Genomic DNA, 44,598 nt, shown 5'->3' with positions numbered 1-44,598 from the left:
GTCGTACCGACCGCACGAACGCTAGTTATTTAGCCAGTTATTTTTCTAATTTAATTTTTCCAATATCGAAATTCTCCGGCAAATTTTTAAAGTCCTTTTTCGTAATTATATATTCCCCATTAAAATTCTCCTCAAATTCTATTTTATACTTTTTGATTGAATATGAAAATCCAACATCAAATAATCCAGCACCTTCAGGACTCAAAGTGTTATTAGCTGAACTGTAATTACTTAATTCAATTCCTTTTGTTAATTCCTCATTTAATTCAGCAAATTCCTTTCCTTCTGGTTTTACACCACCAATAGTATGGGAATAGCCACCATTTTCATTGTCTGTTTTATTTGATTCGTTACTTATTAATTGTTCAAGAATGAGATATTGTTGACCTTCAGATTCTGTTATTCTTAACCAAAGTCCATTTTCCATTGGTAACTTTGGAAGAACATTTACTTTAATAGTTCCAGTTGTATATTTTTTACCATTAAATTCGAAGTTAAAAGGTCCAATTTCATATTCTTTTGCTTTTTCGAAAATAATTACTCTTTCAAAATCATCGGATTGCATTCCGAAAATTGAGGTTGAGCGAGTGAATTCCACATTCTTCCCAAATTCTTTTTTGAAGTAATCAGTCAAAAAGTCAACGTTAATTGAAAATGTAACGCTTTGTCCAACTCTCGGTTCTGGGTTATCAATTTCGATTTCCAATTTTGTCTGTCCAATTGCATTTATTGAAAAGAGGATTAAAATTAAAAATGTGATTTTTTTCATATGGTTTTTTCTAATTGGCTACAATAATTGCATAACAATACATTTTGTACTGTTAAATCCTTTTTACAATAAATAGTAAAGCTTTACAAGCGTTTGCGTACGCCTAATAAACCCTTAATCAGGCTAAATATAATTCATTCTATTCAGATCTTTTTACGGAATTCCTCAGTGCCCGGGGATTAGCCGTTTTTTCCCATAAAAAAACCCGCTATAAAGTTCACTTTAAAGCGGGTTGTATGTTGTATTAAAACCGGTTGCTACTGTCCCGTAGCGGTTGCAGTTTCCTGTTCTTCCCTGATGGCTTTGTCAATACGCCCGGCCAGATACATATGATCTGTAGCCGAGTTTTTACGCAATACATTGGTCATTAGACACACGATGTATTTAGGTCCGCCACCGGGATGCTCTACGATAATTACGGAGTTCATATAGTTAAACACATTACCGGCATAATCACCGCAACCGCCTTTGCTTTTATCGCATTTGTAAAAGCTCCCGCTTTTAAAATAAACGGCAGCCGAGTCGAGATCGTGCGAGTAGGCGTAGCGTATACGACGCTCGGTCTGGTACATAATACGTTTCATCTCCAGGCTTGAGAGCGAGTCTATCGCTTTCCCCTGTTCCAGATTGATGAGAAATTTCATCAAACCTTTAGGTGAACCAATACTGCCGCCCATTCGGCCTACATAGCGTTCCCCGCCGTTGGTAAAAAAGCCACCCAGACGCCATTCGTCTTCGGTGATTCCCATTTCGCGCAGAGGTTCGTTTACCACTTCGTTTGCCAGGCGGGTCACCTCGGCACGATCGGTATCTTTAAACCATTGCATAGCTTCCTCATCGGTAAGGTTAAAGTATTTTTCGCCAAAAACCTTCAGCAACAACGCCTCCCGATACACCACACTGGCTGCACCGTTGTTGCTTACCGCCACCATATGGTCAATCCACTCATACAGGCTAAACACATCGCTTTCCTGAGCCTGTCTTTTAGAGAGTTTATCCTTCTCAATATCGTAGATGGGGATGGTATGGTGATCGTAAACCGCAAAAGGACCGCCTTTTACGCGTTTGTATTTCAACAGATTTACACGCGCGCCCCAATCATCCGGACATAATTTTTCAAGCTGGTCAAAAATAGCTACCAGTATGGCCAATTTGCCCACACTACCGGGCTGATAGCCGCGGGTCTCGTTACGGGCAGCGTATTTCAGGTTGGTGGTATCGGTCATATCGAGTACCGAGATCGAGTAGCTTTGATCCAAACCGTAAAAGAGTCCGCCAATTTTCTTCTGAAATTCGGGATCTTCTTTCATATAGGCGATTGCGCTGTCTGCTTTTGAAGTCAGACGTAATTTGATATCATCTATAGAAAGGTAGGCTCCGGGCGGGATGCGGGTATATTTGATGCTGTCGCGTACTATTTTTTGCAGGTAAGCGAGGCGGTCTATCCCGGTACGTTCATAACCGTCAATAGGATAGGTGCCTGCGGGCATAAAGCTAAGCACGGCCAGCAATGCGAGTGGAATAAACAGTAAGGCTTTTTTCATCTCATTTCAAATTTGTTTACCGCAGGCAATCTGTGTTTTGATTGCCGCACAGGTATTGGTTGATTTATTAAATGCCCGGTATGGGCTTTACTAATCGGTTGTTTATAGGGCGCTGTCGAGTTCTATAAACGCTCCGGCGTCGGTTTTAGGCGAAATCGAATCGAGATAGCCGTTGCTTAAGGCATTTTTATTTTCTACAAACGGACGTATTTGGAATAACCAGAGTTTGTTGTCCTGAAACCCGAGCTCCACATCATAAGCCCCGTCGTAATCGGTATTGGTTTCCTGCGGAATTTTGGTGCGTATTTCACGAGCTACTTCGCGTAAGCTTTCAATATTCTGCGCATTGAGAATGGGCGATTCAAAGGTGGTCGAATAGCCTTTTGTACTTCCCGTTGCCGGAAGCCTGATGTAATCGGGCTGACGGGCAGGAGCGAGCAGACGATCTCCCTGTGCAGTTACCAGACGGGTTTCGGCAGCCTGACCGTCTACAGCGCCACCGGCTCCGCGGCTAAAGGCCACGGTAAGATCTTCATCGGTGCCTTCATTGATTCCTTTGGTGATCATCACCCCGCTGTAATCTACGTCTACGCTGGGAATAACCAGAATGGAAGGGAAGACATTTTCCGGATTAGAGAGGTATGCCTGTCTCCATTTGAAACTACGTTCGGTATAGGGCGAGGCCCATACTTTTTTGATACCGTCCAGAATTTGCTGTTCCTGTACCACGTTGAAAAGGGTGAGGTTGAGTCCGGCACCGGTAAATTCCTTAAGGTCTTCCATATTGGTGTCGCTGCGCAGAAAAACCGGAGTCTGCCCTATTGGCGAACCGAATATTTGTGAAAACGAACTGCGCAGTTCACTTACAAATTGAGGCTTCAGTTGCATCGCGTTGATCGCATCGCGCAGCGTGGCCAGTTGTGCCAGTTGAAAAGCTTCTACCTGAGATTCGGGTGTTCCGGCCTGGCGTTTCGCTTCCGCGGAAGCAAACATATCGGTGAGATACTGCCAGTAACTTTTACCCTGACCAGGCATCGGTAAATCCATATGATCTCTGAAAATTCCAAAAGGAATCACCAGACCTTCCACGACTTTCTCGGGGAACATTTTCTTAAGCTGACCTAAATTAGCGGCTTTTGGCCCTGCCAGAATACCACTTGCCGAAGCATCGATATCCCGCATATTGAGGATGTTCTTTTTATCGAGTTGTATTTTTTCGATAGGCACTGCAATTTTTGCCTGGCTGCGCTCTTCTTTGCTAAAGAGTTGTTCTTCTTCACGCGTCATTTCTGAAGCCGGTTTTAAAATCACCGTTCCTTTATTAGAAACCGCATAGAAAACAGTCTTGCCGTTATAGGCTTCCAGATCTTCGAGGTTGGCGTCACTCAGGGCTGCGTTAGGAATTCCCAGGTTTCGGGCCAAAAGTTGTACGTGAGAAACGAGGTTTCCTTCATCTACTGTGGCGATCCCTGCAACCGGTTTGAGGTCTGAAGGCGGACGCTTGAAAATGTATATTTTTTTAGTGTCTACTTCCACACCGTCAGGATTTCCCGGTACTACCACCAGTTCGCCCATCGCATACCCGGGATTAAGTCCGTGAATAGTGCTCTGACCATCAAGTTGCATTACGTTGTTTTCCAGTTTGGAACGAGTCGCGATAAAATCGCCCAATTCACTTACCGCTTTCCCTAAAGGAAGCGCTACAGACGAGCGCACGCGGTCGTCAATAAAACCGGAAGCCAAAGGTTCAAAAGCGGTATATTTTTCAACCACGGCGTCGTAGTTGGCTTTGGCCATTGCAGCACTCCATTGTACTACATTGCGCGCGGTGTTGAGCATGGTGTTGAGTTCGCCTTGAGATACGTTGGTGTAGCGTATGGGGGCTAAAATGCCTTCCACTTCTTCCCATTCCCAGACTTCAATAAGTCCTGTGCCCGCAGTGGCATAGCTGAGGTGGTATATTTTGTCAAGCAGTTCACGCAGATCTGCAGGTTCCCACTCAGGAGATTTTTTAAGAATGACTTCTTCAAGCTTTAGCGAAATGTCTAAAAGCTCCAGACGCTCTTTAGTGCTTTTAACCTGAGTGATCTGGGTGCGGATGTTACACAGCAAATCGCTAATCTGCGGAATCAAAGAGTCTGCACGGGTTTCAAAGGTATAATCTTTAGTAAACTGAAGTAACGAAGATTTGACTGCCGGGTTGCTTTTAAGACTACTTACCCGCTTGTTAAGTGCTGTAAAATTAATAGGAGCGTAGTACTCACGCATAGTTTCTAAAAGCTGATCCATTTCGGCCTTAAGATCACTGCTTAACTCGTCGTTGTATTCCTGTTTGAAGTTTTGTACCAGAGCCACGTCGCTTACATCGGGCTGACCGTGAATTTTTACACGGGCGTCCATAAATTTCGGAAATTCTTCAGCAATAAGCTTTGACTCGCTGCGCATACGCTGAGCCAGGTTGTCGTCTCCGGCATGAGGAATGTCTTTAAGCGCCTGGCGGATGAGGTAATAATTGGCTTCCAGACGGGCATCGTCTTTTAATAGCCATTCAAAAAATTCGATACCCCAGGCTTCCTCATCTTCAGATTGAATGGCACCGCGGTAGAATTGTGCTCTTTCCAGAATCCAGCCGTTATCCACACTTTTCAGGTAGTTGCCCAGTTGGTATTGTTTCAGGCGGCTGTGCTCGTTTGAAGCATCCCAAAACTCCTGCTTGTCTGCAGCTGCAAGAATTTCACCGAAATACAGATTATTGCGCTCTGCAAGATTTTTAGTGATTTCCTTGTAACTGGCGTGTTGAATACCGTCTACACCTTCCGGGCAGGGATCTTTGGGCTCCCGCATCGTGCCGTCTTCACAGAACCAGCGGATGCGCAGGTAGGGACCTCGCGGATCATTTTTAAATTCCTGAATGGTGTTTTTGATGCTTTCGGCAGCGTATTCCTGGGCTGTAGCCTTAAACCCGATAATCATTAGAATTCCGAAGGCCAGACGTAGTGCAGTTTGCATAAATGGTTGTTTGCCACAAATGTAAGTGCAAGCCCTGTTAAGAATCGCTTAAAAAAGTTTATGATTTTCTTAAAAGTCGGAGATCAATTCAAAAATTAGGGTTTCAAATTCAAGGATTGGTTTTCGGTTTTCAGTTTTCTGTTTACCGTTTTAGATTAGATATTTTAAATAACCCTATTCCTCCATTTCAAGTTTACTCAGTTTTTTATAATTGTCTTTGAGGCGTTTTAACAGGATACCATAAAGCAATTTATAAAACAGCCAGATCACAAGCGTGAAGATTAGAATAAAACCGGTAAACGTAGCGATAATGCTTAGGGGTAGGTGTTTAGAACCGTCGGGATCAATCACATACAGGCTGTCAAATTTAGGGTCATAAGCTGCGCTTGCCACAAAAACTACGATGCTTACCAGAATAACCATGGCCAGATTGTAGATCACGTATGCATTAACAATTTTTCGCACTCTTAAGATGTTTTTCATCAGTTTTCGGGTGCTTGAAGTGGTTTCGACCTCTTTATACGTTTTATAAAAACAGTAGATAAAAAATCCGAGAACCGCATACTGAATGATTGTTAGAACAATATCAAATTCAAGAAGGTGCAGCTCTTTAAATTTGTCAATTTGTTCTGCATTAATACCCAGAACATTTAGGAACGTCCAAAACACAAATTCAAAAATGGAAACATAAAGCAACCATTTCATCAGCGATGAAGAGCGTTTATGGGTCATTTCATATATGGAGTCTGTGCTCACTACGGGTAGATCGGCTTCCTGCCGCTTCCAGTCCTGTTTTAAAAATTCAAGTTCATCCATCGGGTGCTACACATTTAATAAATCTTTTAATTTGCTTTTTACGCGGTTCATCTTTACCCGCGCGTTAACCTCACTTATTCCCAGAGTTTCAGATATCTCACTGTAGGGCTTGTCTTCGAGGTATAGAAAGACCAAAGCCTTGTCGATATCGTTGAGTTGGCGTATCGCTGCGTACATCAGTTTCAGTTGTTCTTCTACCGTATTATCATACTCGGTACTCGCGATTTTAAACATCACGTTATCGTAGTCTGTTGTAGGTATACTGCGCTTCTTCTTACGATACAGCGTTATGGCCGTGTTGAGCGCCACCCGATACATCCAGGTACTAAACTTGGCATCTCCCCTAAATTTGGGATAGGCCTTGAAGAGCTGTATGGTAATCTCCTGAAATAAATCGTTGTGCGACTCGCGATCGTGCGTATACAATCGGCAGATTTTATGCACGATGTTCTGGTTAGCCTCAAGCTGGGTTACAAATTGTTTTTCAAGTTGCGGATCCAATATTGAATTGTTAGTTATGAAATTAGTATACCGGGGCTTAACATTGTTACACCTACTGCTAAAATATTGATAAAGATTAAGCATTCCCGCGGCTGTGTCATAACTTTACAAGAAACTAACAGCTATGAACATCCCTGATTCTCAGAAGCCTCGCATCGTTATTATCGGTGGAGGATTTGGAGGAATGAACCTGATCAAAAAGCTAAAAAAGACAGATTATCAGGTCGTTTTACTTGACAAACGCAACTTTCACACCTTTCAGCCTTTATTATATCAGGTCTCTACGTCAGGTCTGGAGCCGGAATCGATAGCCTACCCGTTGCGTAAAATCATTCGGAATCAAGAAAATATGCATTTCCGCATAGCGGAAGTGGAACGTATAGATACCAATCTTAAAAAAGTACGCACCGATATTGGGGATATCGCTTACAATTATCTGGTGATTGCCACCGGTACCCGAACTAATTTCTTCGGAAACAAAACGATTGAAGAGAATGCAGTCTGGATGAAGAGTTTGCCGCAGGCGCTCAACATTCGTAGTTTGATGTTTGAAAATCTGGAGAAGGCCAATCGAACGGAAGATCCCGTTAAGCGGAAAGAATTTTTAAGATTTGTAATAGCCGGTGCCGGTCCTACTGGGGTGGAGCTTAGTGGTGCAATTGCCGAACTCCGCTCTAACGTATTGCAGGCTGATTATCCGGATATGGATACCTCTGAAATTGAAATTCACCTGATTGAAGGTGCTGATCGGGTTTTGCCGCCTTTTAGTGAAAAATCATCTGCCAAGGCTCAGAAGTTTTTAGAAGATATGGGCGTTACCATACACCTGAAAACTTTTGTGGCCAATTATGAAAACAATCGGGTGACTACCAAAGGTGATCTTACCTTAGATACCGCAACTTTTATCTGGTCTGCAGGCGTTACCGGAGCATCGATTGAAGGTTTTGAGGCCACTTCACTTATGCCCAAACTCAACCGCTATAAAGTGGATAGGTATAACCGGGTTGCCGGCTTTGATGATATTTATGCCATTGGCGACATCGCCCTCATGGAGACCGAAGATTGGCCCAAAGGTCATCCGCAGGTGGCTCAGCCCGCCATTCAGCAGGGTAAAAATCTGGGCAAGAACTTCATCAATATGGAAAAGGGGAAAGACCTTGTGTCTTTTGACTACTTTGATAAAGGTTCTATGGCGACCATAGGCCGAAACAAAGCGGTAGTTGATATAGGCAAACTGCAGTTTGGAGGCTTCTTCGCCTGGTTTATCTGGATGTTTATTCACCTCTGGTTTTTGGTAGGTTTTAGAAACCGGGTGGTCACGTTCTTCAATTGGACCTACAGTTACATCAACTACGACAAGGCGGCTCGCTTAATCGTTCGGCCTTTTAAACAGAATAAAATCATCGCAGAAGAGGATTAATCTGTTTGTCTGTCAGGCTGAGCCTGTCAAAGCCTTAGGGATTACAAATTGCTTAACGTTTCTAAACCTGGCCTAATTAAATAAGTTAATCGATATCTTCGGTAAACTCTTTGATTTCTCCAAATCGCGGACTTAGGGGCGAGAAGAACTGCGTAACCATACTGGTGTGATTTTTATTCAGGATAATTAGGTCTGCTTCGGGCTGGTATTCCTTCAGCTTTTGGTAAAACAAATCGTTGTAATAATACAGGGAAGGATAGGTTTTGGTACCTAAAAACATCAAAATCGGCGGAGTCTTTTCGTCTAAATAATAAAAAGGCGAAGCTTTCTTCCATTCGTCCTCATTTTTGGTCCAGGTCACGTCGTAATAATCCTCACTAGTAGGCGGATTTTCCTGAAGATACTCATACATATCAAGGCCTGCCGCATCATCCAGAATGATTCCTTTTATATAATCGGGGTTGTTGAGGTAGTCAGGGCTCATTGCAGCCAGAGCAACCAGATGGCCGCCGGCAGAATGGCCCATTAGAAAGATCCGGTCGGGTTTGCCACCGTAGTTGGCAATGTTCTCGTGCGTCCAGCGTATGGCTTCAGCGATTTCTCGGGTCATCCCATCATAGTTTACATAAGGACTCAGCGTATAACCGGGCACTACCGCCACATAATCCTTACGCGCAAAATTGCGACCCACAACCGAATAGGTTTCTTTATTGCCGCTATTCCAGTTGCCGCCGTGCACAAAAATCAATACATCGTGTGGATTGAGTGAATCTTTAGGCTTAAAAATATTGAGTTTGGGTTCTTCGGCAGAAGCGGTGTAATCACCTTTTATGTAGGTGATGTCTTCCTGCTTTACAGAAGCGCAGCTGGTAATTAAAACGGCTATGAGTAGATAAACTATGCGCATGATTTAAAGTTGGTTTAAGTTACTAACGTCGCTTTTCAGCTTTTATTCCCATATTTTTCACGCATCAATGCAATCGACTGTTTAATGAGTTCTTCTAGCACATCAAGATCAATATCTTCAAGTTTATTGACGTATAAACACGAAGCTCCCGTTTTGTATTTCCCCAGTTTCCCTAGTAATTCTGAAAAGGGTTCAAAACCTGCTATGATGTATATGGAAAGGTTCTGTTTGCGTGGCGCAAAACCCGTAAGAAAGAAGTCGCCCTCGCGACCGCTGTCGTATTTGTAATAATAGCTGCCATAACCTATTAAACTTTCACCCCATAGTATAGCAGGCTCGGGCATCAGCCGGTTAAAAATTTCAAGTAAACGATAGGCATCGGCACGGCGCTTCTCGTTTTCAACGCCATCCAAAAAGGCGGTTACCGATTTTGTTGTGGGTTGTGTTTTGTTTTCAGCCATAATTACTTTTTGTATTTATCATTTAACCCGACACGTTTTTTAATTAATGGGATTGCCTTTTCGAGCCGGCTTAGACTGGTTTTCGGTTGTTTGGCAGCCGCTATGTATTCGGCATATTCTTTTTGCCGACCGGGAGTAAGACTATGAAATGCATCTTCTAAACCGAAATGAATAGCAAAAGCCTGTTTTAATTCATCTGGAAGAACAAACTCCCTGTTTGCAGATACCGTTTTGACTTCAAGTCCCTTTTTCTGAATTGAAATCGCCTGTTCCAAAAAGTTTTTAAGCTGAGCTTCATCAATATCAGAGATCCTCTCATAACGCAGCTGTCTCAGCGCTTTGGTCTTGCCTTCCTGCGCATTAAAAAGCAATTTTTTTGGGTCTTGCAACAGGGCTCCGTGGAAAAACCAAACGCCAAAATGATTTTTAAATCGGGCGAGTCCTGCGACGTTTTTGCCGTTCAAAGTATACACCAGACTGTTCCATTTAAAGCTTTCGGTGAGTTCGGTTTCCTTAAAAATAGCCCGGAGCCTTAAGAGGGCATCTTTGAACTCATGCTCCTGCTCGAAGTAGGCCTTGATTTTGCTGGACTCGTTCATTTTTTAGTTGGGATTTTGGAGACTTTTTTAGTATTAAAAATTAACTATAAAATTAACTAAAACGATGCTGTTAAAATTGAAAACGAATTGGTTTTCGCATTACATTAGTACTATTAATACGAGAATATAATGGCACAAAACAAGTCTGCTAAAAAGGCTCCAGCAAAACAGGCAACCAAGCCTGCAGCTGTGAAACCAGCGAAGACTGCTTCTAAAAAGAAGTAATCTGAAATTATCTAAGGGCATCCAGGATGCAGCCGATATAAATTAAACGAAAGCCACTTAAAACGTGGCTTTTTTGTTTCTCGATATTTACGATTAAAATATTCTTTGGCTTGCTCTATAATCGAAAATTCAATCAGAATAATTTATTCTACTTCAGGCAAGGTAGCGCTTTTAAGGGCTCCTAAAATTCCAAGTATAGAGAGCAGCGCGATAATGCCTTCCACCGAAACCAGTGATGCCAGAGCACTCAATCCTCCCGTAATAAGTAAGATAAAACCAATCAGCGTATTGCTTACCGCTACATAATCGGTGCGGCGATTGCCCTGAGCCATATCTACGATATAGGTTTTTCGTCCCAGGCGCACACCCTGATGCGCAATTCCCAAGACAAAGAAAGCAATCGGATACAGCCAGTTCTGATCGCGCCAGGCCGGTATAAACTGAATAATCGCAACGACCAGCAAACCCAAACTTGCGGTCAGAACTGCTGAATAGGTCATCACTTTTTTACTGGATTTATCGGCCATTTTTCCCCAAACCGGCGCACTGATGATGGAAGCCACGCCGTTTGCAATGATAAAAAGCCCAAGTAAATAGGCTTCCTTACCCACATAACGTTGTGCAAGCAATACATAGTACGGAGCGGTAAGGGCAGAACATAACAATAGCGAACGCGTGATGACAAAATTGCGAAAATGTTTATCTTCTTTCAATAACCCCAGTCGCTCCCAGGCTTCTTTAAGTCCATTTTTACCGCCATCGGTTTCTCCGGGGTATTCTTTGATATTTGCATAAATAAGAGCAGCGATGAGCCATAAACTGGCCGCAAAAAAGATAAGGTAGCTGTAAAATTCGATGCCTACATCATCTTTCGATTTATAGAGGATAAAAAGTCCTGCGGCAAGTACCAGCGCTCCGCTCACCGATGAGGTATAGCCCTTGAGTTTTCCGCGTTTGGTTTTGGGTATGGTTTTTCCCAGCACATCTTTAAATGCAATAGAGCACAGGCCTCGAGACAGGCTAAAGGCGATCAGGCAGGCGATGATAAGCCAGCCGGCAAGACTTCCTTCAAAAGATAAGGCTACAAAACCAATACCTGCAATGGCCAGAAATTGGAACAACGAACCCAATACCCAAACCATTTTCCGTACAGGACGTTTCCTGATGTAATGCGCGATAAATAATTGAGGCAGCATCGACCCGCTTTCGCGAATGGGCACAATAAAACTGATAAGCATCACCGGCGCATTCACATAACTCATCACCCAGGTCAATACCGTCTTGGGATTGCTCAGGGTATCGCCCAGCGAAGTCAGCATATTGCTGATGAGAATCAGGAAATAATTTTTGGGTGTTTCCTGGCACGCCTCGTCATCAATGGCTTTACAGGTACGCGCATCTTCTTCGTTGTTAAGGTAATCGTAGAGTTGTTCGAGATTAGTAGGGTGATGGCTTGTGCTCATAGGGATGTCACAAAGATTAGGAATCTATTTTTTTGAAAGTTTTCTCAACCGCGACCAGGCACTTAGGCCAATGATAAAAGCTGCCGTAAAATTCAGATAAAAAGTTAAATCGAAACGTTCGTAAAGAGCCAGAATCACATTGCCATTCATTAATAGAAAGGAAATGCCTATCATTATTTTAAAAAATCTGGGATTTTCGATCATCTGCTACTCTTTTAAAATCGGCCCTAAAACCTCCCAAACGTTATCGGCTAAAATCTTATGCCCTTCGGCTGTGGGATGAATACCGTCATTTTGGTTGAGACTGGCGATACCGCCTACATCTTCAAGCAAAAAGGGGATGAGTGCGATGTAATTTTCTTTGGCCAGTTCCGGAAAAATTGCCTTAAAATCTCCGGTGTACTCACTGCCCAGATTGGGAGGTAATTGCATTCCGGTAAGTACGATTTGTGCACCGGGCGCTTCGGTTTTTACCTTATCTATCATCCATTGCAGGTTTTCGCGTGTTTCCGCGACTGCCACTCCGCGTAGGCCATCATTGGCGCCCAGCTCGAGAACAAAAACATCCACATCAGGTTCTAGTACCCATTCGAGCCGGTTTCGGCCGCCGGCTGTGGTTTCGCCGCTCAATCCGGCATTGATTACGGTATACTCCAGTCCCAGGCTGTCTATTCGGTTTTGAATCAGCGCAGGGAAGGCATTATCAGGATTATCGAGTCCATACCCTGCGGTCAGGCTGTCGCCGAAAAACAAAATACTTTTTGAAGTGCTATCGGTTTCGGTCGTTGCAGTTTCCTCAGTTTGGGTAATTTCGCTTTCGGTTGAAGTCGCGTTTGAGCTGTCTTTACACGAATGCAGCGCCATTCCGCCTAAAAAACAACAAAAGATTAACAGGGTTCGCAAGCGGAGTCTATTCGTTATCACAAGCATTTGTTTATTTTGCTGAAAAGCCAAAACCTGCGGTTTGAGCCCAATAGTTCTGTCAAAACCACGTATACTATGCCTTTCATATTAGAGATTTCAAATTTAGAAAAAAGCTATACCAGTGGCTCCAAAAAGCTAAAGGTACTTGAAGATATTAACTTTAGTATAACAGAAAACGAAACATTTGCGATCGTGGGCCCTTCCGGAAGCGGTAAAACGACGCTTTTGGGATTGTGTGCCGGTCTCGATCGGCCAGACTCGGGTAGCGTGATTCTTAACGGGACCGAACTCAGCAGCCTTTCGGAAGATGAGCGCGCCATGTTGCGCAACCGCGATGTGGGCTTTGTGTTTCAGGATTTTCAACTCCTGCCCACGCTTACCGCTTTAGAAAATGTTGCCGTTCCGCTGGAATTGCAGGGGGACAGGCAAGCCACAAGAAAGGCAGAAGCTTTGCTTCAAAAAGTGGGGTTAGCCGACCGTGGCGATCATTATCCCACCCAACTTTCGGGAGGGGAGCAGCAACGTGTTGCCCTCGCACGGGCTTTTGCTAATGATCCCAAGATTTTATTTGCAGACGAACCCACCGGAAATCTGGATGCCGAGACCGGGGAGAAGGTAGTCGACCTGCTTTTTGAACTCAATAAAGAGCGCGGTACCACGCTGGTTTTGGTTACGCACGATATGGAGCTGGCACGCAAAACCAAAAATATCTTAACCATCAGAGGAGGAAAAATTGCAAATCTCACAAGCGCGGCGGTATGAGTAAAAATCAGAAGATGACAGCTGGTGCGGCCTGGCTTTTTATAATGGCCTGGCGTGATTTTAAAGCCAGTGCGGGTAAACTCAGTCTGTTTATGGTTTCAATTGTGCTGGGTGTTGCGGCTATTGTGTCTATTCAGTCGTTTGGAGAAACCCTGAAAGATAACATCGCGCTGCAATCTAAAGCCCTGATGGGTGCCGATTTTAAGATCGAAAGTGACAATGCCCTGACTGAAGATGCCCTGCAAATCGTAGATTCTCTGGGTGGCGCAGATGCGGAAGAAATTTCGTTTGCCTCCATGGCTTTATTCCCAAAAAACGGAGCAACCAAATTGCTTCAGGTACGTGGTATTAGCGAGGGTTTTCCATTTTATGGGGAAATCGAAACGCAACCCGAAACCGCCGGAAGAAATTTCGGAAAACTTAACGGAGCTCTGGTTGATGCAACTGTGATGTTGCAGCTGGGTGTTGAAGTAGGCGATACCGTGAAAATAGGCGAGGTGCGCCTTCCGGTAGTGGGCGAACTCAAAAATCTGCCAGGCAGTAATGCGGTGTTCAGCGCCATCGCTCCGCCTGTGGTGATTCCCTATTCCTACGTTGAGCAAACCGGTTTGGTGCAGTTGGGAAGCCGCATTGATTATCAATATTACTTTAAGGCTCCAAAAGCCGATATGCAACTTCTTGAAGATAGGATAGGCGACCGTCTGGATGCCGCAGAAGCCGATCTGGACACCCATACTTCAACGAGCGATCGTCTGGGTAGGCGTTATGAGAACTTCGGAAAGTTTCTTAATCTGGTAGGTTTTGTGGCTTTGTTGCTAGGTTGTGTGGGCATCGCCAGTGCTACCACCATTTACATCCGGGAGAAATTACGCTCAGTTGCGGTTTTAAAATGTCTGGGCGCTACGCGAAAGCAGGCCTTTTTGATTTATTTGATTCAGATTGCGGCCATTGGTTTGCTGGGCGGAATTCTGGGCACCGCTCTGGGCCTCGCCTTACAGCAGTTGTTTCCGGTTTTGCTGGAAGGTTTGCTGCCGGTGGATGTCAAAATCACCTGGTCTGCACCGGTCATCGCGATGGGGATTTTTATCGGCATGTTTATGTCGGTGCTTTTTGCCCTGTATCCTTTGTTGAGCACCCTCTATGTCTCTCCCCTGCAAACGCTTCGGTTTACTGAGGATGCCGGCAGTCAATCGCGAAGCACCGCAATTTTGGTAAGCGGTATCATTCTGCTTTTTATCTTTTTATTTTCCCTGTGGCTGCTGGGTGATTGGAAGTATGCGCTTGCTTTTCTGGGCGGCATCGTCGTTACCTTTAGTATTCTGGCAGGAATCGCCCGTCTTTTTATGCGCCTGTTGCGCCGTTATTTCCCTACATCGTGGAGTTTTACCTCGCGCCAAAGTTTGCGGAATCTCTTTAGACCCCGCAATCAGACGGTGGTATTGATTCTGGCGATTGGCGTGGGCTCTTTTTTAATAAGCACCCTGTATTTTACCAAAGATATGTTGCTGGCGCAGGCCAATCTGGACAGCAGCACACAACAGGCCAATATGATTTTGCTTGATGTACAGCGCGATCAGATGCCGTTGGTGGCTCAAAAGCTACGAGCAAATGATTTGACGCCGCTTGACGAGGTTCCTATTGTGACGATGCGGGTACATAGTATTAATGGTCGTGATGTCGCAGATATCAAAACCGATACCACCACCCAAATCAGCCGCTGGATTCTCAATCACGAGTTCCGCACCACCTACCGCGATTCGTTAATCGGCTCCGAAAGTCTTAAGGAAGGAAGCTTCACTCCCCGAATAGAAGATGGGACCGAGCCCGTTCCGGTTTCGGTGAGTGATAATTTTGCGCAGGATGCGGTTGTGGCTATTGGCGACCGGGTAACTTTTAATGTGCAGGGCAGGCTTTTGGAAACCACCATAGGCAGCATCAGGTTGGTTGACTGGAGCCGTTTGCAGCTCAATTTTTCGGTGGTGTTTCCGGCGGGAGTGCTCGAGCAGGCACCGCAATTTGGTGTGATTACGACTCAGGTGCCCAACTCGGAAGTTTCCGCAGCTATACAGCGTATTTTGGTTAAAGATTACGCGAATGTTTCGATCCTCGATTTGCGCCAGGTGCTTAATGTGATTGAAGATTTGCTAACCAAAATCAGTTACATCATCAACTTTATGGCGTTTTTCAGCATTCTAATTGGAATTATCGTCCTGCTTGGAGCGGTGCGTACCAGTAAGTATCAACGCATTCGCGAAAGCGTTTTGCTGCGTACAATGGGTGCCAAAAGCAAACAGATTTTACGCATTCAGGGATTGGAATATCTTTATCTGGGACTTCTGGGAGCGCTTTCCGGGATTTTGTTATCGCTAATCGGAAGCCTAATGCTGGCGTATTTTGCCTTTGACACGACTTTTATCCCCAGCTGGGTGCCCTTTGCCGTACTGTTGCCGGGTATTACCCTACTGGTAGTGATTATTGGTCTGGCAAACAGCCGAAGCGTTATAAAAAGTTCACCCTTAGAAGTATTGCGGAAAGAAGCGCGTTAAGGCTATTATTAACTCTTTAATGATAAGGGAATTATTTATTCTTATTAGGATGCTGACGCGTATCAAAAACCCGAGTAATATAGATTTTGGTTTTACCGTTACGATACGTGATTTTATAATTTGAATAGATGATTTTTCTATAGTTTCGTTTTAGATGATTGAAGACCTCATCTATAGAACCCATATTTTCAAAATCATATTCAGGATTTTCTAAAATTCCCGGAGCGTCAATTAGTTTATGGGCAATTTCAAGAGCTTTTTTCCGACCTATAATTTTTGCATTAAAAGAGAGATTTTTTGTAGATCTTTCAATGCTCTTTTGGTCCAGTAAACCGATTTCACTTTAGATTCCAACTGTCAACAATGCTATGGCTCTCTTCAATGCTGTAGATTCTTCCTGCTTTAATATCTGCTTCGGCCTCTTCCATTAAGGCATCTTCTTCAGCTTGTTTTATGGAACTGCTTTCCTTTACTTTACGTAAGGATGTAATCATATTTTTTACTGCAGCAATGAATGTAGGATCTTTAGATTCCAATAGCGCTGTTTCAATCCACTTTATTTCTGCTTTAATGTCCATAAAATTTGATATTTAGAATAGTAAAGTTAACTCAATGTTTTTATTCTTCTGATCTGGAATCACATTTTGCGACATCAGTTTTCATCCTTTTTCTTTCAACTCAAGTTTAAAACACATTTTCATTTCCCGGCTAGTGGGGTCGGAAAGCTCTATATTTTTACTACGAATTTCAGCCTTTATCTTTTAAAATCGCGGCTTTGGCTTCCTCCATATAGTTTCGGCCAATGGTGTAGCGTTTGTTGGCGATCTCGACACTGTTGCCCTCTACGGTATCTACGCGTTTGATGTTTGCGGTGTAGGAGCGGTGAATACGTATAAACTGATTTGCCGGCAACTCGTCTGTAAAACTGCTCAGCGTCTGGTGAACCACAAAGTTGCCTTTGGTCGTGATAATTTTGATATAATCCTTGAGGCTTTCCACCAAAAGAATATCATCTAAATAAATCTTCTTCATTTTCTTCTTGTCAACCTTGACAAAAATGCTGTCTTCATCAGAGCCTGCGGCAGATTTAGGGTGTTCCTGAGCCTTGGCTAAAGCCTTATTGGCCGCCTTGAGAAAGCGCGGAAACGAAATGGGTTTGACCAGATAATCCAGTACTTCGAGTTCAAAACCTTCAACAGCATGCTCCTCGTGGGCTGTGGTAAGAATAGCCATTGGTTTTGCGTCCAGGCTTTTAAGAAAGCTGAGACCGTCTATCACGGGCATATTGATGTCCAGAAAGAGCAGATCTACCTCGTGCTTCCGAATGAATTCCAGACTGTCAATCGCATTGTCAAAAGTTTTTACTATTTCGAGACCCGCCAGCTGAGCAATATGATTTTTAATCACATTGATGGCTAGGGGTTCATCGTCAATGATTACACATCTCAGGTTCATAATAAATTCAATTTTAAGTGTACGTGGTATTCACCATCCGCTTCAAAAATACGAAGCTCATAACCTTCGGGACCGTAGCCCAAATTAAGGCGTTTTTCAACATTTTCAAGGCCAATACCACCGGCATTATTTAAGTTGTTTTGCAATCCGCTTTGCGGCAGGGTGTTACTCATCTTGAAGAACAAATGGTCTTTTTCTATCTGAAGCTTGATGCTGATATGAACTTTTCCGGTGTTTTTGCCCGCACCATGTTTAAAGCCATTTTCTATAAAGTGAATGAGCAACATCGGGGCGATTTTTCGGCCTTTGGGATTGCCCGTGACTTCAAACTCGAGGTCAAGCTTTTCGTTATACCGAATGCGCTCCAGATCCAGATAGTTCTGTATAAACTTGATTTCTTTTGAAAGAGGCTGTCGCTTTTGCTTGGTTTCATACAACAAATACCGCATTAGGTCTGAGAGCTTGAGAATGGTTTCGGGAGTATTTTCAGATTTCTCGAGACTCAGCGAATAAATATTGTTTAAAGTATTGAAGAAAAAATGCGGGGAAATCTGTGAGCGCAGAAAGCGCAGTTCGGTCTCCAGCTGCGATTTGGCCAGGTTTGAGGCCAGCTGCCGCTCCCGCATCCAGTCGATTGTGATTTTTATGGCCGCTACAAAGGAGATTACATAGAGTTCGCCCAGCATCATCACTACTACATAATTGAGATTGAGGCTGGTGGTTTCTTCAGGGCCTTCGGGCCAGACGTTGTTACTGATTAAAAAATAGGTGAGTTCGTATTTAATGATCACCATAACCAGAATAGCACAAAACAGACTCACCGAAAAAAGTATGTATTTCCGCCGGTAAATAAAAGTAGGAATCAGCACATAAATCGTAAAATAGGTGAGCGTCATGTGTATGGGAAACCCCAGTAAATTGGCCTTAAATGAATAGAGGTAATCGTTGTAATAGCTGCCCCATCTCAGGAAATTGAATATAAAATAGCACAGCCAAAAGATCGCGTGATGCGTAGGGTTAATCTTGTAACCCGTGGTGCTGTTTATCAAAAAGCTATTTTTAAATGTAGTCTTTAGAGGCATAGGTGGTTTGAGCTGTTTTTGGCTGTTTAGCTTTTCAAAACTGTTGTTTGTCTAATAAAAGCTTAAAACCGTCATAATATATCACATATTTATTAAAAATCTTAACAGATGATGCTCCCAAAGCTCAACCTTAACGTGAATCAGTGTACTAAAATTATCCTACTGGGATACCTTGTTTTGCTCAGTTCCTGTAAGAAGGAGACCACGAGCGAAACGGTTCAGGAAGTTCAAAAAGAATACAATCTTATTGCCCACGTTGATCCCTTTATTGGCACTGGCGGTCACGGCCATACCTATCCCGGAGCTACCGTTCCTTTTGGAATGGTGCAGGTGAGCCCAGATAACGGGCGTAACGGCTGGGACTGGTGCTCAGGTTATCACTATTCCGATTCAATCATTTCGGGTTTTAGCAATCTGCATTTAAGCGGAACCGGTATTGGCGATCTGGCCGATATTTTATTTATGCCTGCGGCGAAAGAGCTTGATTTGACGGGCACTTATGAAAATCCGCAGGACCGCCCGTATGCTTCAGGCTTTTCGCATAAGCGCGAAAGTGCAGAACCGGGTTATTACAGGGTTTACCTGGAAGATCCGCAGATTAAAGTGAGCCTTACCGCGACGCAGCGCACGGCTTTTCAAAAGTACAATTATGAGGGTGCCGGTGAAGCTTCGGTGGTGCTTGATCTGGGTTTTGCCATCAATTGGGATGCACCTGTTGAAACTGCTATTGCCGTCGAAAATGAAACCACAATTAGCGGATACCGACACAGTACGGGTTGGGCGAAAAATCAAAAGGTGTTTTTTGTGGCCGAATTTTCGAAACCCATTGCCCGCTATCACCTGTTTCAAGATAAGGCAAAGACCGAAGGTGAAGAGGTTGCCGGAAAGACCACGGCGGGTCAGTTCTTTTTTGATATAGACGGAAGCCGCGACGTAATCGTAAAAGTTGCAGTTTCGTCAGTAAGTATTGCCAATGCCAAAGCCAATCTGGAAAGTGATCGGGATTTGGATTTTGATTCTGCTAAAACCGAAGCTAAAAAAGTCTGGAACCAGCAAATGAACAAAATAGTGGTGGAAACTCCGGTAGATTCCTTAAAGACCATTTTTTATTCGGCATTATACCATACGCAAATCGCTCCCGTAACTTTTTCAGACGTCAATGGCGAATTCCGTCGGGAAAACGACAGCATTGTCAAAGCCGACTACACAGCCTATTCCACCTTATCGCTTTGGGACACCTTCCGAGCGGAAAATCCGTTGCTTACGGTGTTGGAACCTGAAAAAGTTAGTGACATCATCAACTCGATGCTCGCGTATTATTCGGTGCATAAAAGCCTGCCGGTGTGGACGCTCTATGGCAATGAGACCAATACGATGACCGGTAACCACGCGATTCCGGTAATCACCGAAGCATACTTTAAAGTCATTACAGGTTTTGATGCCGAAAAAGCCTTTGAAGCGATGAAAAATACCCAGATGCGTGATGCACGCGGACTTCAGTTTTTAAAGGAGTACGGGTATATTCCGTATGACAAAATAGACGAGTCAGTCACCTTTACGCTCGAATATGCCTATAACGACTGGTGTGTGGCGCAAATGGCCAAAGCTTTAGGCCATGAGCAGGATTACGCGTATTTCTTAAGCCGCTCTAAATCCTACGAAAAATTGTACGATCCCGAAACCGGCTTTATGCGCGGCAAATCGGCTGCCGGAAACTGGCACGAGCCTTTCGATCCTAAATTCAGCAGACACGAAAAAAATACCGATTATACCGAAGGGAACGCCTGGCAACACTCCTGGTTTGTACTTCACGATACTGATAATTTCATCAAACTGCACGGTGGGGAAGAGCCTTTTACCGAAATGCTGCAGCAGCTGTTTACCGAAAGTTCTGAAATTACCGGCGATTATATTTCCAATGATATTTCAGGACTAATTGGCCAGTATGCGCACGGCAACGAGCCCAGTCATCACATCGCTTACCTGTTTAACCGCGCCGGGAAACCCTGGCTTACCCAATACTGGGTTCACGAAATCTTAAAAACCCAGTACAACACCACGTCAAACGGCCTGAGCGGTAACGAAGATGCGGGTCAGATGTCTGCCTGGTATGTGTGGAGCGCGATGGGCCTGTATCCCTTCAATCCGGCGAGCGCTGCTTATGAAGTAGGGAGTCCGGTCTTTGAGAAATCGGTTATTTCCCTTCCAAATGGAAAACAGTTCAGCATTGAAGCTAAAGAGGTTTCAGAAACCCATTTCTACATTCAGTCGGCTACCCTAAACGGAAAGCCTTTTAACCAAACCAGCATTACCCACGAGCAACTATTGGCAGGTGGCGAACTCGTGCTGACAATGGGTGCAGAGCCTAATAAAACCTGGGGCATAAAGCAGGCAAAGTAGTATGGAGTTAATAGACGTTGTAATTATTGCGGTTTACCTGTTGCTTACCATAGGCATCGGGATTTATGTGGCCAAAAAGGCTTCCAAAGGTCTGGACTCCTATTTTTTGGGCGGAAAAAGTATTAAATGGTATTATCTGGGGCTGAGTAACGGCTCGGGGATGTTTGACGTTTCGGGCACTGCCTGGATGGTGGGCATTCTGTTTTTATACGGGGTCAAGAGCTTTATGTTTATGTGGATCTGGCCCATCTTCAATCAGGTTTTTGTGATGATGTTTCTGGCCGTCTGGATACGCCGCTCCAATGTGATGACGGGTTCTGAATGGATTCTTTCGCGATTTGGCGACGACAGGGCGGGTCGTGCTTCGCACCTGATCGTGGCGATTTTTGCGGTGGTGGCATCGGTAGGTTTTATCGCCTATTTCTTTGAAGGCGCCGGTAAGTTTATGACCGTGATTTTGCCCTGGGACGCCAGTCTGGTGATTGGTGATTTTACCTTGCTCAATGCCGAACAGGTGTATGCCTTAATCCTCATTTTATTAACCACGATTTATACCATTAAAGGCGGCATGTTCTCGGTAGTTTCTACGGAAGTATTGCAGTTCGGGATTATGGTGCTGGCCGGGATTTTGGTGGCAGGCTATACCTTTTTCGCCTTTACCGACATCGAAATTCAGGCCTTGATCCCTGCCGAATGGAAAAATGTGGTATTCGGCAGCGAACTCACCGGTTTCTGGGCAGGGGACTATGAAAATTTTAACCGGCTTATTGATACACAGGGTTATAAGATGTTTGGTGCTTTTGTAGGGATGAGCCTGTTCAAAGGCTTTTTTGCAAGCATCGCCGGGCCTACTCCCAGTTACGATATGCAGCGCATCCTCTCAACCCGAACGGCAAAAGATGCGGCCTATATGAGCGGCTTTACCAATCTGGTTTTGTTCATTCCACGGTATTTGCTTATCGCTGCCATTGTGGTTTTAGGCTTGATCTATATTGCTCCCGAACTGGCTAAAGCCGGTGAGATTTCGGGAAATGACCTGGAGGTAATCCTTCCGCAGGTGATCAACAACCACGTACCCGTAGGGATTAAAGGGCTGCTGCTTGCGGGGCTGCTTGCGGCATTTATGTCTACCTTTTCGGCTTTTGTGAATGCAGGACCTGCATACATTGTAAACGATATTTATAAGAAATACTTCAAACCCGTAGCTACAGACCGGCATTATGTGAAAGCCAGTCATATGGCTTCTTTTGCAGTCGTAACCCTGGGCGTGATAATGGGTTTTTTCGCAGACTCCATCAACTCCATTACGCTCTGGATCACGAGTTCGCTGTACGGGGGTTATGTGGCAGCCAATTTCCTCAAGTGGATTTGGTGGCGCTTTAACGGTTGGGGCTATTTCTGGGGAATGCTTACCGGGCTGGTTGTGGCCACCCTGCAATATGTGATTGATCAGGGCGCTTCAACCTATGTCGAGGGGAGCTTTTTATACTGGTACGCCCACGTGCCTGTTATTTATTTGTTTCCGATAATTCTAGGCTTTTCCTTGCTGGGCGCGTTTCTGGGAACCTATCTCACGCCTCCTACTGCGGCTGCAACTTTAAAAAGTTTTTATACTTCGGTGCACCCCTGGGGCTGGTGGAAACCCGTTCGGGAGCAGTTAAAGGCCGACGAGGCGATAGAGAAAAACACCGATTTTGGCCTCGATATGCTCAACTGTCTCATCGGGATTGTTTGGCAATCGAGTATGATCGTCCTGCCTATTTTTCTGGTGGTGCGCGATTACGAAAAAATGGCCTGGAGTCTCCTGATTTTTGGTGTAACCACCCTGATTTTAAAATTTACCTGGCTTGATAAAGTCAAAAAACTAACTACCTAATATAAAGAAATACGATTCTATGAGTACAACCCCATTTCCCTGGCAAGACCGCCCGCAAGGCAACACCGATGTGATGTGGCGCTACGATGCCAACCCTATTATTGACCGGTATGCCATTCCTTCTTCCAACAGTATTTTCAACTCGGCCGTGGTACCTTTTGAAGACGGTTATGCCGGTGTATTCCGCTGCGATAACAAAGCGGTGCAGATGAATATTTTTGCGGGTTTCAGTAAAGACGGGATCAATTGGGAAATCAACCACGAGCCCATCGTTTTTGGCGCCGGAAACACCGAGATGATCGAGTCTGATTATAAATACGATCCGCGGGTATGTTTTATTGAAGACCGCTATTGGATCACCTGGTGCAACGGCTATCACGGGCCAACAATCGGTATCGGGTACACCTTCGATTTTAAAGAATTTTTTCAGTGCGAAAATGCCTTTTTGCCGTTTAACCGAAACGGGGTTTTGCTTCCGCAGAAAATAGACGGTAAATTTGCGATGCTCAGCCGTCCCAGTGACAACGGGCATACGCCATTTGGTGATATTTACATCAGCTACAGCCCCGATATGAAATACTGGGGAGAACACCGCTGCGTGATGAAAGTCGCGCCATTTACCGAAAGCGCCTGGCAGTGTACCAAAATAGGCGCCGGACCCGTACCTATTTTAACCGATGAAGGCTGGTTGTTGTTCTACCATGGGGTCATCAATACCTGTAACGGGTTCCGCTATTCGGTGGGGGCTGCGATTCTGGATAAAAACCGTCCCGATAAGGTGCTGTACCGCAGTCAGCCGTACTTACTGGCTCCGGCAGAATCTTATGAACTCGCGGGCGACGTGCCTAATGTGGTGTTTCCATGCGCGACGCTGCACTCGGTTGAAGAAGATAAAGTGACGCTCTATTACGGCGCGGCCGATACGGTGACAGCAATTGCTTTTGGTAGGCTGAGCGAAATAATTGATTTTGTAAAAACAAACAGTCTGTAAATGAATATTCAAAAAGCCTTTCTTTCCCTTCTTTGCGCATTCGCTTTTTCGGGCTACGCCCAAAAGACTCCGCCGCGCAGTTATGTGGCGCATCGTATTGAAACACCGCTTACTATTGACGGCAAGGCGGAAGAGCATGAGTGGAAGGAAGCCGCTTTTTCGCAGCCGTTTATAGATATTGAAGGCGAAAAAATACCCAAATACGAGACGCGTGTAAAAATGCTCTGGGATGAGGAGAATCTGTATTTCTACGCAGAGCTAAACGAACCCCACATCTGGGCAACGCTGAAACAGCGCGACACGGTGATCTTTTACAACAACGATTTTGAGATTTTTATAGACCCCGATGGCGATACGCATAACTATTATGAGTTTGAGATGAATGCGCTCAATACCGTCTGGGATTTATTGTTGGTAAAACCCTATCGCGAGTCGGCACCGGTGCTGGACAGCTGGGATATTCGGGGCCTGCAAACGGCGGTTTCTATTAACGGAACGCTGAATGATCCCACCGATACCGATACGGGCTGGAGTGTGGAAATTGCGATGCCCTGGTCTGTTTTGGTGGAAGCCAGCGGTTCAAACGACCTACCTGCAGATCAGTTTTGGCGCATCAATTTCTCACGGGTAAACTGGGATTTTGAACTGAATGATAACCGCTACAGCCGTGCGAAAGATGCTTCGGGCAACTACCTGCCCGAATACAACTGGGTGTGGTCTCCGCAAGGCGTGATCAATATGCACGAACCCGAACATTGGGGCTATGTGTATTTCAGTTCTAAACCGCTAACCGAAACCGAAAGTTTCAGCATTCCGGTTGATGAGCAAATCCGCTGGAAACTCTACGAAATCTACCGCGAACAAAAAACCTTTTACAATACCCACAAGGCCTGGGTCGTAAATCTGGACGATTTAGACGCTGAAACTTTCGAGATCGAAGGGAAAACACTTCAACCCATTATTGATCATCACGAGATGGGCTGGACGGTGTTTGTAGAAAGTCCGTTTACCGGTTCGGTTTACAGCATCCGGGAAGATGGAAAGTATTCAAAAATTAAGTAATCAAGCCACGTGCTTAAAAAATGTAACTATGAAATTAAAATTAATCTTTGGCTTGTTGCTGCTGGGTTTGACAGCCATTTCGTGCATTGACAACATTCATCCGGCGGGCAAGGCTGCTAAAACAGAAGAAGCAGAGCAAGAAACTGCTGATTTCAAATTCTGGACCTGGATGACGGCAGATGCTAAACGTACGGACGAATCGTACACGGCTGAATTTAAAAAATACAGCGATAACGGTCTCGACGCCGTTTTAATCAATACCAATGCCGATGCCGAATTGCTGGCACGTCTCACACCTCTGGCTACTGCTCAGGGTCTTGAAGTGCACGCCTGGATGTTTACGATGAACCGCCCCGGTGACACGGTTGCCTTGCAACACCCCGAATGGTATGCGGTAAGCCGCGATGGAAAATCTACGTTTGATAACAGGCCGTACGTAGATTATTACCAGTTTTTATGCCCCACTCGGGAAGGTTCGCGCAACCATATTTTGAGTCTGGTTGACAAACTGAGCAAAGTAGAAGGGGTGAGCAGTTTTCACCTGGACTACATTCGGTATCCTGATGTATTCCTGCCCATAGGTTTATTGCCCAAATACGATCTCGTTCAGGACACCGAATTGCCCGAATACGATTTTTGCTATTGCGATGCCTGTGTTGAGAAGTTTGAAGAACTACATCATAAAAATCCGCGGGAGATGGAAAACACCGCGATTGATATGGAGTGGAAGCAATTTCGCCTCAATCAGATCAAGGCGGTTGTGGACGATGCCTATAAAGTAGCTCACGACAACGGAAAGATTTTAACCGGAGCGGTATTTCCATACCCGGAGATGGCCGATCATATGGTGCGTCAACGCTGGGATAAATGGGATATCGATGTGGTGCTGCCTATGATTTACCACAATTTTTACAATGAAGAAATAGACTGGATAGGCTTTGCCACCGGGCAGGGCGTAAAAGACCTCGAAGGTACAGGCACCGAATTGCACACCGGGATTTACGTCCCCGAAATGTCTGCGGAAGATTTGGCAACAGCCATTCAACTGGCGAAAGACAATGGAGCCAAAGGCGCGGCTTTCTTTGATGGAAATGCACTAACTGATGAACAACTCGCGGTGATTAAAGCGGCAAACTAACTGAAAACCTGCTGCCACGCTGCGGCTGATTAAAATGCAATCATGACCTTACGCACCTGCCTGTTTATAGGCCTAAGTCTAAGCTGTATATGTTTCGCGAATGCGCAACAGGACTTTACCCAATATGTAAATCCGTTTATCGGGACTTCAAATTTTGGAGCCACCCATCCGGGAGCTATTGCCCCGCGCGGTATGGCCAGTGTTTCGCCGTTTAACGTGGCAGGAGACGATACCGATTTGGAAAAAGACAGTCGCTGGTTGTCCAATCCGTATGTGTATGAAAATAGCTTTTTAACCGGTTTTAGCCATGTCAATATGAGTGGCGTGGGTTGCCCCGATCTGGGCGTAATCTTAAGTATGCCAACCACCGGTGCGCTGGAAACCGACCATTTACGATACGGAACGACTTATAAAAACGAAATCGCCAAACCCGGTTATTACTCGGTTGAACTCGATAACGGCATCAAAACCGAATTGACAGCCAGTACCCGTGTGGGTGTAAGCCGATATCACTTTCCGGCAGGGAAGGCCAATTTGCTTCTCAATCTGGGACTGGGTTTGACCAACGAGCACGGGGCGGTGCTGAAATTCAATTCGCCTACCGAAGTGGAAGGCTCGCGTATGGTGGGTTCGTTTTGTTATAACAATGCCGAAAGCGCCTATCCTATTTACTTTGTGGCTCGTGTTTCTGCAGCTCCTGAAAATTTTGGGATCTGGGATAAACCCGCGACTTATAATGGGGTTGAAGCCCAGTGGATGACCTATAATGGCAAAACCCGACTGAAGGAACAATTTATGAAAGAAGTCGTGGGGGATAGTATTGGCGCGTATTTTAATTATGATTTTAAAGAAGCCACGCAGGTTACGCTTAAAGTGGGCATCTCGTATGTGAGTATTGCGAACGCCCGGGAGAATCTGGATAAAGAGGTTGGCGCATCAGATTTTGATGCCGTCTATGCCGAAACCAAAAAAGCCTGGAATGATAAACTGGGAGTGGTTGAGGTTACGGGAGATGACCGGGATGATAAGACTATTTTTTACACGGCTTTGTATCATACCCAGATCGCCCCCAGCATTTTAAATGATGCTAATGGTGAATACCCCGAGATGAATACCCGCAAGACCAAACATACCGGCGGAACCCGGTATACCGTGTTTTCGCTGTGGGACACCTACCGCAATTACCATCAGTTGATGAGTCTGCTTTATCCTCAGGAGCAACTGGATATGGTAAATTCCATGCTTGCTATTTATGACGAGAACGGATGGTTACCCAAGTGGGAGCTGAACGCGACCGAGACGTTTACAATGGTAGGCGATCCTGCGGCCGTTGTGCTGGCCGATACCTATTTGCGTGGCATCACCGGTTTTGATGTACAAAAGGCCTATAAAGCCATGCTCAAAAGTGCAGATACCCGTGAGGCCAATCCATTGCGACCCGGCATCGGGGAATATATTGATTTGGGTTATGTGAGTTACGATTCGCACATTAAAGGTCCTGTATCTACCACTCAGGAATACAACATCGCCGATTATGCCATTGCCCGCCTGGCGGAAGCTTTGGGAGATAAAAAAACAGCAAAGCGTTTTGACCAACGGGCGCTTTCGTATAAGAAATTGTACAATAAAAAATCAGGATTTTTACAACCCAAGATGGGTGATGGCAGCTGGTACGAACCTTTCGATCCTTTGGCAGGTGCTAATTTTACAGAGAATCCCGGGTTTATTGAAGGCAATGCCTGGCAGTACCTTTTTATGCAACCGCAGGATATTGAAGGAATGATTCAATTGATGGGCGGTAACCAGAAGTTTGAAGCAAAACTCGATGCGCTATTTAAGCAGGGGCAGTTTGATATGGCAAACGAACCCGATATTGCCTATCCGTTTTTGTACAATTACCTCCCGGGCAAAGCCCACAAAACCCGTGAAAAAGTTGACGAACTCATAGCCACGTATTTTACCAATAAGCCTGCAGGATTACCGGGAAATGACGATACCGGTACGATGAGCGCCTGGCTGGTATATGCGATGATGGGTTTTTACCCGATGACTCCGGCAGATCCCGGCTACACCTTGACGCAGCCGCAGTTTGAGGAAGTAATTATTCATCTCAACCCTCAATTTTACGAGCGTGATGCGTTGGTAATTAAAAACGAGAGATCGCGGGAATCAGAAGCTTCCGGTACGTTTAGTTTAAACGGAAAGTCGTTAAGTACTAAGTATGTAGATCATAAAACCTGGGTTGAAGCCGGCGAGGTAATTTTCAAATGATTTGGCCAAAACCTGCCATTCATGTCATTTAGCTTCCCGCAGTGGTTGTCTATCGAATCTTTTTTGGAAACCTTAAAAATTTTAAGAATTTCAACTTAGCAATAAATAATATGTACTACATATTTTATTATATTTGAAATTAAATTCGGTCTACCGGGAATTTTGAACGCTCAAAAAAAGACAACAACCACTATGAAACCAGGTTTACAAGATTCAGCATTAATTAAATACGAACCGGCGGGTAAATTTGAAGAGACCCGCTTTGAGAAGATTCACAACATCAGCTTTGAGCAATCAACTGAAGCTTCAGCGATTGTTGCTCAGGAAATTGCAGATTTGATTCGCAGCAAGGCAGCTTCCGGCAAGCCCTGCGTTTTGGGTTTGGCTACCGGTTCGTCACCCATTAATGTCTATGCCGAACTCGTGCGTATGCATCGTGAAGAGGGTTTAAGTTTTAAAAATGTGATCACCTTCAACCTGGATGAGTACTGGCCGATGGAAAAATCAGACGTGCAGAGTTATCATTACTTTATGCACGAGCATCTGTTTAATCACATTGACATTCCTGCTGAAAATGTAAACATCCCTGACGGAACCCTTTCGCAGGAAGAAATAAAACCGTTTTGCATCGCTTACGAAGCTAAAATCAAATCTGTTGGCGGACTTGATTTTCAGCTTTTGGGAATTGGCCGTACGGGACACATTGGTTTCAATGAGCCGGGATCGCATTTCAACTCGGGTACGCGTATGATTACGCTTGATTATTTAACCCGTGCCGATGCTGCCGGTTCGTTTAGAGGTTTGTCTAACGTGCCGAAAAAGGCCATCACGATGGGGATCAATACCGTTTTGAGCGCAAAACGTATTGTGCTTTTGGGCTGGGGTCAAAATAAAGCCGAAATTTTAAAGGAAACCATTGAGGGCGAAATCTCCTCGACCGTACCTGCTACCTACCTTCAGGAGCACGACAATACAACTTTTGTACTCGATGATGCCGCAGCTTCCGAACTTACCCGTGTAAAAACACCATGGCTTGTAGGTACCTGTGACTGGACCAAAGAATTAACCGCCAAAGCGGTGTTTTGGCTTTGCGAAAAAACCGGAAAGACCATTTTAAGCCTTACCGATAAAGATTATAACGACCACGGGATGTCAGACCTGCTTGCCTTGCAAGGTTCGGCCTACAACCTTAATATCGAAATGTTTAACAAGCTGCAGCATACCATCACCGGCTGGCCGGGAGGGAAGCCCGGTGCAGACGATACCAAGCGTCCCGAGCGTGCGGAGCCCGCGAGAAAGCGCGTGATTATCTTTAGTCCGCATCCTGATGACGATGTGATTTCTATGGGTGGAACTTTTGACCGTCTGGTAGAGCAGGGGCACGAGGTGCATATCGCGTATCAGACTTCGGGAAATATCGCGGTGAGCGATACCGAAGCCTTGAAGTTTGCTGAAGTGGCAGCACTTATGGGCAACAACGACTGCGAGCGTTTCAGTAAAATCGCAGAGCAGATAAAAAACAAACAGCGCAACGAGGTCGATCCGATTGAAGTGCGTCAGTTAAAAGGTTTGATCAGACGTTGCGAATCTCTTGGGGCAACCCGTTTTGAGGGCGTTCCCGATGAGCAGGTACACTTTTTAGACCTTCCGTTTTACGAAACCGGAGGGATCAAGAAAAACCCGATGTCTCAGGATGATGTAGCTATTGTAAACGAATTGATCAGCACCGTAAAGCCGCATCAGATTTATGCTGCGGGGGATCTTGCAGATCCGCACGGAACGCACAAAGTATGCCTCAATATCATTTTTGAATCGCTTGCTCAATTGAAGAGTGAAGCCTATATGAACGATTGCTGGGTTTGGTTATACCGCGGCGCATGGCACGAGTTTGAAATGCACGAGATCGAGATGGCCGTGCCTATGAGTCCGGACCAGGTGCTTAAAAAGCGTCAGGCTATTTTCTATCATCAGTCTCAAAAAGACGGTGTGATGTTTCAGGGAGAAGATTTACGCGAGTTTTGGGTGCGTGCCGAAGACCGAAACAAAGAGACCGCGCAGAAATACCGGGCCCTGGGTCTGGCAGAATATGCGGCGATGGAAGCCTTTATGCGCTACCACTTTTAAAAATTAAAAGTACCTTTCTACCCTTAACTAGTAATTGTAACAAAAATAAGAATAAAGCATGGTAGCTCTTGAAACCCTCGATTACGCCATTATCATTGGCTTTTTTGCAATCACCCTGATCATCGGATTAATGGTTGCCAAAAAATCAGGAAAGAGTTCTGCCGAATATTTTCTATCGGGCCGAAATATGCCCTGGTGGCTTTTGGGTATTTCGATGGTGGCCACAACCTTTTCAACCGATACGCCTAACCTGGTAACCGATATTGTTCGGAATCAGGGGGTAAGCGGCAACTGGGTTTGGTGGGCCTTTTTGATCACCGGTTTACTTACTGTTTTTGTGTATGCCAAGCTTTGGCGTAAGTCTGAGGTGAACACAGATATCGAGTTTTATGAATTGCGTTACGGCGGAAAACCGGCCCGTTTTTTACGCGGCTTCCGTGCCGTGTATCTGGGGGTGATCTTTAATGTACTTGCGATGAGTGCGGTAACTCTGGCAGCGATTAAAATCGGTCAGATTATGCTGGGGTTGAGTCCGCTGGAAACCATAGGTTACGCGGGTCTGGTAACGGTTATTTTCAGCACCGTGGGTGGTTTTAAAGGCGTTGTGTACACCGATTTTATTCTGTTTTTTGCAGCGATGGCCGGAGGTATAGGAGCAGCATATTATTGTGTAAACCTGCCTGAAGTAGGCGGTATGAGCGGACTGCTCAGCCATGCCGAAGTGATGAATAAGATCAACATCATGCCCGATTTTAACGATAAAGCGACCCTGATTACCCTGCTCATTATTCCGCTTGCGGTGCAGTGGTGGAGCGCCTGGTATCCCGGTGCCGAACCCGGTGGCGGTGGCTATATCGCACAGCGTATGCTTGCGGCCAAAGATGAAAACCACGCCATAGGTGCCACCTTTTTCTTTAATGCCCTGCATTATGCTTTACGTCCCTGGCCTTGGATTTTGGTGGCTTTGTCTTCTCTTGTGATTTATCCGGATATCGCCAGTATTCACGAGGCTTTTCCTAATATTGTAGAAAGTAAGCTGGGCGATGATTTGGCGTATTCGGCAATGTTGACCAAACTGCCTGCGGGTCTTTTGGGTCTGGTCATGGCTTCGCTGATCGCCGCTTATATGTCTACGATTTCAACCCATTTAAACTGGGGATCTTCGTATGTAGTTAATGACTTTTACGCACGCTACATCAAACCCGAAGCTTCTCAAAAAGAACTGGTAAATGCCGGTCGTATCTCAACTGTACTGCTGATGGTAATCAGCTCGGCTTTGGCTTTAATCCTTACCAATGCGTACCAGTTGTTTAATATCATATTGATGTTTGGTGCGGGTACCGGATTGATTTTTATCCTGCGCTGGTTTTGGTGGCGTATCAATGCCTGGAGTGAAATCTCGGCGATGTTTTCTTCCGGAATCATTTCCATTCTGTTCAATTTTACTTCTCTTGGAGTGGTGCTTTTTGGGACTGCCGAAGCAGATGGTATTTTACCGTTTTGGTCAACCTATCCTATGATCGTGTTGCTTACTTCTATCGTATGGCTTAGTGTTACCTTCTTAACTCCGCCTGAAACCGAACGCACGCTTTTCGACTTTTACAAACGCACCCAGCCCGGTGGTCCCGGCTGGCAGCGCATACTTGGGGAAGCACAGTTGCAGGGAAAAAATTTAGTTACCAACACCCAAAAATGGTCTGTACCCGCAGGGATACTGGCTACTTTAGTGGGTTGTGTTACCATATACGGTGCGCTTTTTAGCACCGGATACTGGATTTACGGGTTCTATACCCAGGCCGGTATTTTAACCGTACTCACGCTGATCGCAACTGTAGTTCTGGTAAAACTATGGCAGCGTATAAAAACGCGAGTTTTTTGAGTTTTTAATTGTTTCTGGTGAAAAGGCGTCCCGTTAATTCGGGGCGTTTTTTTTTGTTTTAAACGGATAGTTACCAATTTGGTAAGTTTTGATATCTTTGATAAAACCCTGGTCTAAAGTGAGAGTTATTGCAAAGCGAACATTACGGGATTTTTGGATAAAGCATTCCGACTGTGAAGAGCAGCTAAAGTCCTGGTATCGGGAATTGGAGCGGTCGTCTTTTGAAACTATCCACGCGCTTAAGGATGAATATCCAACAGCCAGTGTTCTTCGGGAAAATCGAATTGTTTTCAACATCAAGGGCAATAAATACCGCCTTATTGTAAAAATTAATTTTGAGTTTCAGATTTGCTGGATTCGCTTTATGGGCACACACGCAGAATATGACAAAATAGATGCAAATACCATTTGATCATGAAAATAACACCTATACGAAATGAACAGGATTATCAGGATGCGCTAGAACGCCTAGAAGACATTTTTGATGCCAAAAAAGGTACTGAAGAGGGAGATGAACTTGAAATTCGTTCGATTTTAATTGAGCAGTACGAAAGTGAAAATTTTCCGATAGGTATGCCAGATCCTATTGAAGCCATTAAATTCAGAATGGAACAAATGGGTTTGAAACAGAGGGATTTAGCCGAAATAGTAGGTTTTGAAAGCAGGGTGAGCGAGATACTGAATAAAAAGCGAAAGCTAACTCTCGATATGATCAGAAAACTCAACATAAAGCTTCACATTCCTACCGAAGTTCTGGTTCAGGAATATTGAAATATAAAAAATGAAACTGTTTCGCAAACTGCTCAGATTTCTATTCTATGTCCTGTTGATCCCGGTAGTTTATCTGGTTGTTTCTTTGGTTCTGACAGCGATAACCGTTCCACGCGAGGCTAAAGATCAACCCGCAGATCAGGTAATCTATCTCAAAACCAATGGGGTGCATTTAGATATTGTTCTGCCCAGAGCGGCTATGACTGCCGATTTGAGTAAAGATTTGAAAAGGACTGATGCAGACGCCTATATGTCTTTTGGCTGGGGAGATGAAAATTTCTACATCAATACGCCTACCTGGGGAGATCTGACTTTTGCAAATGCCTTTAGAGCCTTGTTTTTAGAAAGTACCACGCTGATGCATTTAACCCGTTACCGCAACAAGCAGGAGGACTGGGTAGAAGTGCGTCTGAGTGTGGAAGAATTAGAAAAAATCAACACCTACTTGGTAAACAGCTTCAAACCGGATGCTAATGGTATTAAGGAAATGTTGAAGGATGCCGGCTATGGTTCCCGCGATGATTTTTATAAGGCTAACGGAAGTTATTCGTGTATTAAAACCTGCAATACCTGGGTAAATACGGCATTTAAAGAAAGTGGTTTAAAAGCCTGTTTATGGACACCCTTTGATTTTGGATTGATGGGGAAATACGATTAGAATATGAAGAATAAAGAGTTGATTTTTTTGCTTATACTAATTGTGTCTTTACTGGTTTTACCTATGTATAGTATAGGCTGGGAAGCATTGCACCCCGAGTCTCAAATAGATGTCAATATTCACGATTCATACTTTATAATTCCAACTCTTTCTGCAATTTGTGTTTATATCGTATTTATTATTTTTAGTATTTACCTGTTTCGGGCTCTACTACAGAAGTTCAGAAATAAGATTGCAAATTTGATCTTGATTGTATCTACTATGACCTTAATACTAATCTTTACCTTTTTAATTTGTCTTTTTAGGCTTTGGGAGAGTACTTCTTCCGGTTATTCATCTTCAACTGAAGGAATAGCCACAACTCAAGGCAACGTATGGAATTTTGGTTTTTGGATGGGTTTAGGTATTCAGTTGGCTTTGATAATTGTATTGGCAGTAACTGCATATAAAACCGGTAGGCTTTTTGGGCAAAGCCAAAAGGATTCGGTGTTATTGCGTTTTACAGGTAAAGAATCCAGGCACAATTAAGGCTTGAGCATTCTGATTTCATAAAGAACTCCTAACACCTTGGCGTCACTAAGCTACGCAGAGCCGTCATTCAGCGATTATTTTTCAGGTAAAGCGGTACTTCTTTTAGCTTTAAGGAATAAATTAGTGGTATTTACACCCAAAGCTTGAATACCTGATACCATTTTATGCAAAAAACTACACAAAAGACATCGTATTCCGGTTTTGCTAAATGCAGCTGCATCGTGCTAAGTTTTATCCTTTCGGGGATTTTGTCAGTTCGTGCGCAGGAGCAAATCCCAGCTAATTCCCCTTATAAAAATCCGGGTCTCTCCATAGAACAGCGCGTTGACGATCTCCTGATGCGTATGACGCCCGAAGAAAAAGTAGGTCAGCTTTCAACCTTGCTGGGTTGGCCTATGTATACCAAAACTAAAAATGGGGTAGTGGCCAGCGAAGTGCTAAAAACCGCAGTAGCCACTCAAAACATCGGGGCGCTTTGGGGTACCTTGCGCGCCGATCCCTGGACTCAAAAAACCTTACAAACCGGCCTGAATCCACAATTGGCAGCGAAGGCTACCAATGCCATTCAGAAGATTGCAGTTGAAGAAAGCAGGCTGGGCATTCCCTTATTTTTAGCCGAAGAAGCCATGCACGGGCATATGGCCATTGGCACAACCGATTTTCCCGCAGCTATCGCTCAGGCCAGCACCTTTAACCCCGATCTCAACCAAAAAATGGGCGCTGCCATCGCTGCCGAATTACGCGCTCAGGGAGCGCACATCGGTTACGGCCCCATCCTTGATTTGGCACGCGAGCCCCGCTGGTCACGAGTAGAGGAAACCTTTGGGGAAGATCCCTATCTCATTGCAGAAATGGGTTTGGGCCTTATTCAAGGATTTCAGGGATCAGGCATCGATCAAAAAGACCGGGTTATTTCAACCTTGAAGCATTTTGCGGCTTACGGCGTTTCTGAGGGCGGACACAACGGTGGCGCGGTTCACGTGGGGGAGCGCGAACTCATGCAGGCGTATATGTATCCGTTTAAAAAGGCGATTGACAACGGTGCCCTGTCGGTAATGACCGCCTACAGTTCGGTAGACGGGATTCCCAGTACCGCACATAAAAAACTGCTTACCGGATTGCTTCGGGAGCAATGGGGTTTTAAAGGCTTTGTGGTTTCTGATCTGGGGAGTATAGAAGGTATAAAGAACGACCATCACGCAGCCGCGACTTTAGAAGAGGCTGCGGCCCTTGCGATGAATGCCGGTGTAGATGTCGATCTGGGCGGAAAGGGTTTTGACGACGCATTATTTTCAGCCTTTAAGGCGGGTGACGTCAGTGAGGAGAGATTAAACGAAGCGGTTAAAAACGTGCTTCGGCTGAAGTTTGAAATGGGGCTTTTTGAAAATCCCTATGTAGATGAAAAGCTTCCGGCGAAAGTGGTGCGCAACCGCGAACACACTGCCCTGGCCAAAGAAGTAGCTCTTGAAGGCATCACCCTGCTCAAAAATGAAGGCAATCTGCTTCCGCTTTCCAAAGACCTTAAGAAAATTGCAGTGATTGGGCCAAACGCCGATACGATGTACAATCAATTGGGCGATTACACGGCACCTCAGGATCCTGAGTATATCATCACGCCACTTGAAGGTATTCGGGCAAAATGGCCTAATGCTCAGGTTACTTATGTAAAAGGGACTGCCATCCGCGATACCACCCAGACCGATATTCCTGCGGCAGTAGCGGCGGCAAAAGAGGCCGAAGTAGCAATCGTGGTACTCGGAGGTTCCAGCGCCCGTGACTTCAAAACCGAATACCTGGAGACGGGTGCTGCAAGCGTTTCTTCCAAGGAAGATGAACTTTTAAGCGATATGGAAAGCGGGGAGGGTTACGACCGTTCTACCCTTGACCTGATGGGAAAACAGCTCGAACTCCTGCAGGCTGTAGCCGCAACCGGCACCCCAACCGTATTAGTGTTGATTACCGGCAGACCTTTATTAATCAACTGGCCTGCCAAACACATTCCTGCTATTCTGGACGCCTGGTACCCGGGTTCACAGGGCGGCCATGCGCTGGCAGAGGTTTTGATTGGTGATTATAATCCGGCGGGTCGTTTACCCATCTCCATCCCGAGGTCGGTAGGCCAAACGCCGGTTTATTACAATCACTGGTGGCCCAAACGCCGCGATTATGTGGAGGAGTCGGCCGCTGCGCTTTATGCCTTTGGTCACGGTCTGAGCTATACAAAGTTTGAATATTCGGGTTTGACTATTTCGCAAAGCGGAAACGGAAAGGACACTGCATTTGATGTTTCGGTTACTGTAGAAAATACGGGTGACCACGATGGGGATGAGGTGGTGCAGCTCTACCTGCGCGATGAGGTGAGCAGTGTGGTGACGCCGGTTAAGCAATTACGCGGCTTTAAGCGTATTCATTTAGCCAAAGGCGAAAGCAAAACACTTTCCTTTAAAATTACGCCTGAAGATTTAGCCCTCTACAATGTAGATATGGATTTTGTAGCCGAAGCCGGAAGCTTTGAAATACAGCTTGGTGCATCTTCACAGGACATCCGGCTTACCGATACATTGACGCTTACTGAAACGATACGTATAAAAAACTAAAAACGAATTTATGAAAACCCTTTTATCCCTAAATAGGTTGATAATTTGGACTGTGCTGTACGGCACCCTAACCGGCAGCACGGCCCTTTTCGCTCAGGGCGGTAACCTGCACGAGCAGTCTGAAGTCTATGTGGCACCTACAGATCCTTTGGTTCAGCAAAAGCTAAAAACCTGGGGCGATCAAAAGTTTGGGATGCTCATTCATTGGGGTGTTTATGCGGTTCCCGGAATTATTGAATCCTGGCAATTGTGCTCTGAGCCCTGGCTGGAGCGACCCGAAGGGATTTCGTATAACGACTATAAAAAATGGTACTGGAATTTGAGCTCGGTTTTTAACCCGGTCAATTTCGATCCCGACAGTTGGGCGGAAGCTGCCGCAGATGCAGGGATGAAGTACGTGGTGTTTACCACCAAGCATCACGACGGTTTTAATATGTTTGACACGCAGCAAACCGACTATAAAATCACAAACGGACCCTTTAAAAATCACCCCAAAGCCAATGTGGCCAAGTATGTGTTTGAAGCCTTCCGCAATAAGGATTTTATGATTGGGGCGTATTATTCAAAGCCAGACTGGCACAATCAGGACTTTTGGTGGGATAAATACGCAACGCCAGACCGAAATGTGAACTACGACATTCGCAAATACCCCGAAAAATGGAAGAGCTATCAGGATTTCACCTACAATCAGATCAGCGAACTGATGCATGATTATGGAGCTATCGATATTTTGTGGTTAGACGGCGGCTGGGTGCGCCCACGGGAAACCGTAACCGACGAAGTGCGCGCCTGGGGAGCACCGATTCCTGAGTTTAGTCAGGAAGTAAATATACCGCGCATTGCAGCAATGGCCCGTGAGGCCCAGCCGGGAATCATTTTTGCCGACCGCACCGTTCACGGTCCCTATGAAAATTACCAGACTCCCGAGCGTAAAATTCCCGATACCAAACTCGATCATCCCTGGGAAACCTGTATGACGCTGGGTAACAACTGGGGTTATGTGCCTAATGATAATTTTAAAACTTCGGCAGAAGTCATTCATAGCTTGGTTGAAGTGGTTGCCAAAGGCGGAAATATGTTGCTGGGCGTTGGCCCACAACCCGATGGTTTGCTTCCTCCCGATGCGCTTCCCATTTTGGCCGAAATAGGTGACTGGCTTGATCAAAATGCAGAAGCCATCTACGGCACACACGCGATTGATGCCTATCAGGATAACAACACCTGGTTTACAGCAAATGATAAGGAAACCTTCGCCATCAGCCTGCTTGAAGACGGAAAAGATGTGCCTAAAAGTATCAGCTGGTCTGGTAATCTTCCCAAAAAGGGAAGCACCCTGCGATTGGTAAGTACGGGTCAAAAATTAGGCTATACCCTTAATGGAAATACCCTTAGCGTTCAGATTCCTTCCGAAGTGCGAAAAAGCGCTAAAGCCGCTTTAGCATTTTCATTTAAAAACTAAAACTTTATGAAACAGATATTCGGTTTTACCGCCATTCTTTCCATATTCCTCTTTAGTTCGTGCGAGCAGGATACAAATATCGAAGCACCGGAACCTTATGGGCCATTGCCCAGCGCCGAACAATTGGCCTGGTATGATATGGAAATGAATGCCTTTATTCATTTTACCATCAACACCTTTACCGATAAGGAATGGGGTTATGGTGATGAGTCTCCGGAACTTTTCAATCCCACCGAGCTTGACACCGACCAGTGGATGTCAACCCTTAAAGATGCGGGATTTAGCGGTGCGATTTTAACCGCAAAACACCACGATGGTTTTGCCCTGTGGCCTTCTGAATATACCGAGCACGATATTGCCGCGAGTCCTTATAAAGAAGGCAAGGGCGATCTGGTTAAAGAAGTTTCTGAATCTGCCAGGAAATACGACCTCGATTTTGGGGTCTATCTGTCTCCCTGGGACCGTAACCGTGCTGATTATGGAGAGCCCTCGTATGTAGATTACTATCGCAATCAGGTCAAAGAATTGTTTACCGGTTATGGGCCGGTGTTTGAGATGTGGTTTGACGGCGCTAACGGTGGCGATGGCTATTACGGCGGAGCCAATGAAGAGCGCAAAATAGACCGCGAGACGTACTACGACTGGCCTAAATCTATTGCAATGGCTAAAGAAATGCAGCCGCAGGTCTTGTTTTTTAGCGATGCAGGACCCGATTTACGCTGGGTGGGCAACGAAGGCGGAATAGGAGGAAAGACCCATTGGAACACGATTAATACCGATACGCTTTACGCGGGTAAGTCCGACATTGGCGACATTTTGCAAACCGGTTCGCCTGATGGAACCAGCTGGGTGCCGGCCGAAGTAAATACATCTATACGTCCGGGTTGGTTTTACCATGCTTCAGAAGATTCGCTTGTGCGCACACCCGAAAATTTATTTGAATTGTACCTCACTTCGGTAGGGCGCGGTTCTACCTTGTTGCTCAATATTCCACCTGATCGTCGTGGTCTGTTTCACGAAAATGATGTGGCTGCCCTGCAGGGATTCCGAAAGATATTAGACAGCGTTTTTGCTACAAACCTGGCGGAAAAAGCAACCGCTACGGCAAGCAGCCATCGCGGTAAGGCGGAAGCTTTTGATGCAGCAAAAGTATTAGATGGCGATGCCGAAACCTACTGGACCACTGATGACGGCGTGACTACAGGAAGCCTGGAACTAACCTGGGATGCACCGCAAAAACTGAATTATCTGGTGCTTCAGGAATACATCAAACTGGGGCAGCGGGTTGCGGCTTTTAAAGTTTTGGTTTGGGAAAATAACGCCTGGAAGGAAATCGCCAGCGAGACAACCATTGGTCACAAACGCATTTTAAAACTAAACGGGGTGCAAACCTCAAAATTGAAACTGGAAATAACAGAAGCTTTGGCTTGTCCGTTGATTTCAAATGTAGAAGTATATTAAAAATCCAATCCCATGAAAAATTCGGTTATGTTACGCATCAGCCTTGCGCTTGTAATCTTTTCGCTTTGCGGAAATCTGAGCGCTCAAAAATCTGAGCTTTCGGTAATTCCCATTCCTACGGAATACGAGTTGGGGGAGGGCAATTTTGTGATCGATAAGCATACGGTTTTGTACGCAGATCCTGCTCAAACCGAAGTTATGCACATCGCCGAAATGTTTCAAAAACAATTGAGAACCGTTAGCGGAATGCTGCTGCCCATACTGCCACTTGCCGATTTTGAAGATCAGCAACACGCGGTGGTTTTTCAGCTTGAGCCCGATGAAGAATTGGGCGCTGAAGGATATCACTTGGAAGTAACTCCAAATCATATTTTAGCCCGGGCAAACCAACCGGCCGGACTTTTTTACGCCATGCAGACCCTGTATCAATTGCTTCCGCCCGAGGTGGTGAAAAATGAAGTGGCGCGTGCGGTAGACTGGACGGTTCCTGCAGTAATGATTACCGATGTTCCGGCCTACAAATGGCGCGGTTTGCACCTGGACACCGGGCGACACATCAGTTCGGTAGCGTTTATCAAAAAATACCTCGATCAGATGGCGGCGCATAAGTTGAATACCTTTCACTGGCATTTAACTGAAGATCAGGGATGGCGCTTACAGATCAAAAAATATCCGTTGCTGACTGAAGTGGGCGCGTATCGCGATTCGACCCTAGTGGGCCATTACGGAACCGGCAAATACGACGGCAAGCGCTATGGCGGATATTACACACAAGAGGAAGCCCGCGAAATTGTTGCTTACGCCAAAGAACGCTACATCACCGTGGTACCTGAGATCGAAATGCCCGGCCATGCTACGGCTGCAGTTGCATCGTATCCCCAATTGGGAAATACAGATAAGCCGGTTAAAACGGTAACCACCTGGGGCGTTTTTCCCGATATTTTTAATGTGGAAGAATCCACCTTTGATTTTCTGGAAGATGTTTTGGTTGAAGTGATGGATATTTTTCCTTCCAAATACATCCACATTGGTGGGGATGAGGCACCAAAAGACCAGTGGGAAGCTTCGGAGCGTATTCAGTTTAAAATTGATTCTCTGGGTCTGAAAGACGAACACGAGTTGCAGAGTTATTTCATCACCCGTATAGAAAAATTCCTGAATTCAAAAGGCCGTCAAATCATCGGTTGGGATGAAATTCTGGAAGGGGGGCTGGCACCAAACGCTGCGGTTATGTCCTGGCGCGGGGAAGAAGGCGGAATTGCTGCCGCGAAGGATGCACATTATGTGGTGATGTCGCCGGGTTCGCATCTGTATTTTGACCATGGGCAGGGCGATCCCGATCAAGAGCCCCTGAACATTGGTGGCTATCTGCCGTTAAAAAAAGTCTATTCCTACAAGCCTACACCAGATGCCCTGTCTGATGAAGAAGCGCAATACATTATGGGCGCTCAGGCCAACTTATGGACAGAATATTTACCCACATCAGACAGCAGGGAGTATATGGTTTTTCCGCGTATCAGTGCATTGGCTGAGGTCGTGTGGAGCGGGGAAGAGCATAAAAACTGGGAAAGTTTTAAAAAACGCATTCCGCAACAGTTGGAGCGCTATGAGTTGCAGGATCTCAACTATTCCAATACGATTTACAATGTGGAGATTCGGGCAGAATACGATGAAAAAGCTAAAGATTTTGAGGTGGTTTTACATCCTCAATGGGAGGGAATCGTACGCTATACCTTAGACGGAAGCACACCCACAGCGTCTTCAAACGTGTATGAGAAACCACAGAAGCTTAAAGCAGGAACCACGGTAAAAGCCGGATTGTTTGCAGATTCTGAGTTACAGGGAAGCATTACTTCCGAAACTATGCGAACTCCACAACCGAAAAACTAATTTTTATGGCATCACCCTATTTAAAAGAAGCTTGTGTAGAATCGTTAGAACAGGCCCTGGCAGCCGAGGTAAAGGGAGCAGACCGTCTGGAGCTTTGTGCCTACCTGGCTTTTGACGGACTCACCCCCGCGCCCGATTTGATCAAAAAAGTCATCGGGCAGGTAAAGATTCCGGTTCGGGTGATCATCAGACCACGCAATGGGGATTTTAAATACAACGAAGAGGAGCTCAATCATATGCAAAGCGGAATTGAGTTGTGTAAAAAGTTGGGTGCTGAGGGTGTTGTTTTCGGAGTCCTGAATCCCGACAATACTTTAAATATTGAAGCCATAAAGCAATTGGCCAAGGCGGCAAAACCTTTAAAAGTGGTGATTCATAAAGCCATTGATGCGACTCCAGATCCGTTGGAAGCTTTACAGCAGTTATTGGAGCTTAAAGGAATAGATACCGTGCTTACTTCGGGCGGAAAGTCAAATGCTTTTGATGGAGCGGAGACGTTGAAAGCCATGCTCGAGTTAGCGGGTGATCAGATTGAGGTTATGCCTGCCGGAAAAATAACCCAGTTTAATCTCCAGGAGCTTCACGCGTCTTTGGGAGCCAAAGCCTATCACGGAAGCCGCATCGTTGGTGAATTAAATTAAAAAATTATGCACCGTTTTTTCCTCCTCCTGTTTTTTGTAAACTTTTTAACTTCCTGTAATCAAGATAAGACCCCGCAAGTACAGATAGTAGCCGATGAATTTATTTTTACAGAGGCTCCTTTTAAACAATGTCATGCCTCAACGCTTGTAGAAACCCAGGACGGTGAGATTCTCGCGGCCTGGTTCGGCGGGGAATACGAGCGGCATCCTCAGGTAAGTATCTACACTAGTCGGTTAACTCAGGACGCCTGGTCTGTTCCTGAAAAAGTGGCTGACGGTCAGACTGCGATTGACAGCATAAGCTATCCTACCTGGAATCCGGTTTTAGTTAAGAATGCCGAAAATAAAGTACTCCTTTTTTATAAGGAAGGTCCGTCACCCTCAACCTGGTGGGGAATGTTGAAAGTTTCAGGAGATGCCGGTAAAACCTGGTCTGAAGCAAAACGACTACCCGACGGAATCCTCGGTCCTGTAAAAAATAAGCCCATCCAATTAGGATCTGGCGTGATTGTGAGTCCGTCAAGTGTGGAAAGCGAAGGGGGCGAGGTGTGGAAATCGCATATTGAACTGTCCTATGATCAGGGAAATACCTGGGAAAAAGTAGCCATTCCTTCCGCAGATACGGTAAAGGTGATTCAGCCTACCCTTCTTCAGCTTAAGGACGGAAGTTTAAAGGCCTTAATGCGCAGCAATCAGAATTATTTGATGGAAAGTACGAGCAATGACGAGGGTAAAACCTGGTCTGAGACGGTAACAAGCTCGGTACTTAATCCTAATAGCGGGGTAGATGCCGTGACTTTAAAGGATGGTACTTTCTTATTGGTTTATAATCCCACTGAGGCCGGTGCAGACTGGGCAGACGGTCGCAACAAACTCAATCTGGCCTACAGCGCAGACGGTGAAAACTGGGAAGATATTTTAGTCCTGGAAAATGCAACCGAAGGTGAGTTTAGTTATCCGGCAATTATTCAGGACGATCAGGGTTTTGTGCACATCTCCTATACCCACAACCGCAACAAAATCAGGTATGTGAAGCTTCAGCTCAAAAAATTGATCTGCACTAATTCGTTCATTGGTCTGTTCAATATCATGAAAGCAGACTATCCTCTTTTTGAGGTCTTGGTAATTGAGAATCCTCAGCTCCAGTTATAATTTTATAAGGTTTAGTCAATAGTTGAGTGCTGTAAAAATTGATCTTTCACTGTTTAGCATCTAAAACCTGTTATTCGTCATTTACTTAAGGTTGTCTACATAGCCTATTTTGTTGCTTAACTCCTGAGAGGTGTTATCTGTCGAAATAGTTTCTTTTAACATGAATTTATAAACATCTTTAAGAAAGATTTAAGCTTTAGCTAACAAAAGCATAACCTAATCAAAACCACTATTCTATGACGAAATATTACGTATCAGATACGGTAAACCCACTAAAAACAGGACATAACTAGGTCCTGAAACTTTTAGCAGCAGTGAATTTAGATACTACGCTATGGTTCTCTGCAGTTAACTACGAATGCAAACAATTTCTAAACAATTAAATCATCTAAAAACCTATCTAAAATGAAGTTGAAAACTATATACCTCTTGGTTTTTGGTCTTTTGAGTTTCTCCGGAATTCTAGCCCAAACCGTTACAGGTACAGTTACCGATTCTTCGGGAAACCCTGTGCCGGGAGTAAATGTTATTGAAAAAGGAACTTCTAATGGAACGTCAACAGATTTTGACGGTAATTACTCTATTGATGTTTCCGGTTCTAATGCGATTCTTGAATATTCAGCCCTTGGCTTCGTAACTGTAGAAAGATCTGCTTCTTCAGGATCTGTCATTAATGTAAGTATGGAAGAAAGTACCGAAGAGCTTAACGCGGTTGTGGTGACTGCACTGGGTATTAAAAAGGAGCAGAAAGCTTTGGGTTACTCGCTTACTGAAGTAAGTGGTGAGGCCGTTGCCGAAGTCCCTCAGGTAAACGCCATCAATGCCCTACAAGGTAAAATCGCGGGTGTTAATATTACCGGAGCGGCCACCGGACCGGCAGGTACCAGTAAAGTGGTGATACGGGGTGTATCGTCTTTAAGCGGTACTTCTCAGCCTTTATATATCGTGGATGGAATTCCTATCAATAACCAAAACCTGGGATCTGCCAGTAGATGGGGTGGTTCTGACTACGGTGATGGTATTTCTGGGATTAATCCGGATGATATTGAAAGTATTAGTGTCCTAAAGGGTGGTGCTGCTGCTGCACTCTATGGTTCTCGAGCATCTGCCGGTGTTATTGTGATCACAACAAAATCCGGTAAGGGGCAAAAGGGATTAGGAGTTGATATTTCAAGTTCTTATCAGTTAGAAACGGTAATGACTGATCTGTATGA

35 protein-coding genes (1 of these 35 running past the window's edge) are annotated in these 44,598 nt (G+C 45.1%); 22 read left to right on the top strand and 13 right to left on the bottom strand.

Translation table 11 applies throughout. The features are described from left to right. Positions 1-37: 37 nt before the first annotated feature. From CJ305_RS13650 to CJ305_RS13630, 5 genes are all read right to left on the bottom strand, one after another. Positions 38-769, bottom strand: coding sequence for a BatD family protein (locus tag CJ305_RS13650; RefSeq protein WP_099646843.1), 732 nt, complete (start codon positions 767-769; stop codon positions 38-40). 257 nt (positions 770-1,026) lie between these two features. Then, complete coding sequence (locus CJ305_RS13645) at positions 1,027-2,313, bottom strand: serine hydrolase (protein WP_099646842.1); 1,287 nt, start codon at positions 2,311-2,313, stop codon at positions 1,027-1,029. Between the two features lie 102 nt (positions 2,314-2,415). Continuing rightward, entirely contained in the window at positions 2,416-5,322 is a 2,907-nt protein-coding gene (locus CJ305_RS13640; RefSeq protein ID WP_099646841.1) for a PEP/pyruvate-binding domain-containing protein, read from the bottom strand. 174 nt (positions 5,323-5,496) lie between these two features. Continuing rightward, the gene (locus tag CJ305_RS13635) at positions 5,497-6,138 is read right to left on the bottom strand and encodes a hypothetical protein (protein ID WP_099646840.1); all 642 of its coding nucleotides are present in this window, start codon (positions 6,136-6,138) and stop codon (positions 5,497-5,499) included. Between the two features lie 6 nt (positions 6,139-6,144). Continuing rightward, positions 6,145-6,639: an RNA polymerase sigma factor gene (locus tag CJ305_RS13630; protein WP_099646839.1), complete on the bottom strand. Its 495-nt coding sequence runs from the start codon at positions 6,637-6,639 to the stop codon at positions 6,145-6,147. A 124-nt stretch (positions 6,640-6,763) separates the two neighbouring features. On the opposite strand from CJ305_RS13630, the gene CJ305_RS13625 reads away from it, so the two are divergent. Further along, complete coding sequence (locus CJ305_RS13625; RefSeq protein ID WP_099646838.1) at positions 6,764-8,059, top strand: NAD(P)/FAD-dependent oxidoreductase; 1,296 nt, start codon at positions 6,764-6,766, stop codon at positions 8,057-8,059. 85 nt (positions 8,060-8,144) lie between these two features. Here CJ305_RS13625 and CJ305_RS13620 read toward each other — a convergent pair whose 3' ends face one another. The 5 genes from CJ305_RS13620 to CJ305_RS13595 form a co-directional block, all read right to left on the bottom strand. Further along, the gene (locus CJ305_RS13620; RefSeq protein WP_099646837.1) at positions 8,145-8,966 is read right to left on the bottom strand and encodes an alpha/beta hydrolase; all 822 of its coding nucleotides are present in this window, start codon (positions 8,964-8,966) and stop codon (positions 8,145-8,147) included. Between the two features lie 35 nt (positions 8,967-9,001). Then, the gene (locus tag CJ305_RS13615) at positions 9,002-9,427 is read right to left on the bottom strand and encodes a DUF1801 domain-containing protein (protein WP_099646836.1); all 426 of its coding nucleotides are present in this window, start codon (positions 9,425-9,427) and stop codon (positions 9,002-9,004) included. Between the two features lie 2 nt (positions 9,428-9,429). Beyond that, positions 9,430-10,026 (bottom strand): YdeI/OmpD-associated family protein, encoded by a 597-nt coding sequence (locus tag CJ305_RS13610; RefSeq protein ID WP_099646835.1) that lies wholly within the window; start codon positions 10,024-10,026, stop codon positions 9,430-9,432. Between the two features lie 368 nt (positions 10,027-10,394). Next, positions 10,395-11,714: an MFS transporter gene (locus CJ305_RS13605; protein WP_099646834.1), complete on the bottom strand. Its 1,320-nt coding sequence runs from the start codon at positions 11,712-11,714 to the stop codon at positions 10,395-10,397. A gap of 207 nt (positions 11,715-11,921) precedes the next feature. Further along, positions 11,922-12,644 (bottom strand): arylesterase, encoded by a 723-nt coding sequence (locus CJ305_RS13595; RefSeq protein WP_189319451.1) that lies wholly within the window; start codon positions 12,642-12,644, stop codon positions 11,922-11,924. 69 nt (positions 12,645-12,713) lie between these two features. Between CJ305_RS13595 and CJ305_RS13590 the strand changes: the two genes are divergently transcribed. After that, the gene (locus CJ305_RS13590) at positions 12,714-13,400 is read left to right on the top strand and encodes an ABC transporter ATP-binding protein (protein WP_099646832.1); all 687 of its coding nucleotides are present in this window, start codon (positions 12,714-12,716) and stop codon (positions 13,398-13,400) included. Beyond that, the gene (locus CJ305_RS13585; RefSeq protein ID WP_099646831.1) at positions 13,397-15,946 is read left to right on the top strand and encodes an ABC transporter permease; all 2,550 of its coding nucleotides are present in this window, start codon (positions 13,397-13,399) and stop codon (positions 15,944-15,946) included. The genes CJ305_RS13590 and CJ305_RS13585 overlap by 4 nt, the downstream gene beginning before the upstream one ends. A gap of 338 nt (positions 15,947-16,284) precedes the next feature. On the opposite strand, the gene CJ305_RS13580 is transcribed toward CJ305_RS13585, so the two are convergent. From CJ305_RS13580 to CJ305_RS13570, 3 genes are all read right to left on the bottom strand, one after another. Further along, on the bottom strand, positions 16,285-16,524 hold the full coding sequence (locus CJ305_RS13580) for a valine--tRNA ligase (protein ID WP_099646830.1): 240 nt from the start codon (positions 16,522-16,524) through the stop codon (positions 16,285-16,287). A 169-nt stretch (positions 16,525-16,693) separates the two neighbouring features. Beyond that, entirely contained in the window at positions 16,694-17,401 is a 708-nt protein-coding gene (locus CJ305_RS13575) for a LytR/AlgR family response regulator transcription factor (protein WP_099646829.1), read from the bottom strand. Beyond that, the gene (locus tag CJ305_RS13570) at positions 17,398-18,483 is read right to left on the bottom strand and encodes a sensor histidine kinase (protein WP_099646828.1); all 1,086 of its coding nucleotides are present in this window, start codon (positions 18,481-18,483) and stop codon (positions 17,398-17,400) included. The genes CJ305_RS13575 and CJ305_RS13570 overlap by 4 nt, the downstream gene beginning before the upstream one ends. Positions 18,484-18,591: 108 nt before the next feature. On the opposite strand from CJ305_RS13570, the gene CJ305_RS13565 reads away from it, so the two are divergent. From CJ305_RS13565 to CJ305_RS13475, 19 genes are all read left to right on the top strand, one after another. Beyond that, positions 18,592-20,883: a GH92 family glycosyl hydrolase gene (locus CJ305_RS13565; RefSeq protein WP_223248875.1), complete on the top strand. Its 2,292-nt coding sequence runs from the start codon at positions 18,592-18,594 to the stop codon at positions 20,881-20,883. A gap of 1 nt (position 20,884) precedes the next feature. Then, entirely contained in the window at positions 20,885-22,759 is a 1,875-nt protein-coding gene (locus CJ305_RS13560; protein ID WP_099646827.1) for a sodium:solute symporter family protein, read from the top strand. Positions 22,760-22,778: 19 nt separating this feature from the next. Next, the gene (locus CJ305_RS13555) at positions 22,779-23,750 is read left to right on the top strand and encodes a glycoside hydrolase family 130 protein (protein WP_099646826.1); all 972 of its coding nucleotides are present in this window, start codon (positions 22,779-22,781) and stop codon (positions 23,748-23,750) included. Beyond that, complete coding sequence (locus tag CJ305_RS13550) at positions 23,751-24,812, top strand: carbohydrate-binding family 9-like protein (protein WP_099646825.1); 1,062 nt, start codon at positions 23,751-23,753, stop codon at positions 24,810-24,812. A gap of 28 nt (positions 24,813-24,840) precedes the next feature. Continuing rightward, positions 24,841-25,950 (top strand): glycoside hydrolase family protein, encoded by a 1,110-nt coding sequence (locus CJ305_RS13545; RefSeq protein WP_099646824.1) that lies wholly within the window; start codon positions 24,841-24,843, stop codon positions 25,948-25,950. A 42-nt stretch (positions 25,951-25,992) separates the two neighbouring features. Further along, positions 25,993-28,221, top strand: a complete 2,229-nt coding sequence (locus tag CJ305_RS13540; protein WP_099646823.1) for a GH92 family glycosyl hydrolase — start codon at positions 25,993-25,995, stop codon at positions 28,219-28,221. A gap of 192 nt (positions 28,222-28,413) precedes the next feature. After that, on the top strand, positions 28,414-30,345 hold the full coding sequence (gene nagB, locus CJ305_RS13535; protein ID WP_099646822.1) for a glucosamine-6-phosphate deaminase: 1,932 nt from the start codon (positions 28,414-28,416) through the stop codon (positions 30,343-30,345). A gap of 58 nt (positions 30,346-30,403) precedes the next feature. Beyond that, a complete protein-coding gene (locus CJ305_RS13530) occupies positions 30,404-32,224 on the top strand; it encodes a sodium:solute symporter family protein (RefSeq protein ID WP_099646821.1) in 1,821 nt (606 codons plus the stop codon). 118 nt (positions 32,225-32,342) lie between these two features. Continuing rightward, positions 32,343-32,636 carry a type II toxin-antitoxin system HigB family toxin gene (locus tag CJ305_RS13525; protein ID WP_099646850.1) on the top strand — a complete coding sequence of 98 codons (294 nt, stop codon included), beginning with the start codon at positions 32,343-32,345 and terminating at the stop codon, positions 32,634-32,636. A gap of 2 nt (positions 32,637-32,638) precedes the next feature. Then, positions 32,639-32,995 carry a helix-turn-helix domain-containing protein gene (locus CJ305_RS13520; RefSeq protein ID WP_099646820.1) on the top strand — a complete coding sequence of 119 codons (357 nt, stop codon included), beginning with the start codon at positions 32,639-32,641 and terminating at the stop codon, positions 32,993-32,995. Positions 32,996-33,005: 10 nt separating this feature from the next. Then, positions 33,006-33,653, top strand: a complete 648-nt coding sequence (locus tag CJ305_RS13515) for a TIGR02117 family protein (RefSeq protein WP_099646819.1) — start codon at positions 33,006-33,008, stop codon at positions 33,651-33,653. 3 nt (positions 33,654-33,656) lie between these two features. Further along, positions 33,657-34,181 carry a hypothetical protein gene (locus CJ305_RS13510; RefSeq protein ID WP_099646818.1) on the top strand — a complete coding sequence of 175 codons (525 nt, stop codon included), beginning with the start codon at positions 33,657-33,659 and terminating at the stop codon, positions 34,179-34,181. 167 nt (positions 34,182-34,348) lie between these two features. Then, positions 34,349-36,781 carry a glycoside hydrolase family 3 N-terminal domain-containing protein gene (locus tag CJ305_RS13505; RefSeq protein ID WP_099646817.1) on the top strand — a complete coding sequence of 811 codons (2,433 nt, stop codon included), beginning with the start codon at positions 34,349-34,351 and terminating at the stop codon, positions 36,779-36,781. Positions 36,782-36,791: 10 nt separating this feature from the next. After that, the gene (locus CJ305_RS13500) at positions 36,792-38,240 is read left to right on the top strand and encodes an alpha-L-fucosidase (protein WP_099646816.1); all 1,449 of its coding nucleotides are present in this window, start codon (positions 36,792-36,794) and stop codon (positions 38,238-38,240) included. Positions 38,241-38,246: 6 nt separating this feature from the next. Continuing rightward, entirely contained in the window at positions 38,247-39,701 is a 1,455-nt protein-coding gene (locus tag CJ305_RS13495; RefSeq protein WP_099646815.1) for an alpha-L-fucosidase, read from the top strand. Positions 39,702-39,713: 12 nt separating this feature from the next. After that, positions 39,714-41,591 (top strand): beta-N-acetylhexosaminidase, encoded by a 1,878-nt coding sequence (locus CJ305_RS13490; protein ID WP_099646814.1) that lies wholly within the window; start codon positions 39,714-39,716, stop codon positions 41,589-41,591. A 5-nt stretch (positions 41,592-41,596) separates the two neighbouring features. After that, positions 41,597-42,232, top strand: a complete 636-nt coding sequence (locus CJ305_RS13485; protein WP_099646813.1) for a copper homeostasis protein CutC — start codon at positions 41,597-41,599, stop codon at positions 42,230-42,232. Positions 42,233-42,238: 6 nt separating this feature from the next. Then, positions 42,239-43,384, top strand: coding sequence for a sialidase family protein (locus CJ305_RS13480; RefSeq protein ID WP_099646812.1), 1,146 nt, complete (start codon positions 42,239-42,241; stop codon positions 43,382-43,384). 405 nt (positions 43,385-43,789) lie between these two features. Continuing rightward, positions 43,790-44,598, top strand: partial view of a SusC/RagA family TonB-linked outer membrane protein gene (locus CJ305_RS13475; RefSeq protein ID WP_099646811.1) — the 5' end (the start) only. Its footprint extends 2,290 nt past the window's final position; only the first 809 of its 3,099 coding nucleotides appear in the window; it begins with the start codon at positions 43,790-43,792; its stop codon lies beyond the right edge, outside the window.

The organism is Leeuwenhoekiella nanhaiensis (assembly GCF_002744755.1).
GTDB classification, from domain to species: Bacteria; Bacteroidota; Bacteroidia; order Flavobacteriales; family Flavobacteriaceae; genus Leeuwenhoekiella; species Leeuwenhoekiella nanhaiensis.
This window is presented reverse-complemented; position numbering and strand designations above follow the sequence as displayed.

Bases quoted from the DNA above. Each gene is read 5' to 3' on its own strand.
- CJ305_RS13530 (WP_099646821.1), top strand. From the start codon at position 30,404: ATGGTAGCTCTTGAAACCCTCGATTACGCCATTATCATTGGCTTTTTT.
- CJ305_RS13590 (WP_099646832.1), top strand. From the start codon at position 12,714: ATGCCTTTCATATTAGAGATTTCAAATTTAGAAAAAAGCTATACCAGT.
- nagB (WP_099646822.1), top strand. From the start codon at position 28,414: ATGAAACCAGGTTTACAAGATTCAGCATTAATTAAATACGAACCGGCG.
- CJ305_RS13575 (WP_099646829.1), bottom strand. From the start codon at position 17,401: ATGAACCTGAGATGTGTAATCATTGACGATGAACCCCTAGCCATCAAT.
- CJ305_RS13545 (WP_099646824.1), top strand. From the start codon at position 24,841: ATGAAATTAAAATTAATCTTTGGCTTGTTGCTGCTGGGTTTGACAGCC.
- CJ305_RS13565 (WP_223248875.1), top strand. From the start codon at position 18,592: ATGATGCTCCCAAAGCTCAACCTTAACGTGAATCAGTGTACTAAAATT.
- CJ305_RS13585 (WP_099646831.1), top strand. From the start codon at position 13,397: ATGAGTAAAAATCAGAAGATGACAGCTGGTGCGGCCTGGCTTTTTATA.
- CJ305_RS13580 (WP_099646830.1), bottom strand. From the start codon at position 16,524: ATGGACATTAAAGCAGAAATAAAGTGGATTGAAACAGCGCTATTGGAA.
- CJ305_RS13505 (WP_099646817.1), top strand. From the start codon at position 34,349: ATGCAAAAAACTACACAAAAGACATCGTATTCCGGTTTTGCTAAATGC.
- CJ305_RS13635 (WP_099646840.1), bottom strand. From the start codon at position 6,138: ATGGATGAACTTGAATTTTTAAAACAGGACTGGAAGCGGCAGGAAGCC.
- CJ305_RS13595 (WP_189319451.1), bottom strand. From the start codon at position 12,644: ATGCTTGTGATAACGAATAGACTCCGCTTGCGAACCCTGTTAATCTTT.
- CJ305_RS13480 (WP_099646812.1), top strand. From the start codon at position 42,239: ATGCACCGTTTTTTCCTCCTCCTGTTTTTTGTAAACTTTTTAACTTCC.
- CJ305_RS13615 (WP_099646836.1), bottom strand. From the start codon at position 9,427: ATGGCTGAAAACAAAACACAACCCACAACAAAATCGGTAACCGCCTTT.
- CJ305_RS13515 (WP_099646819.1), top strand. From the start codon at position 33,006: ATGAAACTGTTTCGCAAACTGCTCAGATTTCTATTCTATGTCCTGTTG.
- CJ305_RS13495 (WP_099646815.1), top strand. From the start codon at position 38,247: ATGAAACAGATATTCGGTTTTACCGCCATTCTTTCCATATTCCTCTTT.
- CJ305_RS13605 (WP_099646834.1), bottom strand. From the start codon at position 11,714: ATGAGCACAAGCCATCACCCTACTAATCTCGAACAACTCTACGATTAC.
- CJ305_RS13500 (WP_099646816.1), top strand. From the start codon at position 36,792: ATGAAAACCCTTTTATCCCTAAATAGGTTGATAATTTGGACTGTGCTG.
- CJ305_RS13550 (WP_099646825.1), top strand. From the start codon at position 23,751: ATGAATATTCAAAAAGCCTTTCTTTCCCTTCTTTGCGCATTCGCTTTT.
- CJ305_RS13645 (WP_099646842.1), bottom strand. From the start codon at position 2,313: ATGAAAAAAGCCTTACTGTTTATTCCACTCGCATTGCTGGCCGTGCTT.
- CJ305_RS13620 (WP_099646837.1), bottom strand. From the start codon at position 8,966: ATGCGCATAGTTTATCTACTCATAGCCGTTTTAATTACCAGCTGCGCT.
- CJ305_RS13510 (WP_099646818.1), top strand. From the start codon at position 33,657: ATGAAGAATAAAGAGTTGATTTTTTTGCTTATACTAATTGTGTCTTTA.
- CJ305_RS13650 (WP_099646843.1), bottom strand. From the start codon at position 769: ATGAAAAAAATCACATTTTTAATTTTAATCCTCTTTTCAATAAATGCA.
- CJ305_RS13560 (WP_099646827.1), top strand. From the start codon at position 20,885: ATGGAGTTAATAGACGTTGTAATTATTGCGGTTTACCTGTTGCTTACC.
- CJ305_RS13490 (WP_099646814.1), top strand. From the start codon at position 39,714: ATGAAAAATTCGGTTATGTTACGCATCAGCCTTGCGCTTGTAATCTTT.
- CJ305_RS13540 (WP_099646823.1), top strand. From the start codon at position 25,993: ATGACCTTACGCACCTGCCTGTTTATAGGCCTAAGTCTAAGCTGTATA.
- CJ305_RS13555 (WP_099646826.1), top strand. From the start codon at position 22,779: ATGAGTACAACCCCATTTCCCTGGCAAGACCGCCCGCAAGGCAACACC.
- CJ305_RS13640 (WP_099646841.1), bottom strand. From the start codon at position 5,322: ATGCAAACTGCACTACGTCTGGCCTTCGGAATTCTAATGATTATCGGG.
- CJ305_RS13520 (WP_099646820.1), top strand. From the start codon at position 32,639: ATGAAAATAACACCTATACGAAATGAACAGGATTATCAGGATGCGCTA.
- CJ305_RS13625 (WP_099646838.1), top strand. From the start codon at position 6,764: ATGAACATCCCTGATTCTCAGAAGCCTCGCATCGTTATTATCGGTGGA.
- CJ305_RS13610 (WP_099646835.1), bottom strand. From the start codon at position 10,026: ATGAACGAGTCCAGCAAAATCAAGGCCTACTTCGAGCAGGAGCATGAG.
- CJ305_RS13570 (WP_099646828.1), bottom strand. From the start codon at position 18,483: ATGCCTCTAAAGACTACATTTAAAAATAGCTTTTTGATAAACAGCACC.
- CJ305_RS13485 (WP_099646813.1), top strand. From the start codon at position 41,597: ATGGCATCACCCTATTTAAAAGAAGCTTGTGTAGAATCGTTAGAACAG.